The organism is Anaerostipes caccae L1-92 (assembly GCF_014467075.1).
Lineage (GTDB): Bacteria > Bacillota > Clostridia > Lachnospirales > Lachnospiraceae > Anaerostipes > Anaerostipes caccae.
The window spans coordinates 2,520,930-2,578,600 of sequence record NZ_AP023027.1 but is presented as its reverse complement, the minus strand read 5'-3'; the positions used below and the strand labels follow the sequence as shown (position 1 = coordinate 2,578,600).

Genomic DNA, 57,671 nt, shown 5'->3' with positions numbered 1-57,671 from the left:
CGGAGCAGTAACCGTCAGAGACCGTGATACAATGGAACAGGAACGGGTGAAGATCGAAGATCTGAAAGAATACTTTGAGAAGAAATTTGACTATTAAAAACTATCAAATAATTGGACCGGCGGGATTTGTTATCCAGCCGGTTTTTCTATTCTGTCAATATGGATTCTGCACGATCATGCAGGAATCAACTTACATGGATTTTTGATACGCCAGACGTTCACTGCCGTCGTTCAGACAGATGATCCCACAGTATGAGAAACCATTTTTTTTGAGCAGATTCTGCATGACCTTGTTGTCACGGTGGGTATCGATCTTTAAATTTCCGCACTGTTCCAGAGCCCAGGAAAGACAAAAAGAAGCGCATCCTTTCTGTGTTGTTTTGGAAGCAAGTCTGTGTACAACACCGTAAGGGCTTTCATTTCTCCATTTACCGTCATAAATTTTTTTATAAGAAAAATCTTGCCCCATTTTATAAAAAAAGACAGCTTGTATTTGTTCGTTTTCTATGCATACATAACTATTTCCAGCTTCTATATCCATGCGGATCATGGACTCTTCCGGATAATGTTCTCCACATTGATCCGGGTTTCCGTGCTGTTTCATAAATAGCCTGGCACCAGAATAGAGAGCCATGATTTCATTCAGCTGTTCGATTCTGGATTTCTGGATTTTCATCATAGATTCCTTTCCCTTTAAAAAGTAATAAATTTGGTTTTGTGTATCTTTTGATGCAGACAAATCATGGGGATGAATTTATAATTCTAGATACAGTCCGGCCGGTTCAAAGAGTTTCCAGCGAACAGTATTCCGTTAGTGCAGGCAGATCCCTGATCTCTATCTGTTTCCGGCGGGTGAGAATAATTTCCTGCTCCCGGAGCTGTGAAAGACCGCGGGTTACATGGATACGACTGATTCCAAGAAGATCGGAAAGATCATCCTGCGTCATGTCGATGTACAGATCCGGATGATCCGTCTCGTTTCCTGTGAGCAGGTAAAGCAGATTGCACAGGCGGGTTAAGGAACTGTTGTATTCCTGATGTGCTGTTTCATAGAGCAGACGATTTACATACGTGGAATACCAATCTACAATATTGGCGCTCAGCTGAGGATTTGTCTCAAACATCTGCCGGAATTGCTCTTTTGTAAATTCCAGAACGTTCATATCCGAAACGGCTGTAGTTATGAGAGATTGTTCAATTTTATAGTCATGCTGGTGATAACCAGGGAACACGGTACCCTCCCCGTGGAAGGATATAATTTTCCTGTGGCCGTTTTCGTGTTCCATATAGTTTTGGGCAGCGCCTGAGATTATGTAATGAATTCTTTGGAAGGGTTCGCCGCTCTCCCACAGAAATTCACCCTTTCGAAAGAAACGTTTTTTATGAGGCTGAGTGAGAAAGTAACTGTAAAACTGTTTGAAATCATTGGCAAAAAAGTACCGAGGGGTAAGCATACGAAGACCTCCTTTTGCTCAAAGTGGTTTTTTTATTTTAACACTTTTTTGCTAATGTATCAAAAATGATTGATGAGTCAAAAGGAAGGAGATTAAAAAATGAAAAAAGTAAAAATTACAGTCCTGAGAACCATGTTTAATGAGGACCTGGCTGCCGAGTACGGTACAGAAGGGCTTGCAGCATGTCCTTTTCACAGGGAGGGTCAAGTGTTTTACGCCGACTATGCAAAACCGGAAGGACTCTGCGATGAGGCATGGAAGGCTATTTACCAGTATGTATTTGCACTGGCCCATGGAGCGGGAAATGAAGTGTTCTATTACGGAGACTGGATCAGAAAGCCGGGCACTGCCATATGCAGCTGCAATGACGGGCTGCGCCCGGTAATCTTTAAGCTGGAGACGACACAAGAGGAAGAGTGACATTTTCCACATGATTTCCGTTCGGCTCTTAGAATGCCTCACTCTAATCATGTGGAAAATGGACATAAATTTTATAGGAGAAGCATCCATCGAACAAAGGGGGCTATCCAACGATTGTTTTCTATTCTTCTTTTATTTTGGCGATCTCTTTAGCCATTTTTTTCTTCATAGTGAGATTACTCTGGCGTGCGATCATGATCCGCTGTGCCTGCGGTGACCCGGCACCGTGCATGGATTCTGTACGGTATCCGACGGCTGCGCTTCCAAGAGTCAGATTTTCAATCAGCCTCATGATGCGAAGTCTGTTTTCTGTGGAGACGCCTGACACTCCGTGGAGATACTTTTCAACATAAGCGCCCAGCTTCGGATCTTTCAGATCTTTTTCGGAAGGAGCGGTAACCATCAGACCTCCTGCGATATCTTCTGCAAGACGTGCGATTTCATATGGAAAGCGGGTAACATTCTGTTTACATACATTGGCCAGAAGCAGATCGATCAGATAGTTTCCGGATCTGGTGGCCGCACCTTCGGCAGAACATGCGATGCCGCAGCAGTACAGGGTTTCGTTTAAATGGGTCATTTCGATCAGCTTGTCTTTTACATGGGAGGCACGTCCCGCTCCATTGTATTCTGCTGCAGCTGCAGACGCACCGATCAGGACATCACCAACACCAACTTTACATCCGCCGTAGGACTGTCTGTGGTATCCGGCAAAACGCTCCACCAGAACCCCGGCAAAATCATATTCCCCATTTAAGAAAATACGGTCGTTTGGCACAAAGACATTATCAAACACAACCAGAGCTTCCATTCCTCCGTATTCGGAATTTCCTACATCCATTTGAGAGCCTTCTAATTTTCTTGTATCACAGGACTGTCGTCCGACAATCATAAAAATGCCATCAGAGTCTGTCGGCACTGTAAAAGAAACTGCATAGTCTTTGTCATCTTCGCCCATGGCAATGGTAGGCATGACCAACACTTCATGTGAGTTGATAATGCCGGTTTGATGAGCTTTGGCTCCACGGACGACGATCCCGTCAGGCCGGCGTTCCACGACATGCAGAAAAAGGTCAGGATCAGCCTGAGCATGAGGAGCAAGGGAGCGGTCACCTTTTGGATCTGTCATGGCGCCGTCAGTGGTCAGATCCTTTTCCTGTGCATATTTTAAGAAGTTTTTAAAGTTTTCGTGGTAGCTGGTGCCGTATTTTTCATCCACCTCATATGTAGTACTGTAAACTGCATTAAACGCATCCATACCTACACAGCGCTGGAAACAGGCAGCGGTTTTTTGGCCGCACAGCCTCTGCATCTTCACTTTTTTAATCAAATCCCCGGCACTTTGATGGATATGGGTAAAGCGGTTGATCTTTTCTCCTGTTTCAGAAGATACTGCAGTCATCAGATCCTCATATTCCGGCATCTGTGCCAGGTCATAAGTCGCTTTTACAGAATTCAGGGACGGCCTTAAAATCGGATTATCCACCGGATGTTCAATTTTTTCCCCAAACATATAAACCTGAAGATTCAGTTTACTCATGCTTTCCACGTATTCGTTTCCTGTCATTAAAGCCATACGATCTTACCTTCCTTTCATAAACGGCGGAAGCTTTCTGCTCCCGAAAATAAGTTTGACATAAGAGTATTAAGCAAAACGTGTGCCAAGTTTTTGGGAAAACTGAAAAGCTATCGCTGGGTATATATCTGACGGAGATTATGTCTGTTTTTCTGTAAGCTAACATATTTTTATGTTCAAGAAATGGAACGAAAAACAGTGATTATTTTATTTTTGGAACAATCGTTGGGAGATTGTGCATAAAAGCAGGAGATGCCGGTTGGCATGGTATTTGCTATATATAAATATCAGGAGGTGATTGTGATGTTAAGGGAAATAGAGAAGGTGCTGGAAGAAGATGTGCGTCCATATTTGCTCGAACATGAAGGAAATGTCCGGATATCAGAATATAAAGAAGGTATTTTGAAAGTCCGCCTGACAGGACAGTGCTGCGGATGTCCATCCGCAGCACTGACAACCGAAGAATTGATTGCAGAAGCGGTGAAAAAGAAAATACCTGAGGTAAAGGATGTAGTGCTGGTGAATGAGGTAAGTGATGACCTTATCGAAATGGCAAAAAAACTGATGAGCCATTCGGGAAAGCAGGGGGTGCCATGCGGATAGGGATAAAACACTGTCTGTTCCATATATGAAACAAATGAGCCGCGTAAACTTGGACGAAACTGCCCGGTGTGTTAAAATAAAACCAACGAATGATTCTTTTGAGAGAAGGAGAGAGAATGGACGGGAAGCAGGAAAAACCTCAGATTTTTTCAAATGTACAGGAAGCCAGTGAGCGGCTGGATGCTATCATTGAGAATTCCTTCGATGGCATTTATATCACGGACGGCAGGGCAAACACAATCAAAGTCAACCGGGCATATGAGACGATCACCGGACTTGACAGAGCAGATATGCTCGGGAAAAACATGGAGGAACTGGAGCGCGGGAATGTAATTTCCGTGTCCGGTTCTCTTATGGCTATCAGGGAAAAAAGAGTGGTGACCCTGGAGCAGGAGTTTAAGACAGGAAAAAAGGCGGTCATAACAAGCAGCCCGATCTGCGACAAGGAAGGGCAGATCATCATGGTCGTCACAAATGTAAGGGACCTGACTGAGATTTATCATCTGAGAGAAGAAATGGGAAGGAAAAAACAGGAGGAAGAAAAACTCCGGCAGAAGCTCCTGCACGTCCAGGGGGAACTTTTCGGCAGCCGTATGGTGGCCCAGGATAAAAATACCCTGGATGCCTTGTTCTGGGCAGACAAAGTATCCGGGCTGGATGCAACGGTCATGCTGCTTGGGGAGACCGGAGTCGGAAAGGAAGAGTTCGCGAGATATATTTATCAGAACAGCAGGCGGAAAGACGGAAGTTTTATCAAAGTTAACTGCGGTGCAATTCCTCCCAATCTGTTGGAAAGTGAATTGTTCGGATATGAAAAGGGAGCATTCACGGGCGCCAGTAAAAACGGAAAGCTCGGTCTGTTTGAACTGGCAGATAAAGGAACCATTTTTCTCGATGAGATCGGGGAACTGCCGTTTGATATGCAGGTCAAGTTCCTGCGGGTTCTGCAGGAGCAGGAGGTGGAACGCATCGGAGGGAGCAGGCCGGTAAAGATCGATGTGAGAATTGTTGCGGCCACAAACCGGAATCTGGAAGAAATGGTGAAACAAAAAGCATTCAGGGAAGACCTGTTTTACCGTCTGATGGTATTTCCGATCCACATCCCGCCTTTGAGAGAGAGAAGAAAAGACATAGAGCCGCTTGCCAGGCTCTTTTTGGGACAGCTCAATAAGAAATACGGATTTCGGAAGGAATTTACGTTTGAGGCTTTGGAACTGCTGAAGGAATACCGATGGCCGGGGAATATCAGGGAATTGAAAAATCTGGTTGAGAGGGCTGTGATCATCAGCAATGAGGACCTGATCGGACCGGAGAGTATCCCTGTAGAGACAGGGGAAAGAACACTTAAAGCAAAAAAACGGAAAAAAGAAAAGAGTACATCCATCGACCTGAAATCTGAACTTCACAGAATTGAACTTCAGTATATGGAACAGGCTTATAAAACATTTGGAAATGTGAGGGATGCAGCATTAAGCCTGGGGATGACAGCGCCGACCTTTGTGAGGAAACGGAAACAATATGCCGAAGAAAACAAATACCAGGTTCCCAATAGAAAAGCTGATTGAATGGGGTCTAATCGATATACGGGTAGAAGAGAATCAACGGTCGGTTGTCCGCTGGGGGAAGATCTTTTTATTATCCTAAGAAATTTGTAATATTTTCTGCATAGTTTTATCATACTTTTCTGGTATACTAAATCATATCAGGCAACAGGAAGGGAGAAACTATGAGAAAATTGGTATTCAATAAAAAGTTTTTGGCCGCAGTGGGGATTGTTCTGGCAGTGGGCGGATGCTTTTTTGTAAAGGGAAGGATGAATACAAAAGCTGCGGATGACAGCATTTTTGTTCAGAATATGAGCGTTCAGTACAAACAGTGCGAGGGAACTTCCAAAGAAATTCTGGAAGAAGATATCGACGAACATATCTCAGAGGAGATTATGGCGCTGGAGGAAAAGGGACATACCTACGAGATCGGCGAGGCCTTGTCTGCCAAAGACAGTGAGTTTATCCCGGTGATCAAGCAGATCAACGATGAGACTGCATATGAGGCCATCGGCGGAATCACAGTGAAAAATAAGAACTATGTCGTAAAGGTCAAATCGGCTCAGAAGATTACTGAGGAAGATGTGGAGAACGCACTGGAGGCGGTAAAGGACCAGTTAAACTAAATACAACATCAAAGATTTATACGAAGCACAGAGGAATTCCTTTTTAGCCGGGCGGCAGGAAGTTTTTCTCTGTGCTTTGTTTTATTGCCCGTATTCAGGCTCATATGTTATGATAAAATAAAATCAGCAGGAGGAGATTTATATGATTTTAATTAAAAACGGAAGAGTCATGGACCCGGAAACCGGATTTGATAAAGTGACTGATCTTGTTCTTTCCGGTGGAAAGATTAAAAGTATAGGAGATACAGAAACAGCAGATTTTGAGCAGATCATAGATGCAGAAGGTATGGTTGTGGCTCCTGGTCTGATCGATGTCCATGTGCATTTCAGAGACCCTGGATTTACACACAAAGAAGATATGCAGACCGGGAGCCGGGCGGCCCTTCACGGAGGTGTCACCACGGTGGTTTGTATGGCAAATACAAAGCCTGTGGTGGACAGCACGGAGATTCTGGATGATATTCTGAAACGGGCACAGAAACTGCCGGTCCGGCTTGTCCAGACTGCGGCGGTATCCAAAGGATTTAAAGGGAAAGAACTCGTTAACATGGAGGTGCTGAAAGCCCATGGGGCATTGGGATTTACAGATGACGGTCTTCCGCTCATGGACGAAGAGATCGTCCGCAGGGCTATGGAGACTGCGGCAAAACTTGATGTTCCGGTCAGTCTTCACGAGGAAGATCCGAAATATATTAAGCGCCCGGGAGTCAATGCCGGAAAGGTTGCCGAACAGCTTGAGTACGGCGGGGCTTCTGACGAAGCGGAGGCGGTGATGGTAGAGAGAGACTGCCGGCTGGCGCTGGAAACCGGGGCATCTGTGGATATCCAGCATATCAGTTCTGCCAAAGCCGTTGATCTTGTAAAGGATGCCAAAGCGAAAGGTGCTCATGTGACAGCGGAAGCTGCACCCCATCATTTTACGCTGACAGAAGAGGATGTTCTCACTTACGGCTCCCTGGCCAAGATGAATCCGCCGCTCAGGACAAAAAAAGACAGAGAGAGGATTATCGAGGGACTGAAGGAAGGCACCATAGAGATCATCGCCACAGACCATGCGCCTCACTCTGAAGAAGAAAAGGCAGCAGGCCTTGAAAAGGCACCGAGCGGTATTACCGGACTGGAAACTTCTCTGGGACTTGGTATTACAAAACTGGTAAGGGAAGGACATTTAACTTTGATGGAACTCCTGGAAAAAATGACGGTCAATCCCGCAAAACTTTATCACCTGGAACAGGGAAGAATACAGGAGGGAAAACCGGCAGATTTGGTTCTGTTTAAAGAGGACGAGGAGTATATTGTAGAGAAGTTTTATTCCAAGGCCTCAAACTCACCGTTCAAAGGCTGGAAACTTTTCGGCAAGATTTATTACACAATCTGTAAAGGGAATGTTTACGATCTGTCACAAGATTAAAAACTTCATGTTAATGTCATAGTTCTGAGATATCTGCATGATATAATGATACTATAAACAAATTTCTGACTGATCATATAAAGCCGCTTTGACAGGGCAGATACGAAGGAGGGGTGTCTTATGAAAAGATACGGTATCTGTTTTACAAGTATCATTGTAGCTGTTGTTCTGTGTGCAGAACTCATCGGATTTCCGGTATCTGTTTCTGCCAATGAGCCTGAGAGTGCGGGAAATATCTCAGCGGACGTAAAAATAAAAAGAAGTGCTAAAGCGTCCGGAATGAATGAAGAAAATATGGAAGCGGGCCGGTTCGCCAGTATGGATGAGGCTTCCATGTATATGATGTACGGAGACGGCATGTATACTTTTACCCAGTCCTATTTAAGAGACCACAGTGACAGACTGGTCGAACTCAGGGTGAAGGAAGCGGGAAGTCTGATCCTTGTATCTTTTCAGGAAGAAGACAACGCACAGATGCCGTCTCTCCTGGATGGTCAGAAGCAGCCTGTGGGACAGCGGATACCGGATGGGGCCGTGAAACTTAAAGCAGAACCGGGAACCTATTATGTGAGGCTGCCGAAAGACTTTACCACGGTTTTTATCGCACCGTTTGTCATCAAAGATAACCCGCGTAAGCTATCCAATGAGGTTTCCTACATTCAGAGCGGACAGGGAAAATACACGTATCACTCCTTTACCATGGCAAAACGGGGGACAGCGGATATCACAGCATCTCCGATCGTGAAACAGAAAACTCCGGTTGTATTTTACGTCCAGAGAAGAGAAGACGGACGCTGGAAGAATATAGGACGGCAGCAGAAGTCTTATTTTACCAGTGATACAGGAACAGTTGTCTATGGACTGAAGAGGGGAACCTACCGGATTGCAGCAAAGGCAGACATAAAACAGGGATATTCACTCTGTGTGATCAAGACATTTATCCCGGCAAAGTATAAGACGAAGAAAACAAAAGCAAAGACGTTAAAAAGATTTCGGGAACAGTATGATTTGTATACAGTAACAGAAAGAGCGTCCAGATGGTACCGAATTTCAGTTCCGAAGAAACGGAAAAAGATATCAATGGAAGCAGAAACTTATATGAACTCTGGAAAGATCAGGTTTACTGTCTATAAAAAGGGCAGAAAAAAGCCTGTAAAATCTCTGACTTTGTCAGGAGAAAAGGTCAAGCGGTTCAGTTTTAAGGGCAGCAAAGGCACTTATTATATAAAGGTCGCAAAATCAGGAAGACAGACAAATGGGTCTTATTGGCTGTATCAGTATTGATCTGAGAATAAGAAGGAAAAAAAAGAATCTATGAGCTGATCCATAGGTTCTTTTTTGTTTTTTTTCATAAAAGTAAAATACCGATATGTTTTCTGTGAAGTTTTACTCAGATTTAACATAACCTGTCTTTTGAATTTTACATTGGACAAGTAAGATATGACTTGTAGCGATGAAAAGCCAAAAGGAGATTATTATGAGAAAGATGAGGAAAAGAATTTTAAGTGTTCTTCTGACAGCAGTGGCAGCGACAACTTTACTGGCAGGCTGCGGAGGCAAAGACGAAGGTAAAAAAGCAGCAGGTGAAGATATCACCGTTGTATCCAGAGAAGACGGATCCGGCACAAGAGGAGCGTTTATTGAGTTATTTGGGATCGAAGAAAAAGACAGTGACGGAAATAAGATAGATAACACGACAACGGAGGCAATGATCACCAACTCTACTTCCGTTATGATGACGACAATCGCCGAGAATGAGGCAGCAATCGGATACATATCTTTAGGGTCCTTAAATGATACAGTAAAAGCCCTGAAGATTGACGGAGCAGAGCCGAGTACCGAAAATGTAAAAAACAAGACTTATAAGATCGTGCGTCCGTTCAACATTGTGACAAATGAGAAGAAGCTGAGTAACCAGGCTAAAGATTTTATGAAATTCATAATGAGCAAAGAAGGCCAGGAAGTGGTCGCAGACAATGGATATATTACGGTCGATGACAAGGCTTCCGCATACAAAGCAGCCGGGGCAAAAGGCAAGATTGTTGTGGCAGGATCATCATCTGTTACCCCTGTCATGGAAAAGTTAAAAGAGGCCTATACGGCACTGAACAAAGATGTAAAGATCGAAGTTCAGCAGAGTGATTCTACAACAGGAGTGACTTCCACAGTGGACGGAGTCTGCGACATCGGGATGGCATCCAGAGAACTTGCAGACAGCGAGGTGAAAAAAGGCGTGAAGCCTACAGTCATCGCACAGGATGGAATCGCAGTGATCGTAAACAAGAAAAACGAGGTATCTGAACTTAAAAGTGACCAGATAAAAGGTATTTTTACAGGTGAAGTGATTTCCTGGGGCGACGTGAAATAAAGCTATATAGTGCAAATAGAGAGATAGTGGGGAAATAAAGATGAAACAGTACAAAGAAAAGATCATGAAAGGCGTATTCCTGACCGCAGCCTGTACTTCCATACTGGCAGTCATACTGATATGTGCATTCCTGTTCATGAACGGCTTACCCGCTATTGGGGAGATCGGACCGGTAAAATTTCTGGCCGGAGAGCGATGGATGCCAAAGAATGGATTCTTTGGCATCTTCCCAATGATCATGGGAAGCCTTTATATCACAGCAGGAGCCATCATCGTGGGTGTCCCTGTCGGAATCTTTACGGCGGTCTTCATGGCAAAGTTCTGCAGCGGGAAGCTTTATAAAATACTGAAGCCGGCAGTGGATCTTTTGGCAGGAATTCCATCTGTGGTTTATGGCTTCTTCGGCATGGTCGTTTTGGTGCCGATGGTCAGAAATATTTTTGGCGGCAACGGAAACAGTATTCTTACGGCGTCACTGCTTTTAGGGATCATGATTCTGCCGACGATTATCGGTGTTTCTGAGAGTGCCATCCGTGCAGTGCCGGACAGCTATTACGAAGGTTCACTGGCCCTGGGGGCGAGCCACGAGAGAAGTGTGTTTTTTACAGTACTGCCTGCGGCGAAATCCGGTATTTTGGCAGGTGTGGTGTTAGGGATCGGAAGAGCCATAGGAGAGACTATGGCGGTTGTCATGGTCGCGGGAAACCAGGCCAGGATGCCGATGGAACTTGCTAAGGGAGTCAGGACACTGACGGCGAATATCGTATTGGAAATGGGATATGCCACGGATCTGCACAGAGAAGCGCTGATCGCCACGGCTGTGGTGCTGTTTGTCTTTATCCTGCTGATTAACCTTTCTTTTTCTGCATTAAAACATAAGGAGGAATTCTGATGGAGGCGATGACAGCAAAGCCATTAAACGGTATAAAACAGGTGAATAAGGTCACAAGGAAACAGAGATTTTCTTCTTACAAAAGAACTCCGCTCTCTCTGCTTCTGTATCTGCTGGTGCTGATATCCACGGTCTTTACGGCGGGAATTTTGATCTATCTGATCGGATATATTTTGGTGCATGGGGTTCCGTATCTTACAAAAGATCTGTTTTCTTTAAAATACACATCGACGAATGTATCACTTTTTCCGGCCATGGTCAACACGGTCAGCATGACAGCACTGGCGCTCTTATTTGCAGTGCCGCTGGGAATCTTTTCTGCGATTTATCTTGTGGAATATGCCAAGAAGGGAAACCGGCTTGTGGGGATCGTCAGGATTACTGCCGAAACTCTTTCAGGAATTCCGTCGATTGTATATGGACTGTTTGGTATGCTGTTCTTTGTGACCACATTAAAATGGGGACTGTCCATTTTATCGGGAGCCGCAACACTGGCGATTATGATTCTGCCGGCTGTGATGAGAACCAGCGAGGAGGCATTAAAATCTGTCCCGGATTCTTTCAGGGAAGGAAGCTTCGGGCTTGGAGCGGGAAAACTTAGGACGGTCTTTCAGATCGTGCTTCCGTCTGCGGTGCCCGGCATTTTGTCCGGAGTCATATTGGCAGTGGGAAGAATCGTAGGAGAGACGGCGGCGCTGATGTATACAGCCGGAACAGTGGCAGAGATACCATCCAATGTGATGGGTTCCGGGAGAACATTATCAGTCCATATGTATGCACTCTCCAGCGAGGGTTTGCACATCAATCAGTCTTACGCCACAGCGGTGGTTCTGCTGATCGTAGTGATCGTCATTAACGCGGTGTCGACATTTATTGCCAAGCGGATAACGAAAGGATAGAACATGGAATCTAAAATCAAAGTACAGAATCTGGATTTATATTACGGGGATTTTAAAGCGCTCAAAGCGATCAATCTTGATATTTCCCCGAATGAGATCACGGCATTTATCGGTCCGTCCGGCTGTGGAAAATCTACACTTTTAAAGTCATTAAACCGTATGAATGATTTGGTGGAAGGATGTAAGATTACGGGAAAAGTCACTCTGGACGGAGAAGATATTTACGGAGATATGGACATTAATCTGCTCAGGAAACGGGTGGGTATGGTATTTCAGAAACCGAATCCGTTTCCTATGAGTGTCTATGATAATGTAGCCTACGGACCGAGGACACATGGAGTCAGGAACAAAGCGCAGCTGGATGAGATCGTGGAGAAATCTCTGAGAAACGCGGCAATCTGGGATGAACTGAAGGACCGACTGAAAAAAAGTGCCATGGGCCTTTCGGGAGGCCAGCAGCAGAGACTCTGTATCGCCAGGGCTCTGGCAGTGGAGCCGGAGGTGCTCCTGATGGATGAGCCGACGTCTGCCCTGGACCCGATTTCTACCTCAAAGATCGAGGACCTTGCGGCAGAACTGAAATCCAAGTATACTATCATTATGGTAACCCATAATATGCAGCAGGCCGTCCGTATTTCCGATAAGACCGCATTTTTCCTCTTAGGGGAAGTCGTAGAGTATGGAAAGTCCGATCAACTGTTTTCCATGCCGAAAGATCAAAGAACAGAAGACTATATTACAGGAAGGTTTGGTTGATATGAGAAATCGGTTTGACAGACAGCTTGAACAGCTGAATATTGAAATGATCGAGATGGGTGCCCTCTGTGAGGATATGATTCATCTGGCAGGGAAACTGGTAGATACAAAGAGCAAAGAGATGATTTCAAGGATCAATGATCTAGAAGAAGAGATCAATCAGAAAGAGCGGGACATAGAGAGACGATGTATGAAGCTTCTGCTCCAGCAGCAGCCGGTGGCCGGGGATTTGAGGGTGATTTCAGCAGCGCTTAAAATGGTTTCTGATATGGAACGGATCGGGGATCAGGCTGTGGATATCGCGGGCATTGTAAAAAAGAGTGATGTGGTGACTGTGATGAATCATCACACCCATGTTCTGATGATGGCTGCAAGAACGCTCGCCATGGTCACAAAAGCTGTGGATTCTTTTGTAAAAAAAGATCTGGATGCGGCCAATGAGGTGATCAAAGCAGACGACGAGGTGGACGCTCTGTTCTCAAAGGTGAAAAAAGAAGTGATCTCTTTGATTCATGAGGACCCGGAAAAAGGAGAGGCCTGTGTAGCGATTGTCATGATTGCCAAGTATTTTGAGCGGATCGGCGATCACGCCAGCAATATCGCCGAATGGGTAGAATTCTCTATGACCGGGGAATATAAAGGAGGAAGTCTGTGATTTATATTGTCGAGGACGATGCGAACATACGGGAACTTGTCATTTATACTCTTCAGAGTACAGGATTTGATGCGGGGGGATATGAAAGCGGCATCAGCTTTTTTAAAGATCTTTCGGCTGGAAAGATTCCTGAACTGGTGCTTCTGGACATTATGCTTCCTGGGGAAGACGGCATTAGTATTTTAAGGAAGATCAGGAGCAATCCTGAGACAAAGCATATCCCGGTGATCATGATGACGGCGAAGGGCGCCGAGTATGACAAGGTGCTGGGCTTAGACAGCGGAGCGGACGATTATATTACAAAACCTTTCGGCATGATGGAACTGGTATCCCGGATCAAAGCGGTTTTAAGGCGGGTAAAAAAAGAGGAGCCGACGGAAGAACTTTCGGCAGGAAATCTCTATATCCATGTGGGAAAGCATAAGGTGCTGGCAGACGGTGAAAAGGTGGAGCTGACCTACAAAGAGTTCCGCCTGCTCTGTATGCTGATGGAGAGCAAAGGCAATGTGCTCACCAGAGACCAGCTTCTCACAAATATTTGGGGTTATGATTTTGATGGCGAGACCCGGACGGTGGATGTCCATATCCGTACCCTGCGCCAGAAGCTGGGAGAATGCGGATCTATGATCGAGACTGTGAGAGGGATCGGTTACCGCATTGGAGGAAATGAATGAAGCGTAAGATATTTCTGAATATGAGCTACATTGCCCTGATCACGGTGGTGTGCACTACGGTATTTTTATCTGCGGTCGCTTACGGAAGATATATGTCCCAGGTAAAAGAGGGAATTCAGAACGAGGCCGGATATATGGCGGAGTCCCTGAACCAGCATGAGAACCAGAGTCTGGATGCATACAAAGATATCACGATCAGCAGGATCACGCTGATCGCTGCGGACGGGAAAGTCCTGTATGACAGTACGGGAAAAGAAAAGTCCATGAGCAATCACAGAAATAGAAAAGAGTTCAAAGAAGCGGCAAAAAATGGGGCCGGCGAGAGTACAAGGATTTCTAAGACCCTCAAAAAACAAACGTATTACTATGCTGTAAAGCTTTCGGACGGCAGTGTCTTACGGCTCAGCCGGGAGACTCAGACTATTTTTAATCAGGTGGAGGGCGTACTGCCTGTTCTGATTTTAATGATGGCAGTGGTTTTTGTTTTGGCGCTGGCCCTTTCAAGACTCCTCACCGGAAGGATTATTGAGCCGATCAACCGGATCAACCTGGAGCATCCGGAAGATGAAAATACCTATGACGAGCTGTCACCTCTGCTGGTGAGGATTCACCGGCAGAATGAAGCGATCAAAGAAAAGATCAGAGAGATCAAGGAAAAGCAGATCGAGTTTACGACGATTACAGAAAATATGAGCGAAGGCTTTCTGATCCTCAATGATAAATCTGTGGTGCTTTCTTACAATACGAGTGCTCTTCGGATTCTTGACATCAGGGAAGATCAGTGCAGCAACCAGAATGTATTGTCCATTAACCGCAGCCATGAATTCCGCAGGGCGGTGGAGGCAGCTTTGAATGGTGAGGCTTTTGAGGAAGTGATGGAATTTCGCGAGCGCAAGTACCTGCTGATGGCCAATCCGGTGACGGTATCAGGCGCAGTGAAAGGAGCGGTGCTGATGATGATTGATGTGACAGAAAAAGAAGAAAGAGAAGAACTGAGAAAAGAATTTTCTGCCAATGTATCTCATGAGCTGAAGACTCCGCTGACGACGATTTCGGGATATGCGGAGCTTATGAAAGACGGACTCGTAAAGCAGGAGGATGTAGGCCGGTTCTCGGAAAAGATTTACACAGAGGCCAGAAGGCTCATTTCCATGATAGAGGGTATCATCAAACTGTCCAGACTGGATGAAAATCAGATTATACAGGAAAAAGAAGAGGTTGATCTGTATCAGCTGGCTTTGGAGATCAAAAACTCTCTTTCTATGAAAGCGGCAGAGGAAGGAATTGACATTCAGGTTCTCGGCTCACCGTGTAAAGTCTCAGGGGTACGCCAGATCTTATACGAAATGCTGTATAATCTCATGGAAAATGCAGTTAAGTACAATGACAGGGGAGGTCATGTGTTTGTAACCGCCGCTGTCATGGAAGGGCGGGCTGCCGTGATTGTAGAAGATGACGGTATCGGCATTCCGCCGGAAGATGCGGACCGTATTTTTGAGCGGTTTTACCGGGGAGACAAAAGCCATTCCAGTGAGCGGGAAGGCACAGGCCTGGGGCTTTCTATCGTAAAACACGGAGCTAAATACCACGGCGCAAAGATCGAAGTGGAAAGTGAAGTGGGCAGGGGAACAAAAATTGCAGTTATTTTTTAGCCTAAAAGAGGCGGTCCTTTTTGGATCGTCTCTTTTTTTCTCCTTCTTTTTATGTTATGATTTCAGTTAAGTATGACATTTTCCACATGATTTCCGTTCGGCTCTTAGAATGCCTCACTCCAATCATGTAGAAAATGGACATAATGTCTGCTGGAAAGGTATTCTTCGAATAAAATGGACTATTCAAAGTAAAATTTCTTTATTCGTCGGCTTTTTCCAGAAGAAACTATGTCCATCTCGTCCATTTTCATTAATATAAAGGAGAATTGACATGATCAATGAATTAGTAAAAAAAATAAAACAGCTGGATGCACCGATCGTGGTGGGACTGGACCCGATGCTTGATTATGTGCCTGACCAGATAAAGAAGAAAGCATTTGACGAATTCGGTGAAACTTTGAAGGGTGCCGGGGAAGCAGTCTGGCAGTATAATAAAGGAATTATTGACACTACATACGATCTGATTCCGGCGGTTAAGCCTCAGATCGCCATGTACGAGCAGTTCGGAGTGGAAGGCCTGATCGCCTTTCAAAAGACTTGTGAATATGCAAAGGAAAAGGGACTTGTGGTGATCGGCGATATTAAGAGGGGCGATATCGGCTCCACATCAGCGGCCTATGCGGTGGGACATGCCGGAGCAGTACAGGTGGGCAGCAAAAAATACCGCGGATTCGATGAGGATTTTCTGACGGTAAATCCATACCTTGGCAGTGACGGTATTCTGCCTTTTATTGATGTATGCAAAGAGGAGAAGAAGGGTCTGTTCATTCTGGTCAAGACGTCCAATCCTTCCAGCGGAGAATTTCAGGATCAGCTTGTAGATGGAAAACCGTTATACGAACTGGTGGCAGAGAAAGTGGCTGTGTGGGGCGAAAGCCATATGGGAGACGATTACAGCTATATCGGAGCCGTCGTAGGGGCAACTTATCCGAAAATAGGAGAAGTCTTAAGAAAAATCATGCCGAAAAATTACATTCTGGTTCCGGGATACGGTGCGCAGGGAGGGAAAGCAGAGGACTTAAAACCGTTCTTTAATGAGGACGGGCTGGGAGCCATCATCAATTCTTCCAGAGGCATCATCTGTGCGTACAAACAGGAACAGTACAGCAGCTTTGGGGCTGAGAATTATGCAGATGCATCCAGACAGGCGGTGCTGGACATGAAAGAAGATCTGAAAAAAGCATTTGTAAAATAAGGAGAGACCGATGGGAAAACAGAACATAAAGGCTGAGATTCTCAGCCAGAAGAAGCTTTCCGCAGATATTTTTGACATGACGCTGAATGTTGGAGATATGGCCAGGGAGGCTGTGCCAGGGCAGTTCGTATCTGTCTACGTCAACGACGGAAGCAAACTTTTGCCGAGACCGGTCAGTATCTGTGGTATTGACAGAGAACAGGGCACAATCAGGCTTGTATACCGGATTGCGGGCAGGGGAACGGAACTTTTAAGTACCTATGAAGCAGGAACCCGGATAAACGTGCTGGGTCCCCTGGGCAATGGATTTACAATGAAAAAAGAAAAAGCGATCTTGATCGGCGGAGGCATTGGAATTCCTCCGATGCTGGAACTTGCAAAACAGCTGGGCTGTGAGAAAAACATCGTGCTTGGCTATCGGGATCAGGATACTTTTTTAAAGGAAGAATTTGAGCCATACGGCGATGTCTATGTCTCAACAGAAGACGGTTCTGTGGGGACAAAAGGAAATGTGATTGATGCCGTCAGAGAACAGGCGGTACAGGGTGCTGTCATTTATGCCTGCGGACCGACACCTATGTTAAAAGGTGTCAAAGCTTATGCGGCGGAAATGGGGCTGGAAGCCCAGATTTCTCTGGAAGAGCGAATGGCATGCGGCATCGGTGCGTGTCTTGCGTGTGTCTGCAAATCAAAAGAAGTGGATGGGCATACCCATGTCCATAATAAGCGGGTCTGCAAGGATGGGCCTGTATTTGACGCAAAGGAGGTAGAACTCTGATGAATTTGGGAGTAGAGATCGCAGGAGTTTCTTTAAAGAATCCGGTGACCACAGGCTCCGGGACTTTCGGTTCCGGGGAGGAATACAGTGAATTTGTCGATCTGTCCAGCCTTGGAGCGGTGACGACAAAAGGTGTTGCCAATGTGCCCTGGCCGGGCAATCCGACGCCGAGAGTTGCTGAGACCTACGGAGGTATGCTCAATGCGGTAGGACTTCAGAATCCGGGTGTTGACGTGATGATTAAGAGAGATCTGCCGTTTTTAAAGGAGGCAGGAGCCACTGTGATCGTCAATGTCTGCGGAAAAACTACCGAGGATTATCTTGAGGTAGTGGAACGGCTGTCTGACCAGCCCGCAGATCTTCTGGAGATCAATGTTTCCTGCCCGAATGTGAAAGAGGGAGGCATTGCTTTCGGTCAGGATCCAAAAGCATTGTACGAGATTACAAAAGCAGTAAAGGCAAAGGCAAAGCAGCCGATTATCATGAAACTGAGTCCCAATGTGACAGATATTAAAGAAATGGCAAAGGCCGCAGAGGCTGCGGGAAGTGATGCGCTGTCTCTGATTAATACTCTGACCGGAATGAAAATTGATATTGAGAAGAGGGATTTTCTTCTGGCAAATAAAACAGGGGGACTCTCAGGGCCGGCCATCAAGCCGGTGGCAGTGCGAATGGTATATGAGGTGTGCAGTACGGTGAAGATTCCGGTGATCGGAATGGGAGGAATCCTTACTGCAGAGGATGCCCTGGAGTTTATCATGGCCGGAGCCGCTGCGGTAGCTGTAGGAACAGCGAATTTTACGGATCCGTGCGCGACTGTCAAAGTGATTGAGGGGATAAAGTCTTACATGGAACGCCATAACATAGAAGATATCCGGGAATTGATCGGATGTGTAAAGTAAACTGCAAAAGATGACGGAAGTGAGGTCAGCATGAATATATTATTTTTCTTGACGCCGAAGGAAGATGTATCATATCTGCCGGAAGATTATACTTTGAGACAGGCGCTGGAGAAAATGAAATACCATGGGTACTCGGCAGTTCCTATATTGACCGGCGACGGAAAGTATGTGGGAACCGTGACGGAGGGGGACCTTCTATGGGCAATGACGGATGATGCCGGATTTGACCTTGAGAAGGCAGAACTGATCTTTTTAAAAGATATGAAGCGCAGAAGGGACAACAGGCCCGTGACAATCAATACAGATATGGATGACCTGGTGGATGTGATCAAAGACCAGAATTTTGTTCCGGTCATCGACGATGAACAGAGGTTTATCGGGATCGTCACAAGAAAAGATGTGATCGGGTTTTATTACAGAGAATATCAGAAGGCTGAATATAAGGAGGAACATGATGGAACAGTATAAAAAAGAGTTTATTGAATTTATGATCGACTGCAACGTTTTGAAATTCGGAGATTTTGTGACCAAAAGCGGAAGAAACACGCCGTTCTTTGTAAATACGGGATTTTACCGGACCGGTGCCCAGTTAAAGAAGCTTGGAACTTATTATGCAAAGGCCATTGAGGCGAAATTCGGATTTGACTTTGATGTCTTGTTCGGACCCGCATACAAGGGAATCCCGCTGAGTGTAGCCGCCGCCATTGCAATCTCTGAAACCTATGGGAAGGATATCAAATACTGTGCAAACCGCAAGGAAGTAAAAGATCACGGGGACACAGGAATCCTGCTTGGAAGTCCGATCGAAGACGGAGATAAGGTCGTGATCATTGAAGACGTGACCACAGCCGGAACCTCCATCCAGGAAACACTTCCGATCGTGAAAGCCCAGGGTGATGTGGATGTATTGGGGCTCGTGGTTTCTGTGGACCGGATGGAACGGGGACAGGGAACAAAGAGCGCCCTGGAAGAGATCCGTGAAAATTACGGGCTGGAAACTACGGCCATCGTAACGATGCAGGAAGTGGTGGAACACTTGTATAATAAACCTTATAATGGAAAAGTTATTATCGACGATACATTAAAGGCAGCTATTGACGCATACTATGAGAAGTATGGCGTTCAATAAAGAAGGGTTTATTTGTGACAAGAAAAAAGAAAAGGGCAGCCAGGTTTGGCTGCCGGATTTTATTTTATTTGTATCTCATTGTGATGTTTTATTTTGTGCTGTTCAGTGAGCGTTACGGCAGAGAGACTGGGTATGATACATCCCATGTAAATCTGGAATTGTTTAAAGAGATCAAACGGTTCTGGATGTATCGATCCCTGCTTACCCCGGAGGCATTTATAACAAATTTGGTCGGAAATGTTTTTGCATTCAGTCCGTTTGGATTTCTGCTGCCTGTCATGACAGAGAAAAAACGGGGACTGATAAAAGTTGTCCTCGGATCATTTTTATTCAGTCTGATCATTGAAAGCTGCCAGTATATTTTTAAGGTTGGGGTCTTTGACGTGGACGACTTACTGTTAAACACGATCGGCGGACTGATCGGTTATATCATCTACAAAATTTCCGTCACGATTTACCGGAGGAAATAATATGCGGGTTAATAAAAAGAAACGTCAGGCCTATCGTCCGTCGGATCACGTTGTATCCAGGGAGTCAGCAGTTTCCAGTATTCTCGGAGCCATAGGAATTTTCGGCTATCTTATTTTAGTCGGAGCTTCCTTTCAGGCGGCCGGAAACGGGGGAATACTGCTCGGCGCAGCTGCGTGGGTGCTGTTTGGCATCTCTGTCTTTGGAATGATGCTGGCAGTGCGCAGCTATCATGATACGGCATCCATCAGGGTCTGGAAAGTGGTCGGAAGTATTACAAACGGAGCGGTGCTTTTGTTTTCAGCTGCTTTGTTTGTGATCGGATTGATTTAGGAGGGAGTTATGGAACGACTTAAGAAACAGATGGAGTTTATCATAGAGGTGGATAAGCTCAAAGACATTATTCGTCAGACGAATCTGACAAATGGGGAAAGAAAAGAAAATGATGCGGAGCATTCATGGCATCTGGCACTGATGGCTGTTTTTCTATCTGAATATGCAAAGGAACCGGTGGATGTCCTTCAGGTGATCAAGATGGTTCTGATCCATGATCTGGTGGAAATCGATGCAGGAGACACTTATTTGTACGACGAAGCCGGAAATGGTACGAAAGCGGCAAGAGAACAGAAAGCGGCGGAACGGATCTTCAACATTCTTCCCGGAGATCAGGCAGAAGAGCTGTTTCAACTGTGGCAGGAATTTGAGGACCGTAAAACACCGGAATCCAAGTTTGCGAATACACTGGACCGGATTCAGCCGGTTCTTTTGAATGATGCCACAGAGGGAAGGGCCTGGAGAGAACATGACGTCTGCATTGACCAGATTATGAGCAAAAATGAGTATACCAGTCAGGGATCTGATGTACTCTGGGCGTATATTCAGGAAGTTTTTGAGAAAAATATAGAAAACGGAAATATTAAAAGGAGCTTATAACGTGGATGAATTATTAATGGAACGCCATTTTCTGAACCAGGAAAGGCTCAAGGCTATTTTACAGGAAGACTCTGTAAAAGAGCCTTTTTTGGATTATTTCAGAAAAATGGCGGAGAGGCTTTTATTTGCCGACGAAGTATATGGAACAAAAGACAAACAGCTGTTTCAGCTGAAAGAGTGGAACAAAGAGTGGTATGAGCAAATTCTGCCGTCTGAGTATGATGTATGCTATGGAAATCCGGACTACGCCCGGAATGTTTTTGGGGAAGAGTTCGGGGATATTTTGTGCTTTTTGTATGCAGAAATCCAGGGCTGCTTTGTTTATGCGGTGGAAGGACAGCTGTTTGAGCTGACAATTATGAATGAACTGTTTTTAGAAATCTATCAGCTGTTTCTGGAAGGGGATGTACAGAGAAAGACGGCAAAACAGGTCATCTTTGACCATATGAGAGATTACAGCCAGGAACTCTGCTATAACCGTGTCAGGGAGCAGCTGGATCCGTGTGTGTCTTCTGCGTCAGATATTGTGATGAAGGAGGATCTGGACAATACGGATGTTCTATATCTGTATGGTGAGTATGTCTCAGAAAATGAGACAAAGATGCTTTCTTTTTTAAACAGTCTTCCTAAGGAACGGATGAAAGAGATTGCCAAAACTTTTGTGGACGGATATCACGATGGCTTTATTATCAACAACATTGATATGTCAAAAAAAACAACCGTAAATATCCGGTATCATCTCGGGTTCGAACCAATCATCAGGGAGGCTGCACTGCAGTTTCAAGAGATCGGGCTGACTCCGATTCTGTACCGGGGCACTACGGGTGTGATTACAAGAGGGATGTCAAAAGTCGGGTACATTTCCACAAGTCCAAACCCCCAGTTTGAGTATGACCACAGATTTGACCAAGCGCTGTTTTTTAACAAAGCGTTTATGAGCCACAAGCTGGAAAGCTATCGGAATGCCTATGAAAAATTGAAGGAGGAGGCTGCAGCATTTGCAGGACCTGCATGCATGGAGACGTTCGGGGAACTGCCGTTTACGCCGGAGAATAAAGAGACTGCTCTGCGTCTTTCCGAGAAGCAGCAAAAGCTTTCTGTGGAGTACCAGAATGAGTCCGGCAGGATTGCCAACGAGTATATGAAACCGGAGGAGCGGAGTTTTACGATCATCGCATATCCGATCCCGGAAATAGGGGAAAACTTCGAAGCAATCTTCGAGGAGGTGGCTAAGGTCAATACGCTGGACAAAGAAAAATATAAGAAAATCCAGCAGCATCTGATCGATGCCCTGGACCAGGGTGTGGAAGTCCATATAAAGGGAGCGGGAGAGAACGAAACAGACCTCTATGTGGCCATGCACGAGCTGGAAGATGCTGAGAAGGAGACTAACTTTGAAAATTGTCTGGCAGATGTAAACATTCCGGTTGGTGAGGTGTTTACTTCACCGAAATTAAACGGAACCAGCGGAGTGCTTCATGTGAGTGAGGTCTATTTAAGAGATCTGAAGTTTATCGATCTGAGACTGGTTTTCAAAGACGGTATGATTACAGAGTATTCCTGCCGGAATTTCGAGTCGGAAGAAGATAATAAGGCATATATAAAGCAGAACCTTCTCTATAACAGGGAGACTCTTCCCATGGGAGAGTTTGCCATCGGAACCAATACTACGGCCTATGCCATGGCACAGAAGTTTGGGATTTTATATCAGCTTCCAATCCTGATCGTCGAAAAAATGGGACCTCATTTTGCAGTGGGAGACACCTGTTACAGCCACAGCGAAGCAACCGAGCTTCACAATCCTGACGGAAAAGAGATTGTGGCAAAGAGCAACTGTTTTTCAGAAAAAGGAGAATATTTTAACTGTCATACGGATATCACCATTCCTTATGAGGAGCTGGATTCCATCTGCGTGATCGGCCTCGGCGGCAGGAAAACGGCTTTGATAAAGGAAGGAAAATTTGTCCTCCCGGGCACAGAAATCCTGAACGAACCATTGACGTAACCGGATACAGTGGGTAGAATAAAAGAAAACAAATCGAATTATGACAAAGGAGACAGAATTATGGCAAAAGTAGCGATTGTTATGGGGAGCGATTCCGATATGCCTGTGATGAGCAAGGCGGCAGATTTTTTAGAGGAGATGGGGATTGACTTTGAGATGACCATTATTTCTGCTCACAGAGAACCGGATATTTTCTTTGAGTGGGCAAAAGGAGCCGAGGAGCGCGGAGTCAAGGTTATCATCGCAGGTGCAGGGAAAGCAGCACATCTTCCGGGAATGTGTGCAGCACTGTTCCCGATGCCGGTCATCGGAATTCCGATGAAAACTTCTGATCTTGGGGGAGTGGATTCTCTTTACTCCATTGTTCAGATGCCGTCCGGAGTTCCGGTTGCATCCGTTGCTATCAACGGAGGGCAGAATGCAGGAATCCTTGCAGCACAGATTTTGGCTTCGTCTGATGCCGGTCTTCTTCAGAAACTGAAAGATTACAGGACAACAATGAAAGAATCTGTAGTAAAGAAGGCCGATAAGCTTGACCAGGTTGGCTATAAGAACTATGAATAAGAAAAGACTTGCAGCCGTACTTTTATGTACGGCTGTTTGTGCCGGACTTGCAGGGACTGCATTACAAAATCGGGATACTCTGGCGGGGACATGCCAGATCACGGTGGCGATTGATGCCGGACATCAGAAAAAGGGTGACACCAGGAAAGAGCCAATCGGACCGGGTTCCCGGAGGAAGAAAGCAAAAGCGGCATCGGGTACACAGGGAGCAGCGACGAAAGTACCGGAATCAAAGCTGACCCTCAGTGTGGCCAAGAGACTCGAGCAGGAGCTTAAAAAAAGGGGCTATAAAGTCTACATGGTAAGAAGAAAGCAGAATGTCAACATCAGTAATAAGAAAAGAGCGCTGCTGGTGAATAAAAGCGGCGCCGATATCTGTATCCGTCTTCATGCAGATGCGGCGGGAAAAAGAGTACGCGGTGCCTCAGCATTATACCCGACCAAGAAGAATCCCTATGTAAAAAAGCTGAGCAAACGCAGCAGGAAGCTGTCCGGGGATGTGCTGAAAAAATACTGCAAAGCTACCGGGATCAGAAACCGTGGACTTTCAGGGCGGAATGATCTGACGGGCACTAACTGGAGCAAAGTCCCGGTGACACTAATCGAAATGGGATTTATGACGAATAAAAAAGAAGACAAAAAGATGCAGAAGAGTTCTTTTCAGAAAAAGATGGCGAAAGGAATTGCAGACGGCGTTGACAGTTATTTTGGAAAATAGACAGGACCTGTCCCGGGGATCGGGTCTGAGTTTAAAAAGATATACATTTTAGGAGGATAAAAATGGATTACAAAAAGGCAGGAGTGGATATCGAAGCAGGTTACCAGTCCGTAGAACTCATGAAAAAGCACGTACAGGCCACAATGAGAGAGGAAGTTTTGACAAACATCGGAGGATTTTCCGGGGCTTTTTCTTTAAAGAAGTTTAAGGATATGGAAAATCCAACTCTTGTATCCGGTACTGACGGAGTTGGGACAAAGCTGAAGCTTGCTTTCGTTATGGATAAGCATGATACGATCGGAATCGACTGTGTGGCGATGTGCGTCAATGATATCGCGTGTGCAGGCGGGGAGCCATTATACTTTCTTGACTATATCGCATGCGGAAAAAACTTTCCGGAGAAGATTGCTACCATCGTAAGCGGAGTGGCAGAAGGATGTAAGCAGTCTGATGCGGCTCTGATCGGCGGGGAGACCGCTGAGATGCCGGGATTTTATCCGGAGGATGAGTATGATCTGGCAGGTTTTGCCGTGGGTATCGTAGACGAAAAGGATCTGATTACCGGAAAAGAGATCAAAGAGGGAGACGTGCTGATCGGCATCGCATCTTCCGGAATCCACAGCAACGGATATTCTCTGGTGCGCAAAGTGTTCGATATGTCAAAAGAATCACTGGAGACTTACCATGAAGAATTAGGAACAACTCTCGGGGAAGCGCTCCTGGCACCTACGAAGATCTATGTCAAAGCACTGAAGGCGATCAAAGAAGCGGGTGTGGAAATCAAAGGCTGCAGCCACATTACCGGAGGCGGTTTTTATGAGAACATTCCAAGAATGCTTCCGGACGGGGCCCATGCGGTGGTCCACAAGGACGCATATGAAGTGCCTGCGATCTTTAAGCTGCTTGCAGAAACCGGGGATATTGACGAAAAGATGATGTATAATACATACAACATGGGAATCGGCATGATGGTGGCTGTGGACGAAAAGAGCGTCAACGATACGCTGGAAGCCCTGGAACGTGCCGGGGAAACGGCATTTGTAGTAGGTGAGATCAAAGCCGGTGAAAAAGGTGTGACGGTATGTTAAGAGTCGCAGTATTAGTGTCTGGAGGCGGAACCAACCTGCAGGCTGTAATTGACGCCATTGAGGAAGGGCGGATTTCCAATGCCCGGATCGACGTGGTGATCAGCAATAATAAAAAGGCCTATGCACTGGAGCGCGCCAGGAAGCATGGAATCCAGGCAGTGGGACTGTCACCGAAAGATTTTGAGAACAGAGATTTGTTTAACGAAGCACTTTATCAGGAGCTGGCTGGCAGAGAGATTGATCTTGTAGTGCTGGCCGGATGTCTCGTAGTGATACCTGATAAAATCATCCGTGAGTTTGAAAACAGGATCATCAACATTCATCCGTCTCTGATTCCGTCTTTCTGCGGGAAAGGGTGCTATGGACTGAAAGTTCATGAACAGGCGCTTCAAAGAGGTGTCAAAATTTCAGGCGCTACCGTTCATTTTGTAGATGAAGGTACGGATACGGGTCCGATCATTATGCAGAAGGCTGTAGAGGTAAGAGACGATGACACACCGGAAGTTCTGCAGAGACGGATCATGGAACAGGCGGAGTGGGTGATCCTTCCTGAGGTGATCAATCTGATCGCAGAAGGAAGCGTTTCAGTTTCAGAAGGACATGTAAAGATTAAGAAATAAAAGAAAGGATAAAAGGATGGATATACTGATTGTTGGCAGCGGAGGACGTGAACATGCCATTGCCTGGGCAGCGGCAAAGAGCCCGAAAGCAGACAAAATTTACTGTGCTCCTGGGAACGCGGGTATTGCGGAGTTTGCAGAGTGCGTGGACATCAAAGCCATGGAGTTTGACAAACTGGTGGCGTTCGCAAAGGAAAAACAAATCGGTCTGACGATCATCGGAATGGATGATCCGCTTGTTGGAGGTGTCGTAGACGCTTTTGAAGCCGAAGGACTCAGAGTGTTCGGTCCCCGCAAAAATGCGGCGATCATCGAGGGTTCCAAGGCGTTTTCCAAAGATCTGATGAAAAAATACAATATTCCAACAGCATCCTATGAGAATTTCACCGATCCAGAGCAGGCACTCGCTTACCTCGAGACCGTTAAGATGCCGATCGTACTCAAGGCTGACGGACTGGCACTGGGCAAGGGAGTTTTGATCTGTGAGACTCTGGAGGAAGCAAAGGCGGGCGTTAAGACTTTAATGCTGGACAAACAGTTTGGGGATGCCGGCAATGAGATCGTTATCGAAGAGTTTATGACCGGCAGAGAAGTTTCTGTATTGGCTTTCTGCGACGGAAAGACCATCCGGTGCATGACTTCCGCACAGGATCACAAGCGTGCCAAAGACGGAGACAAAGGACTCAACACTGGAGGTATGGGAACCTTTTCTCCGAGTCCATTCTACACGAAAGAAGTGGAAGAATTCTGTGAAAAATATGTATACCAGCCGACGATGGATGCCATGGCTTCCGAAGGGCGTCCGTTCACAGGCATTTTGTTCACAGGGCTGATGCTTACAGAAGACGGACCGAAGGTACTGGAATATAACGCCAGATTCGGAGATCCGGAGGCGCAGGTAGTCCTGCCCCGGATGAAAAATGATATGATCGAAGTGATGGAAGCCTGTATTGACGGGAAACTTTCCGATGTTACTCTGGAATTTGAGGAAAATGCGGCAGTCTGTGTGGTGCTCGCATCTGACGGATATCCGGAAAAGTATGAGAAGGGTTTTGAGATCAAGGGACTCGATAAGTTTAAAGACCAGGATGACTACTATGTGTTCCATGCAGGGACAAAGTTTGACGGAGACAAGATCGTGACCAACGGCGGACGGGTACTCGGCGTCGTGGCAAAGGGCGGTGACCTGAAAGCTGCCCGTAAAAATGCATACGAGGCCGCAGAATGGATCGATTTTGCAAACAAATATAAAAGAAATGACATAGGAAAAGCTATCGACGAGGCGTAAAAACTTGTATTCGGGAAGCAGGATGGAGAAGAAATTCTCTGCCCTGCTTCTCTATTTTTTTACATTGACATTCCGTGCTATTTATTATAGTCTAAGTATAACAAAAGATATGAAAGAAGGAAGGGATGAATATGCTGCTTGAAGTAGATTTTAACAGCGATCAGGCCATTTATATTCAACTGAGAAACCAGATCATCGTTGGTATTGCGTGTTCCGACATCCAGGATGGCGAGTCCCTGCCGTCGGTGCGCCAGCTGGCACAAATCTTAGGAGTAAACATGCATACGGTAAATAAAGCATATGCTATATTAAGAGAAGAAGGCTATTTGAAGCTGGACCGGAGGAAAGGCGCAGTCGTAAGCGTGGATGCCAATGAAAAGGCAAAGCAGCTGGAGGAATTGGAAGAGAGCCTTCAGATTTTGGTGGCGCAGGCCATCTGCAAGGGTGTGACGAGAGAAGAATTATATCAGCTGATCGGCCACGTATATGGACAGCTTGACAGAAATTAGGAGGACAGAATGAGAAAATTACCACTTACCAGATATTTAAGCCATGCATTGGAGGAGGCGGGAAAGATATCCGCGAGGCTTGGAGCAGAACATATAGAAACTTTGTCTCTTTTGCTTGGACTGCTTAAAATGAAGGGGTCTCTGGCCTGTGAGATACTGAAGATGCACGGGGTGTCTGAGGAGATTTTTTCAGAAGCTTTCAAGGCGCGTACTGCAGAAAAAAAGAGGCGTACAAAGGTAAAAACCTTTACTCCCAGGACAGAGGAGATTTTAAGCCTTGCCGCCCAGATGGCAGTTAAGTACGGAAGTGATGTGCTCGGCACAGAGCATGTTCTGCTGGCGGTTTTGAAGGACGGCGAAAATGAAGCGGTTCAGCTGCTGGCACAGCAAAAGATTCCGGTGGATGCCATATTCATTGATACATTGGTGACAATGGGAATCGATTATAAATCTGCCAAGAACGAATTTTCCAACAGTTCACCTGATGATTATTTCACGGAAGACGGAGCCGGAGAAAATATTTTGGAGAAGTTCAGCACAGATCTGACTCAGAAGGCAAAGGACGACGAACTGGATCCAATGATCGGAAGAGAAGACGAGATGGAGCGGCTGATGCAGGTATTGTGCAGGAGGTCCAAAAATAACCCTTGTCTGATCGGAGACCCGGGTGTGGGAAAGACCGCTATCGTTGAAGGGCTGGCTGCGAGGATCGTGCAGGGTAACGTGCCCCTTAATCTAAAGGATAAGAGACTGCTCTCTCTGGATCTGACAAGAGTGATCGCAGGGACGAAGTACCGGGGGGAGTTTGAGGAGCGGATGAAACAGATTATTTCCGAGGTGACGGAAGATCCTTCAGTGATTCTCTTTATTGACGAAATTCACACGATGATCGGGGCAGGAGGTTCTGAGGGAGCCATGGACGCATCCAACATCCTGAAGCCCTCTCTCGCACGGGGAGACTTTCAGCTGATCGGGGCTACAACCAGCGAGGAATATACCAAATACTTTGAGAAGGATGCAGCACTTGTGCGGAGGTTTCAGTCTATTTTGGTGGAGGAGCCTTCGGTGAAAGAAGCAGTCAAGATCCTTGAAGGGCTCAAATATAAGTTTGAATCTCATCACAGAGTGCTGATTCCTGAAGAGGTGACTTCCTATGCGGTGGATCTTTCCTGCCGGTATGTCAACGACCGGTTTCTGCCTGACAAAGCAATCGACGTTCTGGACGAGGCCTGTGCCAAAAAGCGGATGAAGTCTTTGAAAGTGCCGTCGGATATGAAAGAGGAACAGGAGCAGCAAAAGCAGATTGTAAAAGAAATGGAAGCTTACATCAGCAGCGGGCAGATTGAAAAAGCCAGAGAACTGAAGAGCAAAAAAGAGGAACTCGGCAAAAGTCTTGAGAAGAAGTACCGCAGGATGGAAAACCAGCAGAAGAAGATACCTTCCATTGAGATGGAAGATGTGGAGGAGATCATTTCTCTTTGGACCAAGATCCCGGTGAACCAGCTGAAACAGGGAGAGATGGAGAGACTTCGGAATCTGGAAAAAATTCTTCACAAACAGGTGATAGGACAGGATAAGGCCGTGGAAGCTGTGGCCAGAGCTATAAAGCGCAGCAGGGTCGGCCTGAAAGATCCAAAACGCCCCATCGGTTCCTTCTTATTTCTAGGGCCTACCGGTGTGGGTAAAACAGAGCTTTCCAAGAGTCTTGCGAAAGCCATGTTCGGAAGGGAAGAAGACCTGATCCGCGTAGACATGTCTGAATACATGGAAAAGCACAGCGTATCAAAGATCATCGGATCACCTCCCGGATATGTCGGTTTCGGAGAAGGAGGACAGCTGAGTGAGCAGGTCAGAAGGCATCCATACTCTGTGATCCTGCTGGATGAGATTGAAAAAGCGCATCCGGATGTATTTAATATCCTGCTTCAGGTGCTGGATGACGGACATATTACGGACTCCAACGGAAGAAAAGTCGATTTCAAAAACACAGTGCTTATTATGACTTCCAACGCGGGCGCGTCCAGGATCATTTCTCCGAAACAGCTTGGGTTTGTCAGAACTTCCGATAAGGAAAAGAATCATGAGAAGATGACTCAGGGTGTGATGGAGGAGGTGCGGCAGATTTTCAAGCCCGAATTCCTGAACAGAATAGACGGAACGATTGTATTTACCATGCTGACGAAAGATGAGCTCCGGGAAATTGCAAAACTCTTTTTGAACAATTTAAAGGAACAGCTGATGAAAAACCATCGGATCTCGGTAAAGATCACGTCCAATGCCGTTTCATTGCTGGCAGACAAAGGGTACAGTGAGACGTACGGTGCAAGACCGCTGCGCCGTGTGATCCAGAGTGAGATCGAGGATGTGCTGGCAGATAAGATCTTAAGCGGTGAGCTTCGGGACGAAGCAGCGCTTACGATCGGAGCAAAAGACAAAAACCTTACTTTTTCGATAAAGGATGCTAGTAAATAAGCAGCAAATATTATATAATAAAATAACAAATGCAGATTTAATAGGAGGATAAGAACATGTCAGTGGTAACAGAGTTGTTTCGCAGCGAAGAAAATGGGACATTAAGCTTCGGAGATTACACATTAGATACGAAAGCCAAAAAGGACAAGATCGAATTTGAAGGGGATATGTACAAAGTGAAAACCTTCAAGACAATGACAAAGCTGGACAAAAACGGACAGCTGATCTTTGAATCTGTACCGGGTTCCGCCGTCCACAATTTTGCTGCAACAACAGACGGAGTGGCATTTGAGATCGAGGCATCAGAAGATGTCCAGGTAACGCTTGAAGTGGAGCCTGAACAGGAATACCGCGTATATATAGACAATATAAATGTTGGAAACATGAAGGCCAATCTAGGAGGAAAACTCACTCTGAGTGTGGAACTGAATCCGGGCATGACGGCTATGGTCCGTGTGAAGAAACAGTAAGGAGCAGGAACTGATATGGCAAAGGCAAAAACCGTCTTTTTCTGCAGTGAGTGCGGACATGAATCATCCAAGTGGCTGGGACAGTGTCCGGCCTGCAAATCGTGGAATACCTTTGTAGAAGAAAAACAATCAGTGACAAAAAAGGGAGGGGCAAAGCCCAGGCGGGCTTCTGCCTCTCCTATGAATATGTCAGAGGTTTCTATAAAGAGTGAGGAACGTATTCCGACAGGCATAGGTGAGCTGGACAGAGTTCTCGGAGGAGGAATTGTGACCGGCTCTCTGTCTTTAGTGGGCGGAGACCCGGGGATCGGAAAGTCTACTCTGCTGCTCCAAGTCTGCAGGAATTTAGTAAATGCAAAGCGGAAAGTTTTATATGTTTCCGGGGAGGAGTCCGCACATCAGATTAAGATGCGTGCAGAGAGGATCGGGGCATTTGAGGATGAACTTCTGCTGTTCTGTGAGACGATTCTGGAGGAGATCCTCGAGGGAATCCGCAAAGTCCGCCCGGAGTTTGTCGTGATAGACTCCATCCAGACGATGTTTAGTGAAGAACTGACCGCGGCAGCGGGAAGTGTATCCCAGGTCCGGGAAGTGACGGCTCAGATGATGAGGATCGCAAAAGAAGAAAATATCGCAGTCTTCATTGTCGGACATGTGACAAAGGAAGGTGTCGTGGCAGGGCCCAGGACACTGGAGCATATGGTGGATACGGTCCTATATTTTGAAGGGGAGAGGGAGGCGGCATACCGGATTCTGCGGGGAGTGAAGAACCGCTTCGGCTCCACAAATGAGATCGGTGTGTTTGAGATGTGCGCAGATGGTCTTACAGAGGTGGAGAATCCGTCCAAGATGATGCTGAACGGGCGCCCTGTGGACGCCTCCGGTTCTGTGGTAGTATGTTCCCTGGAGGGAACCAGGCCGATTCTTATCGAGATTCAGGCACTGATCTCTCCCACGAGTTTTCAGATGCCGAGGAGAACAGCGGTGGGAATTGACTATAATAGGGTCAATCTTCTTATGGCAGTTTTGGAAAAAAGGGTCGGTCTCCAGCTGGGCGGCTGTGACGCCTATGTGAACCTGGCCGGAGGCATGAGGCTGGGAGAGCCGGCGATTGACCTGGGGATTATTCTGGCCATTGCATCCAGCTATAAAAACATACCTCTCCCGGAAGATACGATCATCTTCGGGGAAGTCGGGCTGGTAGGCGAGGTACGGAGAGTATCCCAGGGAGACCAGAGGATCAAAGAGGCGGAAAAGCTTGGATTTAAAACCTGCATCCTTCCCAAGGCAAATGTGGACAGCTTAAAGATCAGGACAAACATGCGGCTTTTGGGCGTCGCAAATGTAAGAGAAGCCCTTGATTGTATTTAAAATATGTCTTATATTATTAGAGAATAATGAAAAGTATGGAGGAATGGAGACACGATGGAAGAGGCGATCTCAAAAAATTTTATAGAACAGATCATTGAAGAAGATCTGAAAGAAGGGAAATACGAAAAAATTGTGACCAGGTTCCCGCCGGAGCCAAACGGCTACCTGCATATCGGACATGCCAAATCAATCCTTTTAAACTATGGACTGGCGAAAGAGTACGGCGGAGATTTTCATTTCCGGTTTGACGATACGAATCCGACGAAGGAAAAGACCGAGTATGTAGATTCGATCAAAGAGGATGTGGAGTGGCTTGGAGCAGATTATGACCAGACGATTTATTTTGCATCCAATTATTTTGACCGTATGTATGAATGTGCAGAGTTCCTGATCAAGAAAGGAAAGGCCTACGTGTGCGACCTGACGCCGGAGGAGATCCGGGAATACAGGGGAACGCTGACGGAACCGGGAAAAAACAGTCCGTACAGAGACCGTACACCGGAAGAAAACCTTGCATTATTCCGCGCAATGAAAAATGGAGAGTTTGAAGACGGAAGCAAGGTGCTCAGGGCTAAGATTGATATGACTTCCGGTAATATGAACATGAGGGACCCGATCCTTTACCGTATTGCCAGAATGGAACATCACAATACAGGTGACGATTGGTGCATTTATCCGATGTATGATTTTGCGCATCCGCTGGAGGATGCCTTTGAAGGCGTGACTCATTCCATCTGTACACTGGAGTTTGAGGATCACAGGCCGCTATATGACTGGGTTGTAAAAGAGTGCGAGTTTGTACATCCGCCGAAGCAGATTGAGTTTGCAAAACTTTATCTTACCAATGTAGTCACGGGAAAACGCTATATCAAGAAGCTGGTGGATGACGGAATCGTGGACGGCTGGGATGATCCGAGGCTTGTGACGCTGTCTGCACTGAGACGCCGTGGATATACTCCGGAATCCATCCGCAGGTTTATGGAGCTGGTCGGTGTGGCTAAGAGTCACAGCTCCGTTGATTATGCCATGCTTGAGTACTGCATCAGAGATGACCTGAAGCTGAAAAAGCCAAGGGTATCGGCTGTCCTGGACCCAATCAAGCTGGTTATTACAAACTACCCGGAAGACAAGGTAGAGTATATGGAAGTAAAAAATAATCAGGAAAATGAAGAGATGGGCACAAGAAAAGTGCCGTTTTGCAGAGAACTGTATATAGAGCGGGATGATTTTAAGATTGAGAGGCCGAAGAAGTATTTCCGTCTGTATCCCGGCAACGAAGTGCGTCTGATGAACGGATATTTTGTGACCTGCACAGACTACGTGACCGATGAGGACGGAAATGTCACAGAGGTACTCTGTACCTATGATCCGGAATCCAGAGGAGGCAACAGCCCCGACGGACGAAAAGTGAAGGGGACCATTCACTGGGTTGCCGCTCCTTTTGCAAAAAAGGCCGAAGTCCGTTTATATGAAAATATTGTAGATGAGGAAAAAGGCGTGTATAACGAGGATGGATCTGTTAATTTAAATCCAGATTCTCTCATAATATTAAAAGACTGCTATGTTGAGCCGTCTCTTGAGGAGGCAGCTCCTGGAGACAGCTTCCAGTTTGTCAGACAGGGGTATTTTTGCCTGGACACAAAAGATACAACAAAGGATCACATGGTATTTAACCGCATTGTTTCTATGAAGAGCTCTTATCAGCCTAAATAGAAGCAGAAGAGAGATAAGCCGTTTTATAACGGCTTATCTTTTCATTTTCTGAGAAATGAAGAATGCTCCGCAGAGTGCATTTGACTACTTTGTTTAATTTTTGGAAACAATGAAGGAGATGAAGATGAAAAATCTTACGGAGATGTCCAATGAAGAACTGTGGGAACTTTTTCCCATAGTTTTGTGCGGCCATAAGGAAGAATGGAAGCAGATGTATGAAAATGAAAAGAAACTGCTGCTTCATTCGATTGGGCGGGACCAGGTGGCGAGGATCAGTCACATCGGCAGCACGGCTGTGAAAGGGCTTTTGGCTAAGCCTACGATTGATATCCTTTTGGAAATTGAAGAACACTGCGACCTGAAGGAACTGATCCGGGCGGTGGAGAAAGAAGGATATATCTATGAGAAGAAGCCGAGGAATCCTCCCCCGCATATGATGTTTATGAAAGGTTATACTTTACAGGGATTTGCAAAGAAAGTCTATCATCTCCATGTAAGGTATACGGGGGACTGGGATGAACTTTATTTCCGGGATTATTTGAAACGGCATCGGGAGGCGGCAGAAGAATACGGGAAATTAAAGACTGGTCTTCAGAAAAAATATGAACATGACAGGGATGCCTATACAAGGGCAAAGACAGATTTTGTAAGAGAGTGCACGAAAAAGGCCCGGAAAGAGTTTGGAGATATCTACCGGCCAGACGGTGAAAAGTGAAAAAATTTTTCAAAAAAGCCCTTGCAATTTTTTGATAGGGTGTTATACTATATTTTGTGATTAGCACTCGATGAGAGTGAGTGCTAACAATAATCGGGTAAATAAGACAAAAGAATTTCATCTGAATTTTAGGAGGTAATGATATGAATTTAAAACCATTAGGAGACAGAGTAGTGCTGAAACAGCTGGAAGCTGAGACTACAACAAAATCCGGAATCGTGTTGACAACAGCATCTCAGGAAAAACCGCAGGAAGCCGAAGTTGTCGCAGTCGGACCTGGAACGGATGAAGTGAAAATGGAAGTAGAAAAAGGACAGAAAGTCATCTATTCCAAATATGCGGGAACTGAAGTGAAATGTGGAGATGATGAATACATCATCGTAAAACAGAACGATATTTTGGCAGTTGTAGAATAGGATTTTTGGAGGAGACGAATCATGGCAAAAGAAATCAAATACGGAATTGATGCAAGAAAAGCGTTAGAAGCAGGTGTAAACCAGTTAGCAGATACAGTCAGAGTTACCATCGGACCAAAAGGAAGAAATGTAGTGTTAGATAAATCTTTTGGTATTCCTCTGATCACAAACGACGGTGTGACAATCGCAAAAGAGATTGAATTAGAAGATGCATTCGAGAACATGGGTGCTCAGATTGTAAAAGAAGTTGCAACAAAGACAAATGATGTTGCAGGTGATGGTACTACAACAGCCACTGTTTTAGCCCAGGCAATGGTAAATGAAGGAATGAAAAACCTTGCGGCAGGTGCAAATCCGATTATTTTAAGAAAAGGAATGAAAAAGGCAACAGATGCGGCAGTAGAAGCAATCGCTGAGATGAGCAGTAAAGTAAACGGCAAAGATCAGATCGCAAAAGTTGCTGCAATTTCTGCCAGTGATGAGGAAGTCGGGGAGTTAGTTGCGGATGCTATGGAAAAGGTGTCTAACGACGGTGTTATCACAATCGAAGAATCTAAGACAATGAAGACAGAGTTAGATTTAGTGGAAGGTATGCAGTTTGACCGCGGATATTTATCTGCTTACTTCTCAACAGACATGGAAAAAATGGTCGCTGAATTAGAAGACCCATATATCCTGATCACAGATAAGAAGATTTCTAATATTCAGGATATCCTTCCAATCTTAGAGCAGATCGTACAGAGCGGAAAGAAACTTCTGATCATCGCAGAAGATATTGAAGGCGAAGCACTGACAACATTGATCGTTAATAAACTGCGCGGAACATTCTCTGTGTGTGCAGTGAAGGCACCTGGATACGGTGACAGAAGAAAAGCGATGTTAGAGGATATTGCAATCCTTACAGGCGGAACTGTGATTTCTGAGGAAGTCGGATTAGATTTGAAAGAAACAACGATTGATCAGTTAGGCCGTGCAAAATCTGTAAAAGTTGAAAAAGAAAACACAGTGATTGTTGACGGAGAAGGATCTAAGGATGCAATCCAGGCAAGAATCGGACAGATCAAGGGTCAGCTGGATGAGACAACTTCTGAATTTGATAAAGAAAAATTACAGGAAAGACTCGCAAAATTATCCGGTGGTGTTGCAGTTATCCGTGTAGGTGCGGCGACAGAGACAGAGATGAAAGAAAGTAAACTTCGTCTGGAAGACGCCCTGGCAGCGACAAAGGCAGCAGTTGAAGAAGGTATTATTTTCGGCGGCGGTTCTGCTTATATCCATGCTTCCAAGAAGGTTGCAAAAATGGCAGAAGAATTAGAGGGCGATGAAAAGACAGGTGCAAATATTATCCTCAAAGCTCTCCAGGCTCCATTATTCCACATTGCTGCAAACGCAGGACTGGAAGGTTCTGTTATCATCAATAAAGTTGAAGAACAGGAAGTTGGATTCGGATTCGACGCATTAAATGGAAAATATGTAAATATGATTGAAGCAGGCATCATTGATCCGGCTAAGGTAACAAGAAGTGCATTACAGAATGCAACATCTGTTGCATCTACCTTACTGACAACAGAATCTGTTGTTGCTAATATCAAAGAAGATGCACCGGCAATGCCGGCTGGAGCAGGAGCACCGGGAATGGGAATGATGTAATCGGATTTCATAAGGTGTTTGATTGTAAAAGAGATACAGAAACAAAGAGAAGGCTGATAAACTCGTCAGCCTTCTTTTTTTCATGACATAAAAAATGCATTTCAGTACAAAAGGGTAGACAAAGAGTAAAGAAAGAAGTATAATATTTACAATTTCTAAAATATGTAAGAAGGAGGCGAAAAAAGTTGCCGGAAGAACAAATGATAAAAGACATGTATAATCTGATGCAGCAGGTGAATTCCAGTATGACAGCCTTTGACGGACGAATGGGACGTGTTGAGAGAAAAGTGGATCTGCTGACGGTAAAAACAGAGAATCTGGAAGAAAAAACAGATATGATCGTTCAGGACATTCAGAGACTGGATGAGAAGACAGATGGATTAAGTCAGGATATCCAGAGACTGGATGAGAAAACAGACGGACTGAGCCAGGATATCCAGAGACTGGATGAGAAGACAGACGGATTAAGTCAGGATATTCAAAGGCTGGATAAGAAGACAGATGGATTAAGTCAGGATATCCAGAGACTGGATGAGAAAACAGACGGACTGAGCCAGGATATCCAGAGACTGGATGAGAAGACAGACGGACTGAGCCAGGATATCCAGAGACTGAATGAGAAAACAGACGGACTGAGCCAGGATATTCAGAGACTGGATGAGAAGACAGACGGATTAAGTCAGGATATCCAGAGACTGGATGAGAAGACAGATGGACTGAGCCAGGATATCCAGAGACTGGATGAGAAAACAGACGGACTGAGCCAGGATATCCGGAGACTGGATGAGAAGACAGATGGATTAAGTCAGGATATCCAGAGACTGGACGAAAAAACAGACAGAATGGAAAGCAGTATTCAGGAATTAAATGAAAGAACCTCTGCTTTGGAAGAAAAAACAGATCAGCTGGATCAGACGACAAAATTCCTAAGTGAACAAAACAGCCTTCTCTTACAGCGCACTGATATTCTCACAGAAAAGTCAAATCTTATGTCAGAAAAAATAGATTTTATATCAGAGAAGACAAATTCCATAGAATCCCGTTTGGAGCGAACGGAAGGAGAGGTATCTGATCTTAAAACCAAAATGGAAGCTGGATTTTCCGATATTCATATGATTCTGGAGAATGAAATCTGCACCAAATTAAATGTACTCTTTGAAAACCGTGAAGATTCATCCAGATACAAGATGGTTATAAGAAGACAGGATGTTTTGGAGACCGATGTCGATCTGTTAAAAAAGACAGTCACAAATCACAGTGTAAAATTAAACAAAATATTTTAAGGAGAAGGAGCCGGTTCTTTCTCCTTTTTTCTGTGCAGAAACAAGGCCGGTTTTTTCATTTGTTAAGAGTATTTTAAGAATTTCAAAAAAATGCTTTGCTATTGTACAGTTTCACGATATAATAAAAAAGATATTAAAAGATGCAGAAAGAGGTGTATTTGGTGTATAAAATAGTAAAAAAAGAGACACTTAATAACTTGGTTGAATTGATGGAAATTCACGCACCATTCGTTGCAAGGAAGTGTGAACCAGGTCAGTTCATTATTATCCGTGTTGATGAAAAAGGCGAGAGAGTTCCTTTGACTATCGCAGATTATGACAGAGAAAAGGAAACAGTCACAATCATTTATCAGGTTGTCGGATATTCCACAGAATTATTAAGCAAGAAGAAAGAGGGAGACTATGTAGCCGATTTTGTAGGTCCTCTTGGACAGCCGTCCATCTTACATAAACGAGAGAGAGTTTTAGGTGTGGCAGGCGGAGTCGGTGCAGCACCTCTTTATCCTCAGCTTCGCAAACTTGCCGAAATGGGAGTTCCTGTAGATGTTATTATCGGAGGCAAGAGTGCAGAATTTGTTATCTTAAAAGAGAAATTTGAAGAGTTCTGTGAAAATGTATTTATTGCCACAGATGACGGAAGCCTTGGAACAAAAGGATTTGTTACGAATGTTCTGGAAGATCAGATTGCAAAAGGCGTAAAGTATGACGAAGTCATCGCGATCGGGCCGCTGATCATGATGAAAAATGTTGTAAAGATTACAAAACAGCATGATATTCCGACGATGGTATCCCTGAATCCAATCATGATTGACGGAACCGGTATGTGCGGCGGATGCCGTGTCACAGTAGGCGGAGAAACGAAGTTTGCCTGTGTGGACGGACCGGATTTTGACGGATTCCAGGTGGATTTTGATGAATGTATGAAACGTCAGACAATGTTCAGAGAAGAAGAACACGAGTGTAAGATTGGGAGGGGTAAATAGTCATGGCAAATATGAGTCCAAATAAAGTAGCAATGCCGGAACAGGATCCGAATGTTCGGAATAAGAACTTTAAAGAAGTTGCTTTGGGATATACGAAAGAAATGGCTATGGAAGAAGCAACCCGCTGCTTAAACTGCAAAAATAAACCGTGTGTCAACGGATGTCCGGTCAATGTACCGATTCCGGAATTTATCGAAAAAGTAGCTGCAGGTGATTTTGAAGGCGCTTATGAAGTAATCACGAGTGAGAATGCCCTGCCTGCTATCTGCGGCCGCGTATGTCCTCAGGAAAATCAGTGTGAGGGTAAATGTGTCCGTGGGATCAAGGGTGAACCTGTTGGTATCGGGCGTATGGAGCGGTTTGTTGCAGACTACCACATGGCAAATGCAGAACCGGCTGAAGTCAGCATCGAAAAGAATGGAAAGAAAGTCGCAGTCGTAGGATGCGGACCTGCAGGTATTACCTGTGCCGGTGAACTGATCAAAAAAGGATATGAAGTGACAGTGTTTGAAGCACTGCACAAGCCGGGCGGAGTACTGAGCTACGGAATTCCGGAATTCCGTCTTCCAAAGGATCTAGTGGCGAAAGAAATAGAATCTGTTGAGAATCTTGGCGTGAAGATCGAGACCAATGTGATTGTCGGAAGATCTGTTACCATCGACGAGCTGATGGAAGACGGATATGAAGCTGTCTTTGTGGGCAGCGGAGCAGGACTTCCAAGATTCTTAAATATACCGGGAGAAAACTACCTGGGAGTTTATTCTGCCAATGAATTCTTAACCCGTGTGAACCTCATGAAGGGTTACGAATTCCCAGAGTACCCGACCCCGGTCAAGATCGGAAAGAAAGTTGCAGTCGTGGGAGCAGGAAACGTAGCGATGGATGCTGCCAGAACAGCGAAGCGTCTTGGAGCAGATGAGGTATATATTGTTTACAGACGAAGTGAAGAGGAAGCTCCTGCCCGTCTGGAAGAACTTCACCATGCTAAAGAAGAAGGAATTATCTTTAAGTTTTTAAATAATCCGGTAGCCATTAAGGCAAATGAGGACGGATGGGTAGAGAAGATGGAGATCGTAAAACAGGAATTAGGAGAACCCGATGCCTCAGGAAGAAGGTCTCCGGTTCCGATTGAAGGGTCCAACTACGATATTGATGTAGATACTGTTGTCATCGCGATTGGACAGAGTCCGAACCCGTTAATCCGTCACACAACACCAGGCTTGGATGTTCAGAAATGGGGCGGTATCATTGTTGACGAGGAGACGATGGAATCAAGCAAAGACGGAGTCTATGCAGGAGGAGATACTGTCACGGGTGCGGCAACTGTCATTTTGGCCATGGGTGCCGGGAAGAAAGCTGCGGCAGCCATTGACAAAAAGTTAAGAGGATAATCGGGAGGACAGGATATGAGCAAAACTATTTTTCAAACATCTGTCTATGAATTGGGAGACCAGGTTGATGCCTTTTATGACGAAGGGATGTTTGTGCTGTTCGGTGAGAATGTTCCGGATACATTAAAGGATTTCTGCCATTTTATCGATGTCAATCAAGTAGACGGGACAATCGGCAAAGGAAACACACTGGTGATTGACGGTGCAGAGTTTAAGATCACGGCTGTGGGAGAGATTGCCCAGTCTAATTTAGAGACTCTTGGACATCTGACGGTAGTATTCAGCGGGGCAGCTGAGGCAGGGCTTCCGGGAAGCATCTGTGTTGAGGCCAAGCCAATGCCTAAGTTAAAAGTCGGATCAAAGATCGCAATTAAAGAAGACTAGACGATTGTACAAAGGATTATTGTTTTCGGACAATAATCCTTTGTTTGTTGACAAAGAATTTAGAATTTGTTATAGTATAAAACTATAAATTAGAATACGAAAGACATAGAAAGCGAGGAAAAAATGGGAAAGTTAATTGGCCAGGGAATCACATTTGACGACGTATTATTAGTTCCGGGATATTCAGAAGTAATCGCAAATGAAGTGGTGACAGAGACCCGTCTGACAGACAAGATTACATTAAATATTCCTTTAATGAGTGCCAGCATGGATACGGTAACAGAGCACCGTATGGCGATCGCAATGGCAAGGCAGGGCGGTATCGGTATCATTCATAAGAATATGACCATTGCACAGCAGGCAGACGAAGTGGACAAGGTAAAACGTTCGGAAAACGGTGTCATCACAGATCCTTTTTCTTTAAGTCCTGAACATACGATCCAGGATGCAGATGACCTGATGGGAAAATACCGCATATCAGGGGTGCCGATTACTGAGGGAACCAAACTGGTCGGAATCATCACAAACCGTGATTTAAAGTTCGAAACAGATTTTTCAAAGAAGATCAAGGAATCCATGACATCAGAAAATCTTGTCACAGCGCAGGAAGGGATCACCCTGGAAGAGGCAAAACAGATTTTAGGGAAGGCAAGGAAAGAAAAACTTCCGATCGTGGACAAAGACTTTAACTTAAAAGGTTTAATTACTATTAAGGATATTGAAAAACAGATCAAATACCCGCATGCTGCAAAAGACGAACAGGGCAGACTGCTGTGTGGTGCCGGTGTGGGGATCACAGCCGATATCTTGGACCGTGTGGATGCATTGGTAAAAGCTCACGTAGATGTAGTGGTTGTCGACTCAGCCCATGGACATTCTGCAAACGTATTAAAGGCAGTCAGAATGGCGAAAAAGGCATATCCTGAACTGCAGGTCATTGCAGGAAATGTAGCCACGGCAGAGGGTACAAAAGCATTGATTGAGGCAGGGGCCGACGCTGTCAAAGTGGGAATCGGACCAGGATCCATCTGTACCACCCGTGTGGTTGCCGGAATCGGTGTTCCGCAGATTACTGCGATTATGGGGGCATATGAAGAGGCAAAGAAAGCAGGGATTCCGATCATTGCAGACGGCGGGATCAAGTTTTCAGGAGATATTACAAAAGCGATTGCAGCCGGTGCCAGTGCATGTATGCTCGGAAGTATGATGGCCGGATGTGATGAGAGCCCAGGAGAGTTTGAACTCTACCAGGGAAGAAAATATAAAGTATACCGCGGCATGGGATCCTTAGCAGCTATGGAATGCGGAAGCAAAGACCGCTATTTCCAGACAAACGCTAAGAAATTGGTTCCGGAAGGTGTCGAGGGCCGTGTGGCATACAGAGGGACTGCAGAAGACACCATTTTCCAGCTGCTCGGCGGACTCCGCTCCGGCATGGGATACTGCGGGGCAAAAACCGTAGAAGAACTGCAGGAGAAGGGACAGTTTGTACAGATTACGGCTGCATCCTTGAAAGAAAGCCATCCGCATGACATTCATATCACAAAAGAAGCACCTAATTACAGCGTAGACGTTTAAGAACTTTCCTATGGAAAAATAAAAAGCAGCAGTTATAAAAATTAACTGCTGCTTTTTGAATGTGCAGGTTTACTGGTGCTCTTCAAACCATTGTCTGCTGTCTTCAAGCCGTTTGTTTACATAGTCCCAGTTGATTAGTGAAAACCAGTTGTTCACATAATCAGGGCGCCGATTTTGGTACTGGAGATAATAAGCATGTTCCCAGATATCGACAGGAAGCAGAGGATAAAGAGTATCACTGAGCGGTACATCCTGATTTGGAAGATTTATCACTTTTAGTTTTCCATTGTTATTTACAAGCCATCCATAACCGGAACCAAACTGTGACAATGCGGCCTCTGTCATTTCTTTCATGAAGGCATCAAGGGACCCGAAATCTCTCTCTATGGCTTTTCCAATTTCTCCTTCGGGAGTTGTGAATTCATCCTTTTCCATAGCGTTAAAATATACTTGATGGTTGTAAACTCCTCCGCCGTTGTTCTTAACAGGGGTTTTTGCTTCTTCCGGAATTTTGTCAGGTTCTGTAAGCAGCTGTTCCAGCGTCATGTTATGCAGATCTTGGTGGGGTTTGATTGCCGCATTCAGTTTTTCTACATAGGCGGCAAGATGTTTATCGTGATGAAATCTGAGGGTTTCAGCGTCAATCACCGGCTCCAGGGCATCATAATCGTATGGAAGCGGTTCGAGGGAAAATGGGTATGTTTCATTCATATTATAATTTATCTCCTTTTTTCTTTTTATTTTACGTGGGAATCTAAAATAATATTCAAAAAAACTTGAATCCTTTGAGCGGTCATGCTAACATTGTATTATTCTTATAATACAAAAACTCAAAAGGGGAAAAAACATGTTTTCAAAATTTAGTGTGCGCAAGCCATATACTGTCATTGTGGGAGTCATCCTGGTAATTATTCTGGGCATTGTCTCTTTTTCCAAAATGACTACGGACTTGCTTCCGAGTATGGAACTTCCATACGCTCTTGTCATGACTACCTATCAGGGGGCTTCTCCTGAAGAAGTGGAGACTACGGTGACAAAGCCAGTGGAACAGGCCATGGCAACCATATCCAACATCAAACAGGTGGCATCTTCCTCCAGTGAGAATATGTCCGTTGTCTATATGGAGTTTGAAGGCGATGCCAATATGGATTCGGCAGCTCTTGATATGCGGGAAAAGCTGGATATGATCAAAGGATACTGGCCTGACAAAGTAGGCAATCCTACGATCATGAAATTAAATCCGGACATGATGCCGGTGCTTGTGACTGCGATTGATTCGGACAACAAAGATATGTCTGAGATTTCAAAGCTGATCAAAGACAAAGTTTCTCCGGGTGTGGAGGCAGTGGAAGGTGTTGCCTCTGTAAGCGAGACCGGAATGCTTGAAGAGAATATCAATGTTATCATCAATGAGGACAAGATCAAATCATTAAATAAAAAGATTCAAAAGGCTTTGGACGGCCAGTTTGACGAGGCTCAGGATGAGCTGGACCGGGCGAAAGCAAAACTTGACGGAAGCAAGGCACAGCTGAATTCTAAGAGAACGGAGCTCAACGATACCCTTGCGAAAGCACAGACGGCTCTAAACAGCGGGAAATTAAGCCTTGCCCAGAAGGAGGTAGAGGTCACAAGTGCTCTTACCAATCTTCAAAATCAGAAAAAAGCTTTGGAACTTGTAAAACAGGCGGGGGAAGAAGGACTTAAACAGCTGGAGGCACAGCTCAAAACTGTGACAGACCCCGCACAGAAGGCGCAGCTTCAGGCTCAGATCACAGAGATTAAAAAGCAGCTGAAAACAGCAGACAGTACGATAAAGACCCTGGATAAAAATATTGAAGTTTTACAGAAGGCGTTAAAGCAGATCCAGAAGGGCAAAAAACAGATCGACGCCAATCTGACGACAGTGACTGCCCAGACCGCCAATGCCAACAGCCAGATGACATCAGGAGAGATCGGCATCGCACAGGGCGAATCACAGATCGCTGCGGGCCAGCAGCAGCTGGATGCCAGCAAAAAGCAGGCAAAAGCGGCGGCTGACATAAAAGATAAGCTGACTGTGGACAATGTAAAAGCCATGCTGATCGCACAGAATTTTGAAATGCCTGCGGGATATATTTCAGAAGACAACACACAATATCTGGTCAGAGTCGGGGATAAAGTTACCAGTCAGGAAGATCTGGAAGACATGGAGCTGATGGATCTCGGCATTGATAACTTTGCGCCGATCCGTCTGAGTGATGTTGCAGATGTGGCAGTTGTCAACAATAAAAAGGATAACTACTGCAGGGTAAATGGCAATGATGCGGCAGTGCTGAGCATTCAGAAACAGAACAATTACTCTACGGCAGACGTATCAAAGAGGGTTTCCGAGAAGCTGGAAACACTCAAAAAAGAGAACCCCGGACTGCATTATACAAACTTAATGGATCAGGGAATCTACATAGATATGGTTGTAGGATCTGTTCTGCAGAATCTTGGAATGGGTGCAGTGCTGGCAGTGCTGATCCTGCTTGTGTTTTTAAAGGATATCAAACCTACTGCCGTCATCGCCTGCTCCATTCCGATTAGTGTAGTGTTTGCCGTGGTTATGATGTATTTCAGCGGCATTACCCTGAATGTTATTTCCCTCTCCGGCCTTGCGCTCGGAGTCGGTATGCTGGTGGATAACTCGATTGTTGTTATAGAGAATATTTACCGGCTGAGAAAAGAAGGGGTGCCGGTCAAGGAGGCTGCGATCGAAGGAGCAAAAGGGGTAGCCGGAGCAATCACTGCTTCTACGCTGACAACAATCTCTGTCTTCCTGCCGATTGTGTTCACAACAGGACTTACGAAGAAGCTGTTTTCCGATATGGCGCTGACAATCGGATATTCACTGATTGCCAGTCTGATCGTTGCAGTGACTTTTGTTCCGATGATGTCCGCCGGAGTGCTTCACAAAGTGACGGAAAAGGACAACAGGCTGTTTGACGGACTTCAGTCTTTGTACCGCGGAGTCATGGATAAGGTGCTCAGGAGGAAATGGATTGCCATCGTACTGACGCTGGCAGTGTTTGTGGGAGCAGTGATCGGGGCAACAAGGATTGGAACTTCCCTGATGCCGTCTATGGACAGTTCACAGATGAGCCTTACCATCGAGATGCCGAAAGGATCAGGTCTGAGTGATACGGCGGCTATGTCTGATACGGTCATGAAAAAAATTCGTGAGATTCCTGATGTAGACGGCGTCGGAGCTATGGTGAGCAGTTCATCAGGCATGGGAGGCACTTCGTCGGGAAGCAAGGCAAATCAGGATACAGCCAGCATGTATATCATGCTGAAAGAAGATAAAAAGCAGACAAATAAAGAGATAAAAAATGAGATCTTAAAAAAGACAAAGAAATTCGACTGTGAGATCCAGGTACAGGAGTCAAACATGGATATGAGCGCCCTCGGAGGAAGCGGGATTGCCATCGAAGTCAAAGGAAATGATATGAAAACGCTCCGCAGGACAGCCAGTGATATTGCAAAAAGGGTGGAATCTGTCAAAGGCACGAAGAATGTCAGTGACGGACAGGAGGAGACGACTCCCGATATCCATGTTACAGTTGATAAAGCAAAAGCCGCAAAATATGGTCTCACGGTGGCGACCGTTTATCAGCAGCTCAGCTCCAAGATTCAGGAGGGCTCCACAGCGACTACGATCAGCCAGAATGAAAAACAGTGGGATGTAAAAGTGTCCAATGACACCAAGGACAATATTACAAGAGCACAGCTGAAGAAAATGAAGCTCACTGGAACGAAGAAAGGGGAGAGCAGGGAAGTGGCACTTTCCAAAGTAGCCAGCTTCAGTGATACCGACAGTCTCTCTACGATCTCAAGATCAGCTCAGGAGAGAATACTGAATGTAACCGCAGAGCTTGAGGACGGTTACAATATCGGTATCGTCAGCCAGAATGTGACCAAAGCGCTGAAGGGGTACAAGGCGCCAGCAGGATACAGTTATAAAGTGGCGGGTGAGATGGAATCCATAAATGATACCGCGGGACAGGTAGGATTGATGCTGATTTTGGCAATCGCATTTATGTATCTGATTATGGTGGCACAGTTCCAGTCACTCAAGTCTCCTTTCATTATCCTGTTTACAATTCCTCTGGCATTTACAGGAGGTCTGATCGGACTGTTTGTGGCGGGCAAGGATCTGAGCATCATTGCCATGATCGGTTTCGTCATGCTGTCCGGTATCATCGTAAATAATGGTATCGTTCTGGTGGATACGATCAATCAGCTGAGAGATAAAGGCTACGAGATCATGGATGCTGTCATAACTGCCGGTTCCATGAGAATCCGGCCGATTTTAATGACGGCGATCACGACAATTCTGGGTCTTTCTACCATGGCACTGGGTATTGGATCCGGGGCAGAAATGGTACAGCCGATGGCCATCGTTACGATCGGGGGACTGATTTATGGAACTTTGCTTACATTAATCTTTATCCCTTGTATCTACCTGGTGTTTAACAGAAAGAAGAAAAGGCAGAGATCCTGATTTTCTTACAAATGTATTAAATAAATGAGCTTGGCTTTACATTTTGATGATGGAAAGCTATAATAAGACAAGAATCATGTCATGTATTATGACATGGTTTTTGTTTGTAAAGGAGTGAAATATGAAAAAACTGGATGGTTATTTATGGAATATAATTCCCAAATATGCAGTGCTCCCATTGATCTGTTCTTTCACTTTTAATTCACTGATTTATACGGGTACACAGATTCTGTGCAGGGATTTAAAGCATTATGATTTTACAACGGCATTTGACCGTGCAGTTCCTCTGATACCGGGATTTACGAGTATCTATCTGATCTGTTATCTGTTTTGGGCTGTGAATTATATCATGATAGGCAGGATTGGGAAGGAGCATTTATACCGGTTCTTAGTAGGAGATTTACTCTCCAGAGTCATCTGCGGTATCTTCTTTGTAATGGTTCCGACGACTCTGGCAAGGCCCGAAATAACCGGAACCGGGATATGGGATCAGATGCTGAATCTGGTTTATACGGTTGATCCGTCGGCAAATCTGTTTCCGTCCATCCATTGTCTGGTCAGCTGGTTTTGTTATGTTGGGATCAGGGGACAGAAAAAAGTTCCTTTGTGGTATCAGCGTTTTTCCTGTGTTTTTGCAGTTCTGGTGTGTATTTCTACTCAGGTTACGAAGCAGCATTATATCATAGACCTGATAGGAGGGATACTGCTGGCAGAGGCTATGTATCTGGTCGGTCAGAAGACGGATTGGTATCTGAAACTGCAGAGTATGTTTACAAAGATCAACCGTGGTGTACATTTGGAGAGGGCAATCGACAAAGAGGTAGGTTATGGAGAATAAGAAGCGCTGGATTGGCAATGGCATCTTCTTTTTTGCACTGTTCGGGCTTACATTTTATGCAATCTTTCGCGGAAAAGAGCTGCCGGAACTTTTAAAGGTTATGAGAAGCGTCAGCCCTGTATACTATATATTAGGTTTTGGGCTGATCATCGTGTTTGTATGCTGCGAAGCTTTTATCATTTACAGAATGCTGCGTGTGCTCCGGTACCGCGTGCCGAAAAGGCACTGCATTCTCTATTCGTTTGTAGGATTTTTTTTCAGCTGCATCACGCCGTCGGCCACCGGAGGACAGCCGGCTCAGCTTTACTATATGAACCGGGATAAGATCGATGTTTCGGTGGGAACCGTTGTTTTGATGATCGTTACAATTTTATATAAGTTTGTATTAGTATTTCTGGGAGCGGCGATCTTTGTGTTCCGGCACAGCCTGATTACAGACTATATATCTCAGGTAGCATTTTTCTTTTATCTCGGTATCGGACTGAATGTTTTCTGCGTCGCACTGATGCTGATGCTGGTATTTGAACCGACGCTTGCGTCCAGAGTGCTTCTGTCAATGATACGGATGCTGGAAAAAATTCATATCCTTAAAAAGAAAGAAGAGCGGATCAGAAAAATAGAGGGCTGGATGCAGGACTACCATAAGGCTGCTGCAGTCATTAAAGAATATAAACTCATGATTTTTGAGATGTTTTTGGTGACTTTGGTTCAGAGAATTCTGCATTTTTCCATCACATATCTTGTCTATAAGGCGCTGGGACTCTCTGCACTTGGAGTTGTTGATATTGTAGCACTTCAGTGTGTCATATCGATCTCGGTGGATATGCTTCCTCTTCCGGGAGGAATGGGAATCAGTGAAGGCTTGTTTTTAAGTATTTTCCAGAAGATATTCAGGGGCAGTCTGCTGTATCCGGCAATGCTGCTGAGCCGGGGAATCAGTTATTATGCTCTGGTGCTGATCAGTGCATTCTTGACTTTTGTGGCTCATGTGACAATAAAGCGTAAGGAATAGAGGTTTAATTATGATAGGATTTTATAATGTGTCAGTGATACTGACATATGCAGGTGTCGTCAGTGCTGTGTTCGGTATGTCAGCGGCATTTAACGGAAACTTTAAAATAGCAATGATTTGTCTGATGATCTCCGGATTTACAGATATGTATGACGGAACCGTCGCAAAAATGATCAAACGCTCCGATGACGCAAAGAAATTTGGAATCGAGATTGATTCCCTCTGTGATCTGATCTGTTTTGGAGCGTTTCCTGTCGTCATAGGTTATTCCATGGGGATGGATGCTTGGTATGCAAAAATCATATATATGATGTACATTCTGGGAGCGGTGATCCGGCTGGCATTTTTTAATGTCACCGAAGAACAGAGACAGGCAGAGACAAGCGAGAGAAGAAAACATTACCGGGGACTTCCGGTCACATCGGTAGCACTGATTCTGCCCGTCGTATATCAGCTGAAAAGGTTTTTTACAGCACAGTTTCCATACATATATCTGCTGGCAGTATTGATCATTTCTCTGCTGTTTGTAATTGATTTCAGTGTGTTTAAGCCGGGAAAGAAGTGCATGTTCGCATTTGTAATTATAGGCATCCTGATCGCCGTCAGAATATATTTTCTTTAAAGGAGAAAAGAAATGAAATACGTGGATCAAAAAGGCCGCTGTTATGAGGAAGAAACTTTTCAGGATAAATTTCTGAAGCTTCTTTATGGAACTTACATCGGCCGTATCAAATTAAAGATTCTCACAAAGCCCTGGATATCCAGGCTGGGAGGTCTTTTTCTGAGTACAGGCTTCTCAAAGTGTCTGATCGAGCGGTTTGTCAGAAAAAATAAGATCGATATGAGGGAGTATGAGGACAGGATCTATACGTCTTATAATGATTTTTTCACGAGGAGGATCAAGCCTGGAAAGCGGCTGCTTCCTGAAAATCAGGACATTCTGTTCAGTCCTTGCGACTGTAAAGCAAGCGCATACCGCATAACAGAAGACACGTCATTTTGTGTGAAAGATACGGTCTATACCGTGGAGTCACTGCTTAGAAGCAGAAAGATCGCTGACCATTTCAGAAACGGCTACGCAGTCATTCTGCGCCTTACAGTCGATGATTATCACAGGTACTGCTATTTTGACAACGGCACGAAGAGCAGGAATTATTTTATAAAAGGGGCCTACCACACTGTGAATCCGACAGCCAATGACTATGTGTCTGTCTATAAAGAAAATGCCAGGGAGTTTACCATGATGAAGACGGAGCATTTCGGCGATGCAGTCCAGATGGAAGTTGGAGCTCTGATGGTAGGGCGGATCGTAAACCATCACGAAGAAGGCATCATGCACCGCGGTATGGAAAAGGGATATTTTGAGTTTGGAGGCTCCACCATCGTTCTGCTTTTCAGAGGCGACAAGGTAGAGATCGATGAATGTTTATTGGAAAGAACGAAAGACGGATGTGAGACAAAACTAAAACAGGGCCAGCGTTTAGGCATGGCAAAAAAACAAAGTCTGCAATCATAATTGTAGGCTTTTTCTGTTTTATAAATTGAGTCAGCGGGCATGATTCGGGATTTAGGGAGGAAGAGGAAAATGCTTAATTATCATGAACTTTCAAAAGAACTGCAGAAGGAAATCATCAGGGACCGGCAGGTGGGCTGGAAAAATCCCTATGCATGTACGGATGAACAGGTGATCCGGAAAAATCGGGAAAGAGATAAGGCCAGCCTCTGGAGACCGGCTTTTGTCCGGGATGTGGAAAAGATCATCCACTCTCCATACTACAACCGGTATACAGATAAGACCCAGGTATTTTCATTTTTCCTGAACGATGATATTTCCAGAAGATCTCTGCATGTACAGCTTGTCTCAAGGATTGCCAGAAATATCGGTAAGCTCCTGGGTTTAAACTGTGACCTGATCGAGGCGGTCGCCCTCGGACACGACATCGGACACACGCCGTTCGGACATGCGGGAGAACGGTATTTGGATGAACTTTATCATGAGAAGACAGGACAGTGTTTTCAGCACAATATTCAAAGTGTGCGGGTGCTGGACGGGATGTTTGAGCGGAACCTTTCACTGCAGACATTGGATGGAATCCTGTGTCACAATGGAGAATTTGAACAGCAGGAGTACCGTCCCTGCCGGATGGATACTTTTGAAGAGTTTTATGAGAAGATGGGAAACAGCAGTCAAAACAAAGACTATATCAAAACTCTGATCCCCTCAACCCTTGAAGGATGTGTGGTCAGGATCTGCGATATGGTAGCCTATCTTGGCAAGGACCGGCAGGATGCGAAGAAAGCAAAGCTGATTGAGAGCAGTGATATTTTTACTCAGGGGGAGATCGGAGTAGAAAATGCGGAGATTATCAATAACATGATCGTGAACATTGTTGAAAACAGTTACCGAAAAGACTATATCATGCTGGATTCAAAGTATTATGATGCCATGAAGATCGCCAAGAAAGAAAACTATGAACAAATTTATTTCAACAAAAAACTGGACTGTATTTATTCGGAAAATGTGGCTCCGATGTTCCGGGAAGTCTATGAAAAGCTGTATGCTGATTTGATCGCGGGAAATGAAGAATCGGTGATTTTTAAACACCATATAGAATACGTGGAGGAGGCCAGGTCTTATTATGATGCGTCAAGATCCTACGCAGAGGAGGAGCCGAACCGGATTGTGGCCGATTATATTGCGAGCATGACAGATGATTATTTTGTAGATCTCTACCATCACTTATTTCCGAAAGGGAAATACCATGTGAATTATAAGTCTTATTTTGAAAATTGATATCAATAAAAACTTGACAATTTTAGAAAAGTTGCGTATGATAAGGCTATAAATGATATTGGTTATCAATTTATGGAGGCACGGCAGAGAGACAGATGCGAATGGGAGGCAGTATGACCACAGAACTTAGCCGGGAAAGAATCATAGAGCAGCTTCGGGAGCAGGGGCTTCGGATTACAAGCCAGAGAAAAGTGATTCTGGATGTGATTTTAAAAAATAATTGTTCCTGCTGCAAAGAAATCTTTTATGAGGCGACAAAAATAGATCCTGCCATCGGCAGAGCGACTGTCTACCGGATGATGAATACCTTGGAAGAGCTAGGAGTCATCGACCGGGGAAAGCAGTACGAGATCTGTTACGAGGGATTATTCGGGACAGAGAAGGATCAGACGAGTCTGCTCACAAAAGAAGAGATGAAGGAACTCCCCAAGGATATATGGTATCCCGCCCTGAAAAAAATGCTCAGGGCCCTTGGTGAGATTAAGGATGAAGATATTTCCGTTGTTGTAAAAGTCAGCCGGAAAAGCAGTTAAAAGTGTGTCCCCGCTGGAGACAGTGCTGTCAAAGCATGATCTCCGGCGGGGATTTTTTGTTTTTCAACGGTGAGACTTTATGTTATAATACATTCTAGGTTATTTTAAAATAAAGTATGAGAAAGAGGTCAATCATGGGAAAATATTTTGGCACTGACGGCTTCCGCGGAGAGGCAAATATCGATCTGACAGTGGAGCATGCATATAAAGTAGGAAGATTTTTGGGATGGCATCTGGGCAAGGAAAAGAAACGCCCGAAAGTAGTCATAGGAAAGGATACGAGGAGAAGCAGCTATATGTTTGAACATGCGCTGGTGGCCGGACTTACGGCTTCAGGAGCCAACGCTTACATGCTCTATGTGACTACGACTCCGAGTGTGTCTTACGTAGTCCGCACGGAACAGTTTGACTGCGGCATTATGATTTCTGCCAGCCACAATCCATACTATGACAACGGGATCAAGCTGATCAACGCCAAGGGACATAAGATGGATGCGGAAGTCGAAGAACAGATCGAGGCATACATCGACGGTGAGATCGGAGAACTTCCTTTTGCCACGAAAAGCGATATCGGAAGGGCGAAAGATTACGCATCTGGAAGAAACCGATACATAGGATATCTCATCTCCCTGGCCACACGGTCATTTAAAAATGTAAAGGTCGGACTGGACTGTTCCAACGGAAGTTCTTCCAGCATTGCAAAGAATGTATTTGAAACACTGGGTGCAGAGGTCTATGTGATCAACAATGAACCGGACGGAACAAATATCAACACCAACTGCGGTTCCACTCATATAGAGATCCTGAAGGGATTTGTAAAAGAGAACCACCTGGATGTGGGATTCGCATACGACGGCGACGCAGACCGGTGTATTGCTGTGGATGAGAACGGGGCAGAAGTAAACGGCGATCTGATCCTGTATGTGTGCGGAAAATACATGAAAGAGCACGGCGCTCTCAACAATAACACGGTCGTCACGACGGTCATGTCCAACCTCGGTCTTTACAAGGCCTTTGACCGGGCCGGCATCGACTATGAAAAAACAGCAGTGGGAGATAAATATGTGTATGAAAATATGTCCAGAAACGGACACGGCCTGGGCGGTGAACAGTCAGGACATATTATTTTCAGCAAGTTTGCGACTACCGGAGACGGGATTCTGACTTCTTTAAAGATCATGGAGGCCATGCTGGAACAGAAACAGTCACTCGGTCAGCTGGTAAAGGATGTGGATATCTATCCGCAGATTCTTGAGAACGTCAAAGTACGGGATAAAAAAGACGCCAGGGAAGACGCAGACGTGATCACAGCGGTGGAAGCTGTGGAGAAGGAACTCGGAAATGACGGAAGGATTCTTGTAAGGGAGAGCGGAACGGAACCTTTGGTGCGTGTCATGGTGGAAGCCAAAACTCACGAGATCTGCAGGGAACATGTGGACCGTGTAGTGAAAGTCCTGCGCCAAAAGGGACACGTCATCGACTGATTTATGGAAACATTATACGCAGATATTATCATTAATATTTCGCATGAGGCACTGGATCGGGTATTTCAATATCGAGTGCCTTTTTCCTTATGTGAGCAGATCCGGGTCGGGCAGTCCGTTCGGGTGCCGTTTGGAGCAGGAAACCGGGAACAGAGGGGATATGTTGTCAGGCTTTCGGATCAGGCAGAGTACGATCCAAAGAAAATAAAGGAAATTTTGTCCATAGAAGAAGACAGTGTGAGCGCAGAATCCAGGATGATCAAGCTCGCCTACTGGATTCGGGAAAACTATGGCTCTACCATGATCCAGGCATTGAAGACCGTGCTTCCCGTGCAGGATAAGATGAAACAAAAAGAAAAAAAATCTGTCAGGCTCATGCTGCCCAAAGAGCAGGCTCCCGGTCTGCTGGATGAATATTTAGGCAGGCATTATGCGGCAAAAGCCAGGCTGCTGGCTGCTCTCATGGATGAGCAGACGGTTTCCTGGGAGCGTGTGACGAAAGACCTGAAGATTCCGAGGACAACGGTTGCAGGTATGGAACAGGACGGCATCATCCGCGTCGAAACAGAAATGTTTTACCGGAATCCCGGCCCCGGCGGGATGGAAGCGGAGGCTGCCCTGCCCCTGAATGAGAGTCAGGAGAAGCTGATACAGGAATTTAAAGCAGATTACGCGGCAGGGGAGAGGAAAACGTATCTTCTGCACGGAGTTACCGGAAGCGGGAAGACAGAGGTCTATCTGGCGGCAATCGAAGAAGTTGTCAGAAAAGGGAAACAGGCGATCGTGCTCATCCCGGAGATCGCCCTTACGTACCAGACGGTCTGCCGTTTCACGAAGCGGTTTGGAGACAGAGTATCCATTCTTAATTCCAGACTCTCCAAAGGAGAGAAATACGATCAGTGGCTCCGGGCAAAGAATGGGGACTGCGATATTATCATCGGGCCCAGATCCGCTTTGTTTGTGCCGTTTCCTAACCTGGGGCTGATCATTATGGATGAAGAACATGAGGGCAGTTATAAAAGTGAACAGACACCCAAATATCATGCAAGAGAAGTAGCCCTGAAAAAAGCGGACATGGAAGGCGCGGCGGTGATTTTAGGGTCCGCAACGCCGTCTCTTGAGAGCTATCAGAAGGCACTGGACGGAAAATACAGGTTCTGGACTCTGAAAGACCGTGCAAAAGAAGCGGTCCTGCCCGATGTGTATATAGAAGATTTAAGGGAAGAATTAAAGCAGGGGAACCGCAGCATGTTCAGCAGAAGGCTCTATGAACTGATCGGAGACCGGCTTCGGAAAAAAGAACAGGTCATGCTGTTTTTAAACCGGAGGGGATATGCCGGGTTTGTCTCGTGCAGAAGCTGCGGCACTGTAATGCAGTGTCCGCACTGTGACGTGTCGCTTACGTATCACAGGGACGGGAAACTCCGCTGCCATTACTGCGGGTATGAAGAAGTGATGCCGGAGGCCTGTCCTGAGTGCGGCAGCCCGTTTATCGGAACGTTCGGCCTCGGTACTCAAAAGGCAGAGGCCGCCATCAGGAAAGAATTTCCGGAAGCAAGAGTGCTTCGGATGGATATGGATACCACGAAAAGAAAGCACAGCCATGAAGAGATCTTGAAGACTTTTTCGGAAGGCAGGGCCGATATTCTTGTGGGCACGCAGATGATCGTCAAAGGACACGATTTTGAAAACGTGACTCTCGTCGGAATCCTGGCAGCGGATTTATCTCTGCATGCCAATGATTTTCGTGCGGCAGAGAGGACATTCCAGCTTTTGACCCAGGCAGCCGGCCGTGCAGGGAGAGGTGAGAAAGCGGGTGAGGTTGTCATACAGACCTATTCGCCGGAACATTACTGTATTGTCACGGCGGCGGCGCAGGACTATGAAGAGTTTTACCGCCAGGAGATAGCCTACCGGACGATGCTTTGCTATCCTCCGGTTTGGCAGATGCTCACAGTCCTTCTTGCCGGGCCTTCGGAAGAGGAATGTAAACAGACAGCACAGCGCATGGCAAGGGTCATTCAGAATTCGGGTATCCGTGTCATCGGACCCGGCGAAGCCTCTCTGGCAAAAGTCAATGATATTTACCGGCAGGTGCTGTACGTAAAAGAGAAAGACTACAAGGAACTTGTGAAGGTGAAAGACCGGCTGGAACTTTGGATCGACCGGCAGGAACTGCCGAAAGACATTCATATTACATTTGATTTCAATCCTATGAGCAGTTATTAACAAAGAATATTTGAGATATTTGAGAAGGAGAAGTATTCATGGCAATCAGAAACATCAGAAAAATGGGGGATGAAGTCCTCAGAAAACCATCAAAAGAGATTAAAGAAATGACTTCCAGGACCATGCTGCTGATCGAAGACATGTTTGATACGATGTATGAGGCATATGGTGTGGGACTGGCCGCTCCTCAGGTTGGAATCCTGAAACGGCTGGTGGTCATCGACACCTATGAAGGCCAGCCGCTGGTCCTGATCAATCCTAAGATTGTGGAAAAAGACGGCGAACAGATCGGAGATGAGGGATGTCTGAGCCTTCCGGGGAAGGTCGCAGTCGTAAAGCGTCCGAACCATGTGGTATGTGAGGCGCTGGACCGGGATATGAACCCCATCAGAGTGGAGGGAGAAGGACTTCTTGCGAGGGCGATCTGCCATGAACTCGACCATTTGGACGGAGTCCTTTACCCGGATGTGGCGGAAGAACCGGTGAGAGATGTGGAAGAAGAGGAAGAGTAAGGAGGACGCGATGAACGTTGTATTTATGGGAACGCCGGAATTTGCGGTGCCTACATTGGAGAAGCTGACACAATTTCATCATGTGGCTGCGGCAGTGACCCAGCCGGATAAGCAGAAGGGAAGAGGAAAGAAACTTTCTTTTCCGCCGGTGAAAGAGGCGGCACTGAAACATGGAATCCCTGTCCTTCAGCCGGCAAAAGCCAGAGATGAGCAGTTTATAGAAGACCTTGAACAGCTGGCTCCGGATGTGATTGTAGTAGTCGCGTACGGACAGATTCTGCCGGAGCGGATCCTGAATATCCCCAAATACGGATGTATCAATGTCCATGGGTCACTTCTTCCGAAATACCGCGGGGCGGGACCGATCCAGTGGGCCGTCTTAAACGGTGAGAAGGAAACGGGAATTACAACCATGTATATGGAAAAAGGTTTGGATACGGGAGATATGATCGACAAAGCGGTCATCCCGCTGGATCAGAAAGAAACGTCAGGAACCCTTCATGACAAGCTGATGGAACTGGGCGCAGACTTATTGCTGGAGACCTTAGAAAAACTAGAAAACGGGACGGCGGTAAGGACGAAACAAAATGACAATGAGAGTTCCTATGCCCCGATGCTGAGCAAAGAGATGGGGGAAATAGAGTTCACGAAAAGTGCCGCTGAGATTGAACAGTGGGTGCGCGGACTGAACCCATGGCCGAGTGCTTATACGGAACTTGGAGGGAAAACACTGAAAATATGGGATGCGGACATCGTTTCTTATGACGGAGATGAGAGACCCGGCACCATCATTGAAGTGACCAAGAAACAGATGATTGTGGCCTGCGGCCAGGATGCTTTAGCACTCAACGAGATCCAGCTTTCCGGGAAAAAACGGATGTCCGTTCAGGCATTTTTGGCGGGCTCCAGGGTGGATACAGGAACGGTATTAGGAGAATAATATGCAGAATCCAAGAGAATTGGCCTTAGATGTTCTGATGAAAATAGATAAAAAAGAGGAACTGTCCCATATTGCCATCGGAGAGACACTGGAAAAGTATCAGTTCAGTGAAAAGAAGGACCGGGCTTTTTTTACAAGGCTATGCCAGGGAACTCTGGAACGCCGCCTGACCATCGACTATGTGATCGATCTGTATTCTAAGACGAAGGTAAGGAAAATGAAGCCGCTGGTGCGTTCACTGCTCCGCATGGGTGCCTGTCAGATTTTATTTATGGATCATATTCCTGACTCCGCGGCCTGCAATGAATGTGTAAAGCTGGCGAAAAAGCGGGGATTTTCTAAGTTATCCGGCTTTGTAAACGGTGTTTTGAGAACAATATCCAGACAGAAGCAGGAGATTCCGTTTCCGGACCGGAATAAGGATTTTGAAAAGTATTTGTCTGTTGCCTGTTCCATGCCGGAATGGATCATCCGTCATTTTCTGCGTTCTTATTCAGAGGCAGAAACAGAAACGATCGTTAGTTCCTTCCTGGAGCCAAAAAAGACAACAGTTTCATGGATGGAAAGCAGCGGGTCCAGAGAGGAACTGATCGCTTCCCTGGAAAAAGACGGCGCCAAGGTGGAAGACGGAAAGCTTCTCCCGGAGGCACT

57 protein-coding genes (2 of these 57 cut by a window edge) are annotated in these 57,671 nt (G+C 45.6%); 53 read left to right on the top strand and 4 right to left on the bottom strand.

The window, feature by feature from the left end; genetic code table 11:
* Positions 1-97, top strand: partial view of a glycine--tRNA ligase gene (locus ANCC_RS12610; RefSeq protein WP_006568068.1) — the final stretch only. It extends 1,295 nt beyond the left edge of the window; the window shows 97 of its 1,392 coding nt (coding positions 1,296-1,392); its start codon lies off the left edge, out of view; its stop codon occupies positions 95-97.
* A gap of 93 nt (positions 98-190) precedes the next feature.
* On the opposite strand, the gene ANCC_RS12605 is transcribed toward ANCC_RS12610, so the two are convergent.
* Positions 191-679 carry a hypothetical protein gene (locus tag ANCC_RS12605; protein ID WP_330601630.1) on the bottom strand — a complete coding sequence of 163 codons (489 nt, stop codon included), beginning with the start codon at positions 677-679 and terminating at the stop codon, positions 191-193.
* Positions 680-782: 103 nt separating this feature from the next.
* On the bottom strand, positions 783-1,454 hold the full coding sequence (locus tag ANCC_RS12600; RefSeq protein ID WP_006568071.1) for a Crp/Fnr family transcriptional regulator: 672 nt from the start codon (positions 1,452-1,454) through the stop codon (positions 783-785).
* 99 nt (positions 1,455-1,553) lie between these two features.
* On the opposite strand from ANCC_RS12600, the gene ANCC_RS12595 reads away from it, so the two are divergent.
* Positions 1,554-1,874, top strand: coding sequence for a TIGR04076 family protein (locus ANCC_RS12595; protein ID WP_006568072.1), 321 nt, complete (start codon positions 1,554-1,556; stop codon positions 1,872-1,874).
* 121 nt (positions 1,875-1,995) lie between these two features.
* On the opposite strand, the gene ANCC_RS12590 is transcribed toward ANCC_RS12595, so the two are convergent.
* Positions 1,996-3,450: a 4-hydroxyphenylacetate 3-hydroxylase family protein gene (locus ANCC_RS12590; protein WP_156340279.1), complete on the bottom strand. Its 1,455-nt coding sequence runs from the start codon at positions 3,448-3,450 to the stop codon at positions 1,996-1,998.
* Positions 3,451-3,753: 303 nt separating this feature from the next.
* Between ANCC_RS12590 and ANCC_RS12585 the strand changes: the two genes are divergently transcribed.
* The 39 genes from ANCC_RS12585 to guaB all read left to right on the top strand — a co-directional run bounded on the left by ANCC_RS12585 (position 3,754) and on the right by guaB (position 42,153).
* Positions 3,754-4,053, top strand: a complete 300-nt coding sequence (locus ANCC_RS12585) for a NifU family protein (RefSeq protein ID WP_039946889.1) — start codon at positions 3,754-3,756, stop codon at positions 4,051-4,053.
* Between the two features lie 116 nt (positions 4,054-4,169).
* On the top strand, positions 4,170-5,618 hold the full coding sequence (locus ANCC_RS12580) for a sigma-54 interaction domain-containing protein (protein WP_039946884.1): 1,449 nt from the start codon (positions 4,170-4,172) through the stop codon (positions 5,616-5,618).
* A gap of 161 nt (positions 5,619-5,779) precedes the next feature.
* Positions 5,780-6,223 carry a hypothetical protein gene (locus ANCC_RS12575; protein WP_006568076.1) on the top strand — a complete coding sequence of 148 codons (444 nt, stop codon included), beginning with the start codon at positions 5,780-5,782 and terminating at the stop codon, positions 6,221-6,223.
* 142 nt (positions 6,224-6,365) lie between these two features.
* The gene (locus ANCC_RS12570) at positions 6,366-7,634 is read left to right on the top strand and encodes a dihydroorotase (RefSeq protein WP_006568077.1); all 1,269 of its coding nucleotides are present in this window, start codon (positions 6,366-6,368) and stop codon (positions 7,632-7,634) included.
* A gap of 120 nt (positions 7,635-7,754) precedes the next feature.
* Positions 7,755-8,918: a hypothetical protein gene (locus ANCC_RS12565; RefSeq protein ID WP_006568078.1), complete on the top strand. Its 1,164-nt coding sequence runs from the start codon at positions 7,755-7,757 to the stop codon at positions 8,916-8,918.
* Positions 8,919-9,111: 193 nt separating this feature from the next.
* Positions 9,112-10,002, top strand: coding sequence for a substrate-binding domain-containing protein (locus ANCC_RS12560; RefSeq protein WP_009290283.1), 891 nt, complete (start codon positions 9,112-9,114; stop codon positions 10,000-10,002).
* A 40-nt stretch (positions 10,003-10,042) separates the two neighbouring features.
* Positions 10,043-10,894, top strand: coding sequence for a phosphate ABC transporter permease subunit PstC (gene pstC, locus ANCC_RS12555; RefSeq protein WP_006568081.1), 852 nt, complete (start codon positions 10,043-10,045; stop codon positions 10,892-10,894).
* The gene (gene pstA, locus ANCC_RS12550; RefSeq protein WP_006568082.1) at positions 10,894-11,793 is read left to right on the top strand and encodes a phosphate ABC transporter permease PstA; all 900 of its coding nucleotides are present in this window, start codon (positions 10,894-10,896) and stop codon (positions 11,791-11,793) included. Before pstC ends, pstA begins: the two co-directional genes overlap by 1 nt.
* 3 nt (positions 11,794-11,796) lie before the next feature.
* Positions 11,797-12,549, top strand: a complete 753-nt coding sequence (gene pstB / locus ANCC_RS12545) for a phosphate ABC transporter ATP-binding protein PstB (RefSeq protein WP_006568083.1) — start codon at positions 11,797-11,799, stop codon at positions 12,547-12,549.
* Between the two features lies 1 nt (position 12,550).
* Entirely contained in the window at positions 12,551-13,204 is a 654-nt protein-coding gene (gene phoU / locus ANCC_RS12540) for a phosphate signaling complex protein PhoU (protein WP_006568084.1), read from the top strand.
* The gene (locus tag ANCC_RS12535) at positions 13,201-13,878 is read left to right on the top strand and encodes a winged helix-turn-helix domain-containing protein (RefSeq protein ID WP_006568085.1); all 678 of its coding nucleotides are present in this window, start codon (positions 13,201-13,203) and stop codon (positions 13,876-13,878) included. Before phoU ends, ANCC_RS12535 begins: the two co-directional genes overlap by 4 nt.
* Positions 13,875-15,530 carry a sensor histidine kinase gene (locus tag ANCC_RS12530; protein ID WP_006568086.1) on the top strand — a complete coding sequence of 552 codons (1,656 nt, stop codon included), beginning with the start codon at positions 13,875-13,877 and terminating at the stop codon, positions 15,528-15,530. Before ANCC_RS12535 ends, ANCC_RS12530 begins: the two co-directional genes overlap by 4 nt.
* A 271-nt stretch (positions 15,531-15,801) precedes the next feature.
* Positions 15,802-16,725: an orotidine-5'-phosphate decarboxylase gene (gene pyrF, locus ANCC_RS12525; RefSeq protein WP_006568111.1), complete on the top strand. Its 924-nt coding sequence runs from the start codon at positions 15,802-15,804 to the stop codon at positions 16,723-16,725.
* Positions 16,726-16,735: 10 nt separating this feature from the next.
* Positions 16,736-17,503 (top strand): dihydroorotate dehydrogenase electron transfer subunit, encoded by a 768-nt coding sequence (locus tag ANCC_RS12520; protein WP_006568110.1) that lies wholly within the window; start codon positions 16,736-16,738, stop codon positions 17,501-17,503.
* On the top strand, positions 17,503-18,405 hold the full coding sequence (locus tag ANCC_RS12515; protein ID WP_006568109.1) for a dihydroorotate dehydrogenase: 903 nt from the start codon (positions 17,503-17,505) through the stop codon (positions 18,403-18,405). Before ANCC_RS12520 ends, ANCC_RS12515 begins: the two co-directional genes overlap by 1 nt.
* 30 nt (positions 18,406-18,435) lie before the next feature.
* Positions 18,436-18,873, top strand: coding sequence for a CBS domain-containing protein (locus ANCC_RS12510; RefSeq protein WP_006568108.1), 438 nt, complete (start codon positions 18,436-18,438; stop codon positions 18,871-18,873).
* On the top strand, positions 18,860-19,534 hold the full coding sequence (gene pyrE, locus ANCC_RS12505; protein WP_009290291.1) for an orotate phosphoribosyltransferase: 675 nt from the start codon (positions 18,860-18,862) through the stop codon (positions 19,532-19,534). Before ANCC_RS12510 ends, pyrE begins: the two co-directional genes overlap by 14 nt.
* A 14-nt stretch (positions 19,535-19,548) precedes the next feature.
* The gene (locus ANCC_RS12500) at positions 19,549-20,004 is read left to right on the top strand and encodes a VanZ family protein (RefSeq protein WP_022261296.1); all 456 of its coding nucleotides are present in this window, start codon (positions 19,549-19,551) and stop codon (positions 20,002-20,004) included.
* Position 20,005: 1 nt separating this feature from the next.
* Complete coding sequence (locus ANCC_RS12495) at positions 20,006-20,335, top strand: hypothetical protein (protein WP_006568104.1); 330 nt, start codon at positions 20,006-20,008, stop codon at positions 20,333-20,335.
* A 9-nt stretch (positions 20,336-20,344) separates the two neighbouring features.
* On the top strand, positions 20,345-20,935 hold the full coding sequence (locus ANCC_RS12490) for an HD domain-containing protein (RefSeq protein WP_006568103.1): 591 nt from the start codon (positions 20,345-20,347) through the stop codon (positions 20,933-20,935).
* Between the two features lie 16 nt (positions 20,936-20,951).
* The gene (locus ANCC_RS12485; protein ID WP_006568102.1) at positions 20,952-22,940 is read left to right on the top strand and encodes an aminopeptidase; all 1,989 of its coding nucleotides are present in this window, start codon (positions 20,952-20,954) and stop codon (positions 22,938-22,940) included.
* A 60-nt stretch (positions 22,941-23,000) separates the two neighbouring features.
* Positions 23,001-23,504 carry a 5-(carboxyamino)imidazole ribonucleotide mutase gene (gene purE / locus ANCC_RS12480; RefSeq protein ID WP_022261295.1) on the top strand — a complete coding sequence of 168 codons (504 nt, stop codon included), beginning with the start codon at positions 23,001-23,003 and terminating at the stop codon, positions 23,502-23,504.
* A complete protein-coding gene (locus ANCC_RS12475) occupies positions 23,497-24,222 on the top strand; it encodes an N-acetylmuramoyl-L-alanine amidase family protein (protein WP_006568100.1) in 726 nt (241 codons plus the stop codon). The genes purE and ANCC_RS12475 overlap by 8 nt, the downstream gene beginning before the upstream one ends.
* A gap of 62 nt (positions 24,223-24,284) precedes the next feature.
* Positions 24,285-25,310 carry a phosphoribosylformylglycinamidine cyclo-ligase gene (gene purM, locus ANCC_RS12470; protein WP_006568099.1) on the top strand — a complete coding sequence of 342 codons (1,026 nt, stop codon included), beginning with the start codon at positions 24,285-24,287 and terminating at the stop codon, positions 25,308-25,310.
* Positions 25,304-25,930, top strand: a complete 627-nt coding sequence (gene purN / locus ANCC_RS12465; RefSeq protein ID WP_006568098.1) for a phosphoribosylglycinamide formyltransferase — start codon at positions 25,304-25,306, stop codon at positions 25,928-25,930. Before purM ends, purN begins: the two co-directional genes overlap by 7 nt.
* Before the next feature lie 16 nt (positions 25,931-25,946).
* Positions 25,947-27,218: a phosphoribosylamine--glycine ligase gene (gene purD / locus ANCC_RS12460; RefSeq protein ID WP_006568097.1), complete on the top strand. Its 1,272-nt coding sequence runs from the start codon at positions 25,947-25,949 to the stop codon at positions 27,216-27,218.
* Between the two features lie 131 nt (positions 27,219-27,349).
* Positions 27,350-27,727: a GntR family transcriptional regulator gene (locus ANCC_RS12455; RefSeq protein WP_009290300.1), complete on the top strand. Its 378-nt coding sequence runs from the start codon at positions 27,350-27,352 to the stop codon at positions 27,725-27,727.
* A 9-nt stretch (positions 27,728-27,736) separates the two neighbouring features.
* Positions 27,737-30,199, top strand: coding sequence for an ATP-dependent Clp protease ATP-binding subunit (locus ANCC_RS12450; protein ID WP_006568094.1), 2,463 nt, complete (start codon positions 27,737-27,739; stop codon positions 30,197-30,199).
* Positions 30,200-30,255: 56 nt separating this feature from the next.
* Positions 30,256-30,669, top strand: a complete 414-nt coding sequence (locus tag ANCC_RS12445) for a hypothetical protein (protein ID WP_006568093.1) — start codon at positions 30,256-30,258, stop codon at positions 30,667-30,669.
* 15 nt (positions 30,670-30,684) lie between these two features.
* Positions 30,685-32,040 carry a DNA repair protein RadA gene (radA, locus tag ANCC_RS12440; protein WP_006568092.1) on the top strand — a complete coding sequence of 452 codons (1,356 nt, stop codon included), beginning with the start codon at positions 30,685-30,687 and terminating at the stop codon, positions 32,038-32,040.
* Positions 32,041-32,094: 54 nt separating this feature from the next.
* The gene (locus tag ANCC_RS12435; protein ID WP_006568091.1) at positions 32,095-33,753 is read left to right on the top strand and encodes a glutamine--tRNA ligase/YqeY domain fusion protein; all 1,659 of its coding nucleotides are present in this window, start codon (positions 32,095-32,097) and stop codon (positions 33,751-33,753) included.
* A gap of 124 nt (positions 33,754-33,877) precedes the next feature.
* Entirely contained in the window at positions 33,878-34,468 is a 591-nt protein-coding gene (locus tag ANCC_RS12430; RefSeq protein ID WP_156340282.1) for a GrpB family protein, read from the top strand.
* A gap of 143 nt (positions 34,469-34,611) precedes the next feature.
* A complete protein-coding gene (locus tag ANCC_RS12425) occupies positions 34,612-34,884 on the top strand; it encodes a co-chaperone GroES (RefSeq protein ID WP_006568089.1) in 273 nt (90 codons plus the stop codon).
* A gap of 21 nt (positions 34,885-34,905) precedes the next feature.
* On the top strand, positions 34,906-36,534 hold the full coding sequence (groL, locus tag ANCC_RS12420) for a chaperonin GroEL (protein WP_006568088.1): 1,629 nt from the start codon (positions 34,906-34,908) through the stop codon (positions 36,532-36,534).
* A 185-nt stretch (positions 36,535-36,719) separates the two neighbouring features.
* On the top strand, positions 36,720-37,817 hold the full coding sequence (locus ANCC_RS12415; protein WP_156340285.1) for a coiled-coil domain-containing protein: 1,098 nt from the start codon (positions 36,720-36,722) through the stop codon (positions 37,815-37,817).
* 161 nt (positions 37,818-37,978) lie between these two features.
* Entirely contained in the window at positions 37,979-38,800 is an 822-nt protein-coding gene (locus ANCC_RS12410; RefSeq protein WP_022261290.1) for a sulfide/dihydroorotate dehydrogenase-like FAD/NAD-binding protein, read from the top strand.
* Positions 38,801-38,802: 2 nt separating this feature from the next.
* Positions 38,803-40,191, top strand: a complete 1,389-nt coding sequence (gltA, locus tag ANCC_RS12405; RefSeq protein ID WP_006568053.1) for an NADPH-dependent glutamate synthase — start codon at positions 38,803-38,805, stop codon at positions 40,189-40,191.
* Positions 40,192-40,206: 15 nt separating this feature from the next.
* Positions 40,207-40,575, top strand: coding sequence for a PTS glucitol/sorbitol transporter subunit IIA (locus tag ANCC_RS12400; RefSeq protein ID WP_006568052.1), 369 nt, complete (start codon positions 40,207-40,209; stop codon positions 40,573-40,575).
* A gap of 123 nt (positions 40,576-40,698) precedes the next feature.
* Positions 40,699-42,153: an IMP dehydrogenase gene (gene guaB / locus ANCC_RS12395; RefSeq protein ID WP_006568051.1), complete on the top strand. Its 1,455-nt coding sequence runs from the start codon at positions 40,699-40,701 to the stop codon at positions 42,151-42,153.
* A 69-nt stretch (positions 42,154-42,222) separates the two neighbouring features.
* Here guaB and ANCC_RS12390 read toward each other — a convergent pair whose 3' ends face one another.
* On the bottom strand, positions 42,223-42,864 hold the full coding sequence (locus ANCC_RS12390; protein WP_006568050.1) for a superoxide dismutase: 642 nt from the start codon (positions 42,862-42,864) through the stop codon (positions 42,223-42,225).
* Positions 42,865-43,000: 136 nt separating this feature from the next.
* Between ANCC_RS12390 and ANCC_RS12385 the strand changes: the two genes are divergently transcribed.
* The 12 genes from ANCC_RS12385 to rsmB all read left to right on the top strand — a co-directional run.
* On the top strand, positions 43,001-46,678 hold the full coding sequence (locus ANCC_RS12385; protein ID WP_006568049.1) for an efflux RND transporter permease subunit: 3,678 nt from the start codon (positions 43,001-43,003) through the stop codon (positions 46,676-46,678).
* A gap of 121 nt (positions 46,679-46,799) precedes the next feature.
* Positions 46,800-47,516 carry a phosphatase PAP2 family protein gene (locus ANCC_RS12380; protein WP_006568048.1) on the top strand — a complete coding sequence of 239 codons (717 nt, stop codon included), beginning with the start codon at positions 46,800-46,802 and terminating at the stop codon, positions 47,514-47,516.
* Positions 47,506-48,528, top strand: coding sequence for a lysylphosphatidylglycerol synthase transmembrane domain-containing protein (locus tag ANCC_RS12375; RefSeq protein WP_006568047.1), 1,023 nt, complete (start codon positions 47,506-47,508; stop codon positions 48,526-48,528). Before ANCC_RS12380 ends, ANCC_RS12375 begins: the two co-directional genes overlap by 11 nt.
* A 10-nt stretch (positions 48,529-48,538) precedes the next feature.
* On the top strand, positions 48,539-49,150 hold the full coding sequence (locus ANCC_RS12370) for a CDP-alcohol phosphatidyltransferase family protein (RefSeq protein WP_006568046.1): 612 nt from the start codon (positions 48,539-48,541) through the stop codon (positions 49,148-49,150).
* A 12-nt stretch (positions 49,151-49,162) separates the two neighbouring features.
* Positions 49,163-50,044, top strand: coding sequence for a phosphatidylserine decarboxylase (locus tag ANCC_RS12365; protein WP_006568045.1), 882 nt, complete (start codon positions 49,163-49,165; stop codon positions 50,042-50,044).
* Positions 50,045-50,113: 69 nt separating this feature from the next.
* Entirely contained in the window at positions 50,114-51,322 is a 1,209-nt protein-coding gene (locus ANCC_RS12360; RefSeq protein WP_009290313.1) for a deoxyguanosinetriphosphate triphosphohydrolase family protein, read from the top strand.
* A gap of 113 nt (positions 51,323-51,435) precedes the next feature.
* A complete protein-coding gene (locus tag ANCC_RS12355; protein WP_009290314.1) occupies positions 51,436-51,855 on the top strand; it encodes a Fur family transcriptional regulator in 420 nt (139 codons plus the stop codon).
* 134 nt (positions 51,856-51,989) lie between these two features.
* Positions 51,990-53,339 (top strand): phosphoglucosamine mutase, encoded by a 1,350-nt coding sequence (gene glmM / locus ANCC_RS12350; protein WP_039946880.1) that lies wholly within the window; start codon positions 51,990-51,992, stop codon positions 53,337-53,339.
* Between the two features lie 3 nt (positions 53,340-53,342).
* The gene (gene priA, locus ANCC_RS12345) at positions 53,343-55,568 is read left to right on the top strand and encodes a replication restart helicase PriA (RefSeq protein ID WP_006568041.1); all 2,226 of its coding nucleotides are present in this window, start codon (positions 53,343-53,345) and stop codon (positions 55,566-55,568) included.
* A 38-nt stretch (positions 55,569-55,606) separates the two neighbouring features.
* Positions 55,607-56,080 carry a peptide deformylase gene (gene def, locus ANCC_RS12340; RefSeq protein WP_006568040.1) on the top strand — a complete coding sequence of 158 codons (474 nt, stop codon included), beginning with the start codon at positions 55,607-55,609 and terminating at the stop codon, positions 56,078-56,080.
* Positions 56,081-56,090: 10 nt separating this feature from the next.
* A complete protein-coding gene (fmt, locus tag ANCC_RS12335) occupies positions 56,091-57,020 on the top strand; it encodes a methionyl-tRNA formyltransferase (RefSeq protein ID WP_039946878.1) in 930 nt (309 codons plus the stop codon).
* Position 57,021: 1 nt separating this feature from the next.
* Positions 57,022-57,671: the 5' portion of a 16S rRNA (cytosine(967)-C(5))-methyltransferase RsmB gene (gene rsmB, locus ANCC_RS12330; protein WP_006568038.1), read on the top strand. The gene runs 697 nt beyond the window's last position; 650 of the gene's 1,347 nt are visible here — the first part of the coding sequence; its start codon is at positions 57,022-57,024; its stop codon lies beyond the right edge, outside the window.

Bases quoted from the DNA above. Each gene is read 5' to 3' on its own strand.
- ANCC_RS12605 (WP_330601630.1), bottom strand. From the start codon at position 679: ATGATGAAAATCCAGAAATCCAGAATCGAACAGCTGAATGAAATCATG.
- ANCC_RS12600 (WP_006568071.1), bottom strand. From the start codon at position 1,454: ATGCTTACCCCTCGGTACTTTTTTGCCAATGATTTCAAACAGTTTTAC.
- ANCC_RS12595 (WP_006568072.1), top strand. From the start codon at position 1,554: ATGAAAAAAGTAAAAATTACAGTCCTGAGAACCATGTTTAATGAGGAC.
- ANCC_RS12590 (WP_156340279.1), bottom strand. From the start codon at position 3,450: ATGGCTTTAATGACAGGAAACGAATACGTGGAAAGCATGAGTAAACTG.
- ANCC_RS12585 (WP_039946889.1), top strand. From the start codon at position 3,754: ATGTTAAGGGAAATAGAGAAGGTGCTGGAAGAAGATGTGCGTCCATAT.
- ANCC_RS12580 (WP_039946884.1), top strand. From the start codon at position 4,170: ATGGACGGGAAGCAGGAAAAACCTCAGATTTTTTCAAATGTACAGGAA.
- ANCC_RS12575 (WP_006568076.1), top strand. From the start codon at position 5,780: ATGAGAAAATTGGTATTCAATAAAAAGTTTTTGGCCGCAGTGGGGATT.
- ANCC_RS12570 (WP_006568077.1), top strand. From the start codon at position 6,366: ATGATTTTAATTAAAAACGGAAGAGTCATGGACCCGGAAACCGGATTT.
- ANCC_RS12565 (WP_006568078.1), top strand. From the start codon at position 7,755: ATGAAAAGATACGGTATCTGTTTTACAAGTATCATTGTAGCTGTTGTT.
- ANCC_RS12560 (WP_009290283.1), top strand. From the start codon at position 9,112: ATGAGAAAGATGAGGAAAAGAATTTTAAGTGTTCTTCTGACAGCAGTG.
- pstC (WP_006568081.1), top strand. From the start codon at position 10,043: ATGAAACAGTACAAAGAAAAGATCATGAAAGGCGTATTCCTGACCGCA.
- pstA (WP_006568082.1), top strand. From the start codon at position 10,894: ATGGAGGCGATGACAGCAAAGCCATTAAACGGTATAAAACAGGTGAAT.
- pstB (WP_006568083.1), top strand. From the start codon at position 11,797: ATGGAATCTAAAATCAAAGTACAGAATCTGGATTTATATTACGGGGAT.
- phoU (WP_006568084.1), top strand. From the start codon at position 12,551: ATGAGAAATCGGTTTGACAGACAGCTTGAACAGCTGAATATTGAAATG.
- ANCC_RS12530 (WP_006568086.1), top strand. From the start codon at position 13,875: ATGAAGCGTAAGATATTTCTGAATATGAGCTACATTGCCCTGATCACG.
- pyrF (WP_006568111.1), top strand. From the start codon at position 15,802: ATGATCAATGAATTAGTAAAAAAAATAAAACAGCTGGATGCACCGATC.
- ANCC_RS12520 (WP_006568110.1), top strand. From the start codon at position 16,736: ATGGGAAAACAGAACATAAAGGCTGAGATTCTCAGCCAGAAGAAGCTT.
- ANCC_RS12515 (WP_006568109.1), top strand. From the start codon at position 17,503: ATGAATTTGGGAGTAGAGATCGCAGGAGTTTCTTTAAAGAATCCGGTG.
- ANCC_RS12510 (WP_006568108.1), top strand. From the start codon at position 18,436: ATGAATATATTATTTTTCTTGACGCCGAAGGAAGATGTATCATATCTG.
- pyrE (WP_009290291.1), top strand. From the start codon at position 18,860: ATGGAACAGTATAAAAAAGAGTTTATTGAATTTATGATCGACTGCAAC.
- ANCC_RS12495 (WP_006568104.1), top strand. From the start codon at position 20,006: ATGCGGGTTAATAAAAAGAAACGTCAGGCCTATCGTCCGTCGGATCAC.
- ANCC_RS12490 (WP_006568103.1), top strand. From the start codon at position 20,345: ATGGAACGACTTAAGAAACAGATGGAGTTTATCATAGAGGTGGATAAG.
- ANCC_RS12485 (WP_006568102.1), top strand. From the start codon at position 20,952: ATGGAACGCCATTTTCTGAACCAGGAAAGGCTCAAGGCTATTTTACAG.
- purE (WP_022261295.1), top strand. From the start codon at position 23,001: ATGGCAAAAGTAGCGATTGTTATGGGGAGCGATTCCGATATGCCTGTG.
- ANCC_RS12475 (WP_006568100.1), top strand. From the start codon at position 23,497: ATGAATAAGAAAAGACTTGCAGCCGTACTTTTATGTACGGCTGTTTGT.
- purM (WP_006568099.1), top strand. From the start codon at position 24,285: ATGGATTACAAAAAGGCAGGAGTGGATATCGAAGCAGGTTACCAGTCC.
- purN (WP_006568098.1), top strand. From the start codon at position 25,304: ATGTTAAGAGTCGCAGTATTAGTGTCTGGAGGCGGAACCAACCTGCAG.
- purD (WP_006568097.1), top strand. From the start codon at position 25,947: ATGGATATACTGATTGTTGGCAGCGGAGGACGTGAACATGCCATTGCC.
- ANCC_RS12455 (WP_009290300.1), top strand. From the start codon at position 27,350: ATGCTGCTTGAAGTAGATTTTAACAGCGATCAGGCCATTTATATTCAA.
- ANCC_RS12450 (WP_006568094.1), top strand. From the start codon at position 27,737: ATGAGAAAATTACCACTTACCAGATATTTAAGCCATGCATTGGAGGAG.
- ANCC_RS12445 (WP_006568093.1), top strand. From the start codon at position 30,256: ATGTCAGTGGTAACAGAGTTGTTTCGCAGCGAAGAAAATGGGACATTA.
- radA (WP_006568092.1), top strand. From the start codon at position 30,685: ATGGCAAAGGCAAAAACCGTCTTTTTCTGCAGTGAGTGCGGACATGAA.
- ANCC_RS12435 (WP_006568091.1), top strand. From the start codon at position 32,095: ATGGAAGAGGCGATCTCAAAAAATTTTATAGAACAGATCATTGAAGAA.
- ANCC_RS12430 (WP_156340282.1), top strand. From the start codon at position 33,878: ATGAAAAATCTTACGGAGATGTCCAATGAAGAACTGTGGGAACTTTTT.
- ANCC_RS12425 (WP_006568089.1), top strand. From the start codon at position 34,612: ATGAATTTAAAACCATTAGGAGACAGAGTAGTGCTGAAACAGCTGGAA.
- groL (WP_006568088.1), top strand. From the start codon at position 34,906: ATGGCAAAAGAAATCAAATACGGAATTGATGCAAGAAAAGCGTTAGAA.
- gltA (WP_006568053.1), top strand. From the start codon at position 38,803: ATGGCAAATATGAGTCCAAATAAAGTAGCAATGCCGGAACAGGATCCG.
- ANCC_RS12400 (WP_006568052.1), top strand. From the start codon at position 40,207: ATGAGCAAAACTATTTTTCAAACATCTGTCTATGAATTGGGAGACCAG.
- guaB (WP_006568051.1), top strand. From the start codon at position 40,699: ATGGGAAAGTTAATTGGCCAGGGAATCACATTTGACGACGTATTATTA.
- ANCC_RS12390 (WP_006568050.1), bottom strand. From the start codon at position 42,864: ATGAATGAAACATACCCATTTTCCCTCGAACCGCTTCCATACGATTAT.
- ANCC_RS12385 (WP_006568049.1), top strand. From the start codon at position 43,001: ATGTTTTCAAAATTTAGTGTGCGCAAGCCATATACTGTCATTGTGGGA.
- ANCC_RS12380 (WP_006568048.1), top strand. From the start codon at position 46,800: ATGAAAAAACTGGATGGTTATTTATGGAATATAATTCCCAAATATGCA.
- ANCC_RS12375 (WP_006568047.1), top strand. From the start codon at position 47,506: ATGGAGAATAAGAAGCGCTGGATTGGCAATGGCATCTTCTTTTTTGCA.
- ANCC_RS12370 (WP_006568046.1), top strand. From the start codon at position 48,539: ATGATAGGATTTTATAATGTGTCAGTGATACTGACATATGCAGGTGTC.
- ANCC_RS12365 (WP_006568045.1), top strand. From the start codon at position 49,163: ATGAAATACGTGGATCAAAAAGGCCGCTGTTATGAGGAAGAAACTTTT.
- ANCC_RS12360 (WP_009290313.1), top strand. From the start codon at position 50,114: ATGCTTAATTATCATGAACTTTCAAAAGAACTGCAGAAGGAAATCATC.
- ANCC_RS12355 (WP_009290314.1), top strand. From the start codon at position 51,436: ATGACCACAGAACTTAGCCGGGAAAGAATCATAGAGCAGCTTCGGGAG.
- glmM (WP_039946880.1), top strand. From the start codon at position 51,990: ATGGGAAAATATTTTGGCACTGACGGCTTCCGCGGAGAGGCAAATATC.
- priA (WP_006568041.1), top strand. From the start codon at position 53,343: ATGGAAACATTATACGCAGATATTATCATTAATATTTCGCATGAGGCA.
- def (WP_006568040.1), top strand. From the start codon at position 55,607: ATGGCAATCAGAAACATCAGAAAAATGGGGGATGAAGTCCTCAGAAAA.
- fmt (WP_039946878.1), top strand. From the start codon at position 56,091: ATGAACGTTGTATTTATGGGAACGCCGGAATTTGCGGTGCCTACATTG.